Here is a 52,106-nt window from a genome sequence, read left to right as displayed (position 1 = left end):
ATCCGTGGAACGACGTGCGCACCGGCAACGGCCAGGAGAGACTCGATCTCATGCTGGCACCGCTCACCGTGATGCTGGTGGCGTGGATGTGGACGAGCCGGCGGTGGGCGCAGCTCACCGCCTCATTGGCGCTGCTGCTCTGGGCGGGGCTGCAGGTCACCACCTGGTGGTCGCCCTACGTCTGGGGCGCGACGCCGGGCTGGAAGCGGGTCCACGCCCGCTGGTTCGCCGACACCGTGCAGGTGCTCCCGAACGACGGCGTGCACCTGCCGCCGGACGCCAACCACCTGGTGCTGCAGCTCCTCATCGCGCTGGCCCTCACCCTCTCGGCCATGGCCACCTGGGCGGGCTTCAGGCGCCCAGCTCCTTAGAGCGCCGCACCGCCCGCGCCACGGCTTCGCGCAGGAGCGTCGGCAGGCCGTCGGCGCCCAGCAGCACGTTCAGCGCCGCTTCAGTCGTGCCGCCGGGCGACGTCACCTGGCGGCGAAGCTCGGCCGGCTCGGCGCCGCTCTGGGCCATCAGGGCGGCCGCGCCGGCCATGGTCGAGCGCGCCAGCCGGGCGGCTTCCTTGTGCGGGAGGCCGGCAGCCACGCCCGCACCCTCCAGCGCCTCCACGAAGGCGTAGAGGTAGGCCGGACCCGAGCCGGAGACCGCGGTCGCGGCATGCATCTGCGCCTCGTCGGTGAGGTCGACCACCGCCCCCAGGGGCTCGAACAGGGCGTGCGCTCTAGCCAGCGCCGCCGGGTCGTCGGCGTAGAGGCTGGCGGTCCCCTGCCCGATCGCCGCCGCAGTGGTCGGCATCACCCGGGCGACGCACCGGCCGCCGAATTCCTTTGAGATGTCGTCGGCCCTCACCCCCGCCGCCACGGAGACGATTACCGCGTCTGAGGCGAGCCAGGCCGCCGTCTCGGCCGCCACCTCGCGCCAGGCCTGCGGCTTCACGCACAAGAGCACGGTCTTGGCCCGGGCAAGCTCGGCGTCCGGAGGATTTAGAACGGCGCCGTCGGACTCGGCCGCAAGCGCCTGAGGGCCGGGCTGCGGATCGCGGATCATCAGCTCGGCGGCCGGGAAGGCGTCTGCCCGTCCCCACCCCTCCAGCACAGCGCCGCCCATGCGCCCGGCGCCCAGCATCAGGATTGGCGTGATCATCGCCGCAACCTAGACGCCGGCGCGCCCAAGGCAACGGCGCGCTATAGCTTCGTCATGGACCACGTCGAGATCATGACCCTGGGGCCGGGTGACATCGCCCTGATGCGCGGCCTCAACGCCATGTTCGCCGAGGCCTTCGAGGACCCTCAATCCTACGGTGGAGCCCCGCCGGACGACGCCTACCTCGCGGAGCTGTTGGCGCAGCCGCACGTGATCGCGCTGGCCGCCGTCGTCGGTGGACGTGTGGTGGGCGGCATCACCGCCTACGAGCTGCCGAAGCTCGAGCAGGCGCGCAAGGAGGTCTACCTCTACGACCTGGCAGTGGCGGAGGACTACCGGCGCATGCGGGTGGCGACCGCCCTCATCCGCCGCCTGCAGCGGATCGCGGCGGACCGCGGCGCGTGGGTGGTGTTCGTGCAGGCCGACCACGGCGATGACCCGGCGATCGCGCTTTATTCAAAGCTGGGGGTGCGCGAGGAGGTCCTGCACTTCGACCTCCCCGTGCCGGGAGACGGCTAGGCTTCGCCGACCGTCTCGAACATGCAGGCCGCGATGGCGTCCTCGGGGCTCTTCGCGCCCCGGACCAGGAAGTCGAACGCCGGGTAGAAGCGGTCAGCCCCTTCCATGGCCACGTCGATCATGGCGGCGGCCTGGGCCAGACTCGGCTGTTCGCCCGTCATCAGCGCCATGCCGTGACGGAAGATGATCTCGCCGTCTTCCCACAGCTCGAAGTGGCCCAGCCACACCCGGGTGTTGATCTGGGCGATCAGCTCGTGGGCCGCGCCGCGCTGCTCCTTAGGCGCAGAGAGGTCCATGGAGAGGCACAGCTGCAGGCAGTCGCCTTCCGGCCGCCAGGCGAACCACAGCTCATAGTCCTTCCAGTCCCCAGCGAGGCTGAAGGCGAGGTCCCCGTCTTCTGTCCGGTCGAACGGCAGGTTTTCCGCCGCCAGCACGTGCTCCACGACGTCGAGCGGGTCGTTCGTCAGGAGGACGTTTTCGTCAGACTCGGTGGTGTTCATGAGACCCGAGGTCCTTTCGCAAGGGGCGGGGAGCGGCCAGCCGCCCCCGAATCGCCTGCGATATTGAAAGTAATCCGGTTCGCGCCCGGGCCGTCACCCCCGTTCTTGTCGCGGGCGACCGGCGTTCGCGCAAACGGCTGTGGACGGACTGGGCCAGCTTAGGGCACGTCCGGAGCGATGGCGGCGGGGGCCTGCGCGGCCCTGAGCGCCTCGACTTCGGCCCTCAGCGCCTGCACCTCGGCCCGCAACGCGTCGAAGTCGTCCCTGCGGATGAGGTCGAACTCGGCGGCGACACGGTCCGCCTGGGAGCGGAACGCGGCCTTGGCTTCCTCGCTCGCCGCTTGGGCGAGGCCCATTGCGGCGGAGGTCAGCTTGGCCATCTCGTCGAGGAAAGGATTCTGGGTCTGCATCTCGTCTGTCTTAAGCGGACGGCGGGCCGTCCCGTTCCTCTATATGGGCCCCCGGGGGGTGAAAGCGAAGGGTTCGTCGTCTAAACCCTTCCTACCTTGAACGCAGGAGTGGCGATTCCAGTGCAATTCCCGGAATTCGACCCTGTCCTCTTCCAGATCGGCCCCATCGCGATCCGCTGGTACGCGCTGGCCTATGTCGCGGGGATCCTGCTCGGGTGGCGCTACGCCGTGGGCATGCTGAAGAACGTGCGGCTCTGGGCGCACCGGCCGCCGCCGATGACCACCGACCAGATGGACGACCTGATCCTGTGGGTGACGCTGGGCATCATTCTGGGCGGCCGGCTGGGCCACGTCATCTTCTACACACCCTCGCTGATCTGGACCGACCCGGTGGAGATCCTGCGGATTTGGCGCGGCGGCATGAGCTTCCACGGCGGAGCTCTGGGCGTGCTGGTCGCCCTGGCCATTTACGCCTGGCGCAACAAGCTGGACCTGGTGAGGCTGGCCGATCTGGCCGCGGCGGCCGCCCCGATCGGGCTCTTCTTCGGCCGCATCGCCAACTTCATCAACGGCGAGCTCTGGGGCCGGCCGACCAACCTCCCCTGGGGGATCAACTTCTGCAACCGGCACATCATGGAGGTGCACGGCGCCTGCCCGGCCGGAGCCCGGCACCCGAGCCAGCTGTACGAAGCGGCGCTGGAGGGCCTCGCGCTGTTCCTGATCCTGCGCTGGGCGAGCCATGGGGCGAAGCTCACCAACCGCCGCGGTGTGATGTTCGGCATCTTCACCGCCGGCTACGGGATCGTGCGGGTGCTGCTGGAGACCGTCCGCGAGCCGGACGCCGGGCTGGAGAACCTGCCGCTCGGCCTGACCATGGGCATGTACCTTTCCATCCCGATGATCCTGGTCGGGGCCTGGCTGATCTGGCGCGGGATGCGCGAGCCCCTGCCGCCGGAAAGGGCTGATGTCGCTGCGTGAGCGCCTGGCGGCCCAGATCGCCGAGACGGGGCCGCTGACGGTCGCCCAGTTCATGACGGCCGCGCTCCATGACCCTGACTACGGGTATTACGCCACTCGCCCGGCGCTCGGGGAGGACGGCGACTTCGTCACCGCCCCGCTCGTCAGCCAGATGTTCGGCGAGTTGATCGGGGTCTGGGCGTTCGCCGCCTGGACACTGCTGGGCGAGCCGCCGCGCGTGCGCCTCGTCGAGCTGGGTCCCGGCGACGGCACGCTGATGAGCGACATCCTGCGCGCCGCCCGCGCCGCGCCCGCCTTCCTCGATGCGGCCGAGGTCTGGCTCGTGGAGACGTCGGAACCCCTGCGGCGCCAGCAGCAGGAGCGCGTCGGGGACCGGGTCCGCTGGGCCGCCGCCCTCGCCGACGTGCCCCAAGGCGCGCCCCTGTTGGTGGTCGCCAACGAGCTGATGGACTGCCTGCCGGCGCGGCAGTTCGTGCGCACGGCCGTCGGGTGGGCCGAGCAGGTGGTGGGCGTCGACGCGGAGGGCCGCCTCGCCTTCCGTCTCAGCGCCACCCCGGTCGCCACCCTGCTGCCGGACGCGCCGGAGGGCGCCGTTTATGAGCAGTCCGCCGCCCAGGCCGCCCTCGGCGCGGAGCTCGGCGCGCGCGTCCTCCGCGATGGCGGCGCGGCGCTGCTGATCGACTACGGCCGCGCCGAGCCGGGCTTCGGCGACACCCTGCAGGCGCTCCGCCGGCACAAGAAGGTCGACCCGCTTGCCTGTCCCGGCGAGGCGGACCTGACTGTCCACGCCGACTTCCCCGCCGTCCTCGCCGCCGCCGAGGCGCAGGGCGCGGAAACGGCGCTCCTCCACCAGGCCGAGTTCCTGGCCCGGCTCGGCATCGGCGAGCGGGCCGAGGCCCTGGTCCGCAGCCGCCCGGACAAGGCCCCCCTGATCGGCCGCCAGCTCCACCGGCTGGTCGGCGCCGACCAGATGGGCGAACTCTTCAAGGCCGCCTGCATCCATTCGCCGGGCTGGATCCCACCCGCGTTCGAGGAGGCCGAATGAGCGCCCTGCCCGTCCTCACGTCCCCGGTTCTGGACCTGCCCGGCATCCGCCACGCCTTCTTCACCCGCCAGGGCGGCGTCTCCACCGGCCTCTACGAGAGCCTGAACGTCGGTCTGGGCTCGAGCGACGATCCCGAGGCGGTGCGCGAGAACCGCCGCCGCTGCGCCGCCCACTTCGGCCAGACCAGCGTCGTCACCGTCTATCAGGTCCATTCCGCCACCGCCCTGGTGGCGGACGGCGACTGGCCGGCCGGCCCGCCCCAGGCCGATGCCGTGATCAGCGCCACGCGCGGCGTGGTCTGCGGCGCCCTGGCCGCCGACTGCGCGCCCGTGCTGATCGCCGATCCCGAGGCCAAGGTGGTGGCCGCGGTCCACGCCGGCTGGAAGGGCGCGCTCGGCGGCGTCGTCGAGGCGGCAATCAAGCGGATGGAGGGGCTGGGCGCCTCGCGCCGCTGGATGCGCGCGGCCATCGGCCCCTGCATCGGGCCGCAGTCGTACGAGGTGGGTATCGAGTTCGTGAAGGCCTTCCTCGACCAGGACCGCGGCAACGTGAAGTTCTTCGATCCCGGCCGCGAGCACGACAAGCGCATGTTCGACCTGCCGGGTTATGTGCTCTCCCGCCTGAAGGCGGCCGGCCTCGAAAAGGCCGAGTGGGTCGGCCGCGACACCTGCGCGGAGCCCGACCATTTCTTCTCCAACCGCCGCGCGTTCAAGGCCGGCGAGCCCGACTTCGGCCGCCTGCTCTCGGCCATCGTCCTGGTGTGACAGCCCGCGGGCTTGCCTCACCCGAAGCCCCTGCCTACAAGCCGCCGCAAGCTCTTTCACCGGATCAGCGGGGGACCCGATGAAGCTTCTGGCCGGCAACTCCAACCGGACGCTGGCCAAGGCCATCGCCGAGTACCTGGACATGGCGCTGACCAAGGCGCAGGTGCGCCGGTTCGCCGACAACGAGGTCTTCGTCACCATCGACGAGAACGTCCGCGGCGAGGACGTATTCGTCATCCAGTCGACCAGCTTCCCGGCCAACGACAACCTGATGGAGCTGCTGATCGCCATTGACGCCCTGAAGCGGGCGTCGGGACGGCGGATCACGGCCGTGATCCCTTACTTCGGCTACGCCCGTCAGGACCGGAAGACGGGGGGGCGCACGCCGATCTCCGCCAAGCTGGTGGCCAACCTGATTACGCGCGCGGGCGCCGACCGGGTGCTGACGATGGATCTGCACGCCGGGCAGATCCAGGGCTTCTTCGACATCCCGACGGACAACCTGCTGCCGGCCCGGCGCATGGCCGACGACATCCGCGAGCACTTCCGCAAGACCGACGACGTGATGATCATTTCGCCGGACGTGGGCGGCGTGGTCCGCGCCCGCGCCCTGGCCAACCGGCTGGGCGCGGACCTGGCGATCGTCGACAAGCGCCGGTCCGGCCCCGGCCAGAGCGAGGTGATGAACATCATCGGCGATGTCGAGGGCCGCCGCTGCGTCCTCTACGACGACATCGTCGATTCCGCGGGCACGCTTTGCAACGCCGCCAAGGCCCTGAAGGACAAGGGCGCGACGGAGGTCTCGGCCTACGTGACCCACGGCGTGCTCTCCAACGGCGCGGTCCAGCGGGTGGAGGACTCGGTTCTCAAGGAGCTGGTGGTGACCGATTCCATCGAGGCGACCGAAAAGGTCACCGCCTCGAAAAAGGTCCGGATCGTCTCGTGCGCGCCGCTCATCGGCGAGGCCATCCGCCGCATCGCCAACGAAGAGAGCGTCTCGAAGCTCTTCGACTGACGGCCAAGCTTGCTCAGCAAGAGTTTACCGTGCAGCCATAATCTCGCCCGTCGCGGCCGTGTATTCTCCGCGCCACCTGTACCTGGGGGTAGGCTCCGCACCATGTCATCCGCTTTTCCGGTCCGCCGGTCCTTGTCTCTTGCCGCCCTGGCGCTGGCCGGCGTGCTCGCCGCCTGCGCCCAGGCCCCGCCGCCACCCGCCGCACCGGCGGCTCCCCCGCCGCCACCCGCGGTCAGCCTGTCCCCTCGGGTGATCGAGCAGGCCAGCGCCTACCGCGCTTACGTGACCCGCGCCGGCCAGATCTCGCCCAGCTTCCCGGATGGCGCCTCGGTGGCCGAGAGCCTGAAGACCGGCGCCTCCTACGAGCCGCAGCAGCTGATCCGCGGGGCCATCGCCTATGGTGCGGTGGCGGCCCTGCAGGACCCCGCCTTCGTGGCCGGCGCACGCAAGTACGCCGTCGACCCCACCCAGCGCCGCCAGATCGCCTACGAGATCATGAAGGACCCGGCCTACGCGGCCGGCATCTCCGGCGCCTCCAGCGCCGCGGGCCTGGTGGTCGCCGCCCTGGGCGACGACGGCAAGCGGCTCCTCGACCAGGGCAACGCGGTCAAGCAGGCCGCCTACGACGTGCAGCGCGCCTCCTGGTCGAAAGCCGAGGTGGTCCGCCGCGACGCGCGCCTCGCCGAGACCAAGCAGCTTTCGGTCACGCCGGTGCTCGGGGACGTCAACGAGACCGCCCGCCTGCAACTCGCCGCCGTCGGCGGGGCGCCCCTGGGCCTCTCGGCACAGTCCACGGCCAACCCGCCCTACACGCCCGTGGTGATCCGCAGCCTGGCGGTGGCCGCCCTGGCCGCCCTTGGCTACGCCGACGACGCCAGCCTCGAGCAGGTGATGCCGATCCTGGGCGAGCCGATGTCGGCCTCGTGCCTGAACATGTCCAAGCTGAACCTTTACCAGTGCCTGGCCGTGGCCAAGCCGCACTACGAGGACGTCTTCTGCCTGGGCCAGCACGTGCTGATCGACACCGGCTCCTGCCTGCTGAAGAGCGCGGGCATGGCCCCGCCCGTCGACCCCAGGGCCGCCGCCATCGCCGAGGCCGCCGCCGCACGGGCCACGCCCTACTCCGCCCCGAAGCCGGCCTCGAAGCCGACCAAGAGGCGCTGAATCAACCAGGAGCCCCGGCCGGTTGCGCTGGCCGGGGCTTTTGTGTATCTACGCGCACCCAATTTGACCTATTAGGTCGCCGCGCCCGCTACGCGCGGCGGTTTCGTTTTGAGGCAAGGCCATGGCCGACATCGTACTGAACGTTGAAGTCCGCGAGCGCACCGGCACCGGCGGCGCGCGCGACGCCCGCCGCTCGGGCCTGGTCCCGGGCGTCCTATACGGGGGCGACAAGGATCCCGTGGCCATCGCCGTGAAGAAGAACGAGTTCCGCAAGGCGCTCTACACCGGCAAGCTGCTGGGCCACCTCGTGACGCTGAAGTACGGCGCCGAGACCCAGCCGGTCATCGCCAAGGACGTGCAGATGCACCCGGTGACCGACGAGCCCTGGCACTTCGACCTCTACCGGGTCGACGAGCACCAGCAGATCAAGATCGAAGTGCCCGTGCACTTCACCAACCACGACGCGGCCCCCGGCCTGAAGCGCGGCGGCACCCTGAACGTGGTGCTGCACACCCTGACCGTGGCCTGCGCCGCCGACGAGATCCCCGAAGAGATCGTGTTCGACCTCAAGGGCCGTGACATCGGCGACACCATCCGCGTCTCCGACCTGAAGATTCCGGGCAAGGCTGAGGCGGCGCTCGACGCCGACACCGTCGTGGCCACCCTGGCCGGCGCCATGGCCGAAGAGGCCGAGGAAGCTCCCGCCGCGGCCGAAGGCGCCGAGGGCGAAGCTGCCGAAGGCGAAGCGGCGGCCGAGGGCGAAGGCGGCGAGGCCGCTGCGGCCGAGGGCGGCGGCGAGGAGTAGTCCTCGCCTCCCAGGCCCGCTCTGGGGGGACAGATGCTGCTCATCGCGGGCCTGGGCAATCCAGGCCAGGCCTACGCCAAGAACCGGCACAACATCGGCTTCATGGCCGTGGACGAGATCGCGCGCCGCTGGGGCTTCGACGCCCCGCGGGCCCGGTTCCGCAGCCTGGCGTCCGAGGGCCGGATCGACACGCCGGACGGGCCGGTGCGCGCCCTGATCCTGAAGCCGCAGACCTTCTACAACGATAGCGGCTCCGCCATCGCCGAGGCCCTGAAGTTCTTCAAGCTGAAGCCCGCCGACCTGGTGGTCTTCTACGACGAGATCGACCTGGCGCCAGGCCGCTTCCGGATGAAGACCGGCGGCGGGGCGGCCGGCAACAACGGCATCCGCTCCACGGCGGCCCACGTGGGGCCGGACTTCCGCCGAGCGCGGCTCGGCACCGGCCACCCGGGGCACAAGGACGCGGTGCACGGCCACGTGCTCTCCGACTTCCACAAGGCGGAGATGAAGTGGGTCGAGCCCCTGCTGCAGGCCTGCGCCGACGCCGCCCCCCTGCTGGCCGCCGGTGAGGACGAGAAGTACCAGGCCGAAGTCATGCGCCTGGCCCCGGCCGAGAAGGCCGACCCCCGCAAGCTCGCTCGCGGCGAGTGAGCGTGCTAACCCGCCCGCGCTCTAGAGGAACCTGTACCTACCCATGGCCCTGAAAGTCGCCATCGTCGGCCTGCCGAACGTGGGCAAGTCGACGCTGTTCAACGCGCTCACCCAGACCGCCGCCGCCCAGGCTGCGAACTATCCGTTCTGCACCATCGAGCCTAACGTCGGCGACGTGGCCGTCCCCGAGCCGCGCCTCGAGAAGCTGGCGAAGATAATCCCGTCGAAGGAGATCATTCCGGCGAGGATCAACTTCGTGGACGTAGCCGGCCTGGTCCGCGGCGCGTCCAAGGGCGAGGGCCTGGGCAACCAGTTCCTGGCCAACATCCGCGACTGCGACGCCATCGCCTTCGTGGCGCGCTGCTTCGTGGACGATGACATCACCCACGTGGAAGGCCGCGTGGACCCGCTGGCCGACCTCGACACCATCGAGACCGAGCTGATGCTGGCCGACCTCGAAAGCCTCGAGAAGCGGGTGGTGAACCTGGAGAAGCGGGCCAAGACCGGCGACAAGGAAAGCGCCCAGACCCTGCGCCTCGTCCAGGCCGCCCTCACCGAGCTCAATGCGGGCCGTCCCGCCCGCACCGTCAAGGTGTCGAAGGAGGACGAGAAGGCCTGGCGGATGCTGCAGCTGCTGACCACCAAGCCGGCCCTCTATGTCGCCAACGTCGACGAGGCCTCCGCGGCGACGGGCAACGACATGTCCCGCGCGGTGGCGGAGCGCGCCAAGCGCGACGGCGCGGATTCTGTAGTCATCTCCGCTCAGATCGAGAGCGAGATCGCCATGCTGGACGAGGCCGAGCGGGCCGAGTTCCTGGAGACCCTCGGCCTCACCGAGCCGGGTCTGAACAAGCTGATCCGCGAGGCCTACCACCTGCTGGGCCTGCAGACCTACTTCACGGTCGGACCCAAGGAGGCGCGCGCCTGGACGATCCACAAGGGCGACACCGCCCCCCAGGCCGCGGGCGTGATCCACACCGACTTCGAGAAGGGCTTCATCCGGGCGGAGACCATCGCCTACGAGGACTATGTGAAGTTCAACGGCGAGGCGGGCGCGCGCGAGGCCGGGAAATTCCGTCAGGAAGGCAAGGAGTATGTCGTCCAGGACGGCGACGTGATGAACTTCCGCTTCAACGTCTGACGGGAGGCCTGCGGGATGGGCGAGACGATAAAGATCGCGGGGGCCGACGGCTTCGAGTTCTCCGCCTTTCACGAGCCCGCCTTCACGCCCCGCAAGGGTGGCGTGATCGTCATCCAGGAGATCTTCGGCATCGACCGCCACGTTCGCGCCGACGTCCAGGCCTGGGCTAAGGCCGGCTATGAGGCGATCGCGCCCTCGCTCTTCGATCGCCGCGAGTGGGGCTTCACGGCCGAGCACGACCCGCCGGGCCTGCAGGCCGGCGTCGCCCATGCACGCGCCACCCCGCTGGACCAGGCGCTGCACGACCTCGCCGCCTGCCGAGACTTCCTGAAGACCCGTGGCGAGAAGGTGTGCGTGGTGGGCTACTGCTACGGCGGTTCGCTGGCTTGGCTGGCGGCGGGCAAGCTGGACGGCATCGCCGCGGCCTCCAGCTACTACGGCAGCCTCGTGCAGGCGAACGCAGCCCTGAAGCCCCGCGTGCCGACCCTCGTCCACCTGGGCCGCACCGATGCGGGTATCCCGGCGGACGACGTCGAGCGGGCGGTGCACGAGCACAGCCCCGAGGTCCCGGTTTACATCTACGAAGGCGCCGGCCACGGCTTCAACAACCAGAGCCCGGAGCGCTACAACGCCGAGGCGGCGGACCTGGCCCGCCACCGCACCCTCGAGCTGTTCGACAAGGCCTGAGGGATGGGCGAGACCATCACGCTCACCAGCAAGCACGACGGCTTCCAGCTCGCCGCCTACCGCGCCCCGCCCCGGGACGCTCGCCGCGGCGGTCTTGTGCTGATCCAGGAGATCTTCGGCGTCACCGACCACATCCGCGAACTCGCCGAAGGTTTCGCCGAAGATGGCTACGAGGTGATCGCCCCGGCCTTCTACGACCGGATCGAGAAGGGCTTTGCCGCCGACTACAGCCCCGACGCCATCCAGAAGGGCGTCCAGTACTCGCAGGAGACGCCGTGGGAGCAGGTGGCCGGCGACATCCAGGCGGCGGTGGACGCGCTTGCGCCGCCGGTGTTCGTCACCGGCTACTGCTGGGGCGGGGCGGCGTCATGGCTGGGCGCCTGCCGCTGCGACGGCGTCGCCGCCGTCTCCTGCTTCTACGGCCGCCGGATCAGCGAACTGCTGGACCAGACGCCCAAGGCGCCCACGATCCTGCACTTCGGCAAGACCGACGCCTCGATCCCCATGGAGAAGGTGGACGAGATCCGCGAGCGCCACCCCGACCTGCCGATCTACCTGTACGACGCCGGCCACGGCTTCGTCTCGGACCGGCGTGCCGACTACCACGAGGACAGCGCCCGGCTGGCCCGCCTGCGCACGCTTGCGCACTTCTCGAAGCACAGCGGAGTCCGGGGGGAGGTCTAGCCCTCTTCCTCGATCAGCGGCTTCACCTCGGGGTGGTGCTCCAGGACCCGCACCAGGGCGGCCTGGGCCGCGAGGATGCCGATCCCGGCGCCGTACCCGGAGAACACGCCGGCCGGATACCGGCCGCCGGACGCCGCGCCGTTGATCTGCCAGTACATGAGGAGCGCCGCGCCCATCAGCAGGACAACGCCCAGCAGCACCGAGGCCGGCGTCTGGCCGAACCCCTGCTTGAAGCTCATCCAGACGTAGCGGGCGAGCGGCCGCCGGACGGGTCCTACCGCCAGGGGGAGGGAGAGCGACAGCGACAGGAAGATGCCCGGCCAGATCAGGGTCCGCTCGGCGATCAGGCCGTAGCTCCCCGGCAGGTGCTGGAAGGCGTGCACCACGGCGCCCGCGTAGATCAGGCAGGCCACGGCCACGGTCATGTCCTGCATGCGTCGGAAGTTTCGCCAGGCGCGGGTGTGGGCCATCCCGTCAACTTAAGCGGCCCGTGGGGCGGCTGTAAGGCGTCAGTGGCCGTCGAACGCCACCAGCGTCGAGACCGGCACGCCGGCCGCCCGCAGCCGCTCCGCGCCGCCCAGCTCCGGGAGGTCGATGACGAAGGCGGCCGCCACGATCTCAGCGCCCGCCTTGCGCAGCAGGTCGACGGCGGCCAGCGCCGTGCCGCCCGTGGCGATCAGGTCGTCCACCAGCATCACGCGTTCCCCTTGTGCGAGGGCGTCCGCGTGCATCTCGATGGCGTCGGTCCCGTATTCCAGGGCGTATTCCACGCCGATGGTCCTGTGAGGCAGCTTCCCGCGCTTGCGCACCGGGATGAAGCCGGCCGAGAGCTGGTGGGCTGCGGCGCCACCGAGGATGAAGCCGCGCGCCTCGATCCCCGCCACCTTGTCCACCTTCGTGCCGGCGAACGGCTGGACCAGCTCGTCGACTGCGCGACGGAAGGCGCGGGCGTCGCCCAGCAGGGTGGTGATGTCGCGGAACATGATCCCCGGCTTGGGATAGTCCGGGATGGTTCGGATGACGCCCGAGAGGTCCATGGCCGCCGGTTATCGCCGAGCGGGCGAAGCTTGGCTATCCTCCCCCTGCCCGTGAAAGCCCTCGCCATCGCCCTCGCCGCCTCGGCCGCCGCCGCCCCTGCCGCCCGCGCCGGCGAAGCCGCCTGCTGGTACGAGAACGGAGTCATCGTGGTGACCGCGGAGGTGGCCGGCGTGGTCGGCGACTACATCCTCGACACCGCCGAGCCGATGACCCAGTTGGCGATCACCCAGGCCGAGGCAGCCGGCCACACGAGCTCCACCCTGGTGGGCGACGTGCGCCTGGCAGGCGTGACCATCCGCGAGCAGGCCGTCGTCGTCGCCGACCTCGACGTGCGCACCGGCCTCCACCCGACGCCGATCGCAGGCGTCATCGGCGCCGACGTGCTGGCCGGCAAGGTCCTCGACCTCGGCTTCGCCCCGTGCCGAGTCGGGCTCTGGACGCCGCGGCGCGCGCCGGCTTGGCGCGGCGGTCGGACCGTGCCGCTGCAGCCTCTGCGGCGCGGGCTCTACACGGTGACCGCGAGGGTGTCCGACGGCTCCGTCACCCGCCCGGTCCGGCTCGTCCCCGCCACGGGGTCGGACGCGCCGCTGCGCCTGTCCGACGCCATCGCCACCGCGCCTGGCCGGGACCGCCCCGAGGAGCGCTACCCCTACGGCGTCTTCCGGCCGAAGTTGTCCGCCCTCGCCGTCGCCGGGTATCGATGGGAGGACCTCGCCGCGGGCCTGCTCAGGTCGACCGACGCACCCGCGGACGGTTGGCTCGGCGCGCCCGTGCTCGCGCGGTTCAAGGTGCGGTTCGACTTCCCGCGCCGCCGACTCCTGCTGAAGCGGCCATAGAAAAAGGCCCCGGGATCGCCGGGGCCTTTTCCGATCGTTGTGCGCCGGGCCTAGTGGGCCACGTTGCGCCAGATCCGCTTGTAGCTGAACCACAGCAGGACCGTGAACAGCAGCAGGTAGATCATAGCCGCCAGGCCGAAGGCCTTGCGCTCCTCCATCTTAGGCTCCGAGGCCCAGGTCAGGAAGGCGGTGACGTCCTTGGCCTGCTGGGCCACGGTGGACGGCGCGCCGTCGTCGAAGGTCACCTTGCCGGTGCCGAGCGGCGGCGGCATGCCGATGAAGCCGCCCTTGGGCACGCTGTGGTGGTCGCCCTTCCAGTAGGCGGCGAGATCGCCCGGATAGTACGGGTTGTAGAACTGGCCCGGGGCGACGGTCAGGCCGGGCGGCGGGTTCGCGTACCCGGTCAGGACCGAGTAGACGTAGTTCGGGCCGTCGTGGCGGGCCTTGATGATCACCGACAGGTCCGGCGGCATGGCCCCCCCGTTCGAGGCGCGCGCGGCGGCCTCGTTGGGGAACGGCGAGGGGAAGCGGTCGGCCGAGGTGGCCGGACGCTGGATGGTGTCGCCGGTCTCCGAGTCGATGTCGTTGACCTGGATCTCGGCGGCCAGCGCCTTCACGTAGGGGTTGTCGTTCGGGTTCGGGTACTTCTCGTCGAAGAAGGGCCCGCCCTTCTGTCCGAGGTTGCGGAAGTACATCAGGTTCATCGCGTGGCAGCTGGCGCAGACCTCGCGATAGACCTTGTAGCCCCGCTGCAGCTGGGCCTTGTCGAACTTGCCGAACGGACCCTGGAAGCTCCAACCGAGCTGGTGCGGGTGCTCCGGGTGGGTGGCGGCGGCCGCCGGGCCTGCGGTGAGGGCGAGCCCGAGCGCCGCGAGTGCGATGACTTTGCGCAGCATATTCAGGCTCAACCCCTCTTTTCAGGCGAGGCCACGGCGCCCGCGGGCGTGGTGGCCGGATGCGACAGGACCGGCGCGGAGATGGAGTCCGGGACCGGCAGCGGCGTCTCGGTAAGGCCCAGGATGGGCAGGATCAGAACGAAGTAGGCGAAGTAGTAGGCAGCCGCGATCCGGGACAGCCAGACGAAGCTGTTCAGGTCGGCGTCCACGAGCTGGAAGCTCGTCACCCCCGGGATCACCGGATCGTCGGGCAGCTTCGCACCGCAGTAACCCAGCACCAGGCAGGCCAGCACGAAGATCAGGAAGTAGAGCCGGGCGGTCGGTCGGTAGCGCATGGAGCGCACCTTGGACGTGTCCAGCCACGGCAGCACGAACAGCACGCCGATGGCGCCGAACATCAGCAGCACGCCGCCGAGCTTGTCCGGAACCGCCCGCAAGATCGCGTAGAACGGCAGGAAGTACCATTCGGGCACGATGTGCGTCGGCGTCACCAGCGGGTTGGCCGGGACGTAGTTGTCCGGGTGGCCCAGGATGTTCGGGTTGTAGAAGACGAAGCTGGCGAACAGGATGAAGAACAGCGCGATCGCGAAGCCGTCCTTCACCGTGTAGTACGGATGGAAGGGGACGGTGTCCTCCTTCGACTTCACATTGATGCCGAGCGGGTTGTTGTTGCCCGGCACGTGCAGCGCCCAGATGTGCAGGGCCACGACGCCGGCGATCATGAACGGCAGCAGGTAGTGCAGCGAGAAGAAGCGGTTGAGCGTCGGGTTGTCGACCGCGAACCCGCCCCACAGCCAGGTGGTGATGGCCTCGCCGACGATCGGCAGGGCGCCGAACAGGTTGGTGATCACGACGGTGCCGTGGAAGCTCATCTGGCCCCAGGGCAGCACGTAGCCCAGGAAGGCGGTGGCCATCATCAGCAGGTAGATGACGCAGCCCAGGATCCACAGCACCTCGCGCGGGGCTTTGTAGGAGCCGTAGTAGAGGTTGCGGAAGATGTGGATGTAGACCGCGATGAAGAACATCGAGGCCCCGTTGGCGTGCATGTAGCGCACCAGCCAGCCGTAGTTCACGTCACGCATGATCCGCTCGACCGAGGCGAACGCGTAATCGACGTGCGGCACGTAGTGCATGGCCAGCACGATGCCGGTGACGATCTGCACCACCAGCATGACCGCCAGGATGCCGCCGAACGTCCACCAGTAGTTGAGGTTCTTAGGCGTCGGGAAGGTGATCGCCGTGTCGTGCGCCATCCGCAGGATCGGAAGGCGCATGTCCATCCAGCGCTCGAAGCCGGTCTTCGGCTCGTAAGTGGAATGTCCGCTCATCTATGTCAGCCGATCTTGACCTTGGTGTCCGAGACGAAGTCCCAATCGGGCACCTCGAGGTTGCGCGGCGCGGGGCCTTTGCGGATCCGGCCGGAGGTGTCGTAGTGCGACCCGTGGCAGGGGCAGAACCAGCCGCCGTAGTCGCCGCCGCCGAAGGTCGGCACGCAGCCCAGGTGCGTGCAGGTGCCGATCAGCACCAGCCACTCGGGCTTCCCCGGCTTGTGGCGCTCCTCGTCCCGCTGCGGATCGCGCAGGCTGGCGTTGTCGTCCTTGATCGCCTGGGCGATCTCGGCCGGCGTGCGGTTGCGCACGAACAGCGGCTTGCCGCGCCACTTCACCACCACCTGCTGACCGGCGGCGACCTTGGTCAGGTCGAACTCGACGGACGCGAGCGCGAGGGTGTCGCCGGCCGGGTTCATCTGGTCGATGAACGGCCAGGCGAGGCCGACGACCGCGCCGGCCGCAGCGGCCCCCGCGGCGATGTGGATGAAATCGCGACGGTTCGGGTCGTCGCCCGAAGCGTGCGTGTCGGTCACGACGGTGTCGGCCACCTAAAGCTACCCTTCGATTCGAGCGCCCTTGATCGTCAGGAGGGCGCCCAGCCTTATGGGCCCTACCAGCCGGTCTGGTAAGGCCGCCTTGCGGACGGGGCAAAGGGTCGGACCCGTTCGCGGATGCGCTCTTCGAAAAGCGCCTCCGTGATTCGTCTATCTCGGCCCCGTCCAATCCGTGGCGGTTCGCTTAGAATGCGTTTGGCCCTTTTTCAACCGGACATTCCGCAAAACCTCGGCGCCGCCATACGCTTGGGCGCCTGCCTCGGCGTCCCGCTGGACGTGATCGAGCCCTGCGGCTTCCCGCTTTCCGACCGGGCCGTGCGCCGCGCCGCCCTCGATTATGCTTCTGCGGCGCAGGTGGAGCGGCATACAAGCTGGGGAGAATTCCTCAGGAAGAAGCCCGGCCGGCTGCTCCTCTTCACCACCCGCGCCGCGACGCCGTTCCACGAGTTCCGGTACGCGGACAGCGACATTTTGCTCTTCGGCCGCGAGAGCGCCGGCGTCCCGGACGAGGTGCACGAGGCCGCCGACGCCCGGCTGCTCATCCCCCTCCTCCCCGCCGCGCGGTCGCTGAACGTGGTCAACGCCGCCGCCATGGCGCTTGGGGAGGCGCTGCGCCAGACGAACGGCTTCCCAACCGCGGCCGGAAGAGGCTAGCAGTCCGGCCATGTCGAACCTCAGCCCAGAGATCCTCCAACGCCGCGACCAGGCGAAGGCCTGGTTCGAAAGCCTCCAGCAGCGGATCTTCGCCGAGCTGGAGCGACTGGAGGAGGAGGCGCCCGACGACCTGTTCCCGGGCGAGCCGGGGCGCTTCGAGCAGAAGCCCTGGACCCGGGAGACCGGCACCGGCGGCGGCGTCGGCGGCTTCCTGCGCGGCCGGCTCATCGAGAAGGCCGGCATCCACACCTCGGCGGCGACCGCGACATTCTCCCCGGAGATGGCCGCCCAGATGCCGGGCGCCGACAAGGACCCGTCCTATGTCTCGGCGAGCATCAGCCTGATCGTGCATCCGCGCAGCCCGCGCGTGCCGACGGTGCACATGAACACCCGCTTCCTCTCGACCGCCGAGAGCTGGTTCGGCGGCGGCGCCGACCTCACCCCGATGATCGACGAGCAGCGCAGCCAGGACGCCGACGACGCCCGGCTCTTCCATGCCGCCATGCAGTCAGCCTGCGACGGCTTCGATCCGGAGTGGCATCCAAAATACAAGGCCTGGTGCGACGAGTACTTCTACCTGCCGCACCGGAAGGAGACGCGCGGGGTGGGCGGGATCTTCTACGACCGCCACAACACCGGCGACTTCGAGCGCGACTTCGCCTTCACCCGGGCCGTGGGCGAGGCCTTCCTCGACGTCTATCCGAAGATCGTGCGCCACCGCATGGTGGAGCCGTGGACCGAGGCCGACCGCATGGAGCAGATGGTCCGCCGCGGCCGCTACGTGGAGTTCAACCTGCTCTACGACCGCGGGACCATGTTCGGCCTGAAGGCCGGCGGCAACATCGAGACGATCCTGTCGTCCATGCCGCCGATGGTGGCCTGGCCTTAGCCGAGCTGGGTCGCGTGCCAGAGCGACTGCAGGCTGTCGCCCGCCGCAGGCCCGGCCTGCGCGCCCAATCCGACCGCCAGGGCCGCCGCGGCGCTCGCCACGACGATCAGCGCTCGCCACTTGTTCATGTATGCAACTCCCGCCACACGCGACCCCTCGCGTTTGGGGAGGAACCCACAAGCGCCTGACTATGTTGCGATCCTCAGGAAATTTCGTATCCAGCCGCCGACCCTCGCCCGGTCGTCGGGGCGGCCATAGGTATGGATCGCCGCGTCGGCCTGCTCCTGAGTGTAGCGGTCGCCGCGGCGGTGCTCGATGAGCGCGATGGCGTAGGCCGGTTCGAACTCCGGGTGCAGCTGCATCGAGATCGACGGGTGGTCGCTCCAGGCCAGCGCGCCCATCGGCGTGAACTCGCTGGCCGCGACGACCTCCGCGCCGGGGGGCAGTTCCACCACCTGGTCCTGGTGCGACGCGGGCAGGCGGATCGCCGGGGCCTCGTCCATCCATGGCTGGCGGCGCAGCACCTCGTACTCGTGCTCGCCGACGCCCCAGCCCTTCGGCGACTTGATCACCTTGCCCCCGAACGCCTCGGCCATCAGCTGGTGGCCGAAGCAGACGCCGACCAGAGCGGCCTTGCCCCTGGCCTCGCGCAGGAAGTCCTTGGCCGGCTCGATCCACGGCAGGGGGTCGTACACCCCCGCCGACGAGCCGGTGACGATGTAGGCGTCGCAGGACGTCGGGCTCTCCGGCAGCTCGCCCTCGTCGACCTCGAACGTGCGCCACTCATAGGCGTCTTCGCCGAGCAGGCGGCGGAACATGGCGGGATAATCGCCGAACTCTTCTATGGCGGGCCGGGGCGGCCGGCCGGTCTTCAGGATGCCGATCCTCAATAGGCCAGCCCCTGCACCACCGCCTTCAGCTTCTCGATGGCCGAGAGCCTGTCGTCGATGAAGTCGTGGTCGATCCACCAGTCCTCCACCTCGCGAAGCACGCGCCCCACCAGCGGCCCCTTCGGGGCGCCGGCCTTGATCACGTCGTCGCCGGTGAGCGGGAAGGCCGGCGCGGTCCAGCCCTCGCCCAGGGCGATCATCCCGCGCCACTGGGGGGTCGTGGCCGTGGAGGCCGCCCTCGCCCAGGCGAGTTTCGCCCGGTCGCGGAACGCCTGGGGCCCCAGCCGGTAGACGGCGCGGCGGATCTCCCGCGGGCTCATCCAGCTCTTCAGCTCCGGCGTGGGCGACAGCGCCGCCACGATCCGGTCGCGGTCGGCGTTGGAGAGCCGCAGGCGCTCGGCGAGCTTGCCTGCCGCGAGCTGGTCGTCCGGCAACAGGGCGGCGAGGCGCAGCACGGCGTCGTTCTCGAACAACTGCTCACTCTCGATCTCCACCAGCCCTTCGAACCGCGCCAGGTCCTGGGCCTCCGGGGCGATCACCGCCAGCACCCCCGTCTGCGCCATCAGCGCCACCGCGGCGCGGGGATCGTCCGCCGCCAGCAGCTTGAGGATCTCGCTGGAAATCCGTTCGGCGGCGAGCTTCGCCACCTGCTCCTTCAGCCGGGTGATCGCCGCCAGCGCCGTCACGTCGGGCTCGCCGCGGCCGTACCAGGCCAGGAAGCGGAAGAACCGCAGGCTGCGCAGGTGGTCCTCCCGCAGCCGCTGCTCGGCGTCGCCCATGAAGACGATCCGTCCGGCCTTGGCGTCCGCCACCCCGTGGCCCGTGGGATCGAAGATCGAGCCGTCGCGGCGCGCGTAGAGGGAGTTGAGCGTGAAGTCGCGCCGGCAGGCGTCCTCCATCCAGTCCGTCGTGAAGGCCACCACCGCGCGGCGGCCGTCGGTCTCCACGTCGCGCCGCAGGGTGGTGACCTCGAACGGCTTGTGGTTCGACACGGCCGTGACCGTGCCGTGCTCGACCCCCGTCGGGACGGCCTTGATCCTGGCCGCCTCCAGCGCCCTGGTCACCTGGTCCGGCGTCAGGGTGGTGGCGATGTCCACGTCGGCGATCTCACGGCCGAGGACGGCGTTCCTCACGCAGCCGCCGACGAACCGGGCGCAGTCGGGGCCGCCGGCCGCCTCCAGGGCGTCCAGCACCGCCGCCGTTTCCGAAGCGGTCATCCACGGCCGTTGTCCGATGCTTTCCGTCATGGGCCTTTCGCCGGCGGTTCCTCGTAGCGGCCTTGGCTCACCTGGCCGTCCGACGTCACCTGGCCGGGGACGTAGACCTCGCCGCGGTTGTCCCTATGGAACACGGCCGTCGCCATCAAGGAGAGGCCGACCAGCACCGCGCCGGCGGCGAACAGCCAGGCCCAGGGCGTCGCGCCCATGGCGCGGCCCGTGCGCCGGGCCCACCAGACCCACACGAACCAGGCTGCGAACGGCGCCGCCAGCAGCAGCGCCCTGAGGAGCACGATCTCAAGCAACGGCGGCTCCGTAGAGCCGGTCGTAGAGCGCGCGCAGCATGCCCGCCGTGGCGCCCCAGATGTACTGGTCCTCGTGGGTCATGGCGTAGAACCGCCGCTTCTCGCCGGTCGGCAGCTCGCGCTCGTGCTCCTCGTAGTTCCGCGGGTCCATCAGGAAACCGAACGGCGTCTCGAAGATCTCCGCGACCTCCTCGGGATTGGGCGTGAGGGTAAAGCCCTCGCGCACGAACCCAACCACCGGGGTGACTAGGTAGCCGGTGCCGGTGCGGTAGGGCGTCGACAGGCCCACCAGCGACACGAAGCTCGGGTCCAGGCCGATCTCCTCCTGCGCCTCCCTGAGGGCAGTCTGCCAGGCGGTCTCGCCGGGATCGCGGCGGCCGCCGGGGAAGGCCACCTGGCCGGTGTGGCGGCGAAGGGTGTCCGCCCGGCGGGTCAGCAGGACGGAGAGACCCGTCTCCCGCTCCACCAGGCCGACGAGCACCGCCGCCGGGGCCAGGGTCTCGTCCGTCGCGGCCGACCAGCCGCCGGGGTTGAGGTCGTCGTCCGACCGCTGCGCCACGCCGGTGGCCGGCTCGCGCTCCTCCAGGGGGTCGAGGTGTCGGCTGATCCAGGCGCGCAGGTCGTCGAAGGAGCCGGCGTGCTTCACAGCTGGTGCGCCCCGGGCGGACCGACGGGGAACCAGGCGCCGTTCGACTCCACCCCCAGGGTCGGGCCGTCGGCCGTGTCCCGCTCCTGCGCCATCTCCACCAGCTCGTAGAACACCGGCCGGGCGATCAGGGCCTCCAGGCCTCGGCGGACGTGCAGGTAGGGCCGCGGCTCGCCGTCCTCGCCCATCTCCACGCGGATGCCGTTGTCCGGCCCCGCCTCGACCTCGTCGCCGACGTTGGTGAGGAACCGCAGCGCCTCGCCGACCCGGTCCACCCGGGTGGCGATGAAGGGGGCGTCCTCCACCTGGATCTTCATCTTCTCGACGGGGGTCACGAGGTGGAAGCCGTCGGGGTCCTTGCGCAGCACGGTGGAGAACAGCCGCACCAGCGCCTCACGGCCGATCGGGGTGCCCTCGTGGAACCACACGCCGTCCTTGCGGATGCGGATGTCGATCTCGCCGCAATGCTCGGGATGCCACAGGTGGACGGGCGGCAGGCCACGCCCAGGCGCCTGCTTCGCCGCCGCGATCACGCCTTCGAGCCCAGGTTTGTCCGCCATCCGGCGAAGGTAGGCGTCGCCGCAGGCCGGCTCAAGCGCGGGCCGTCACCGGGCCTTCGAGATGGACCGGCTCGTGCGCTAGAGAGCGGGCCATGACCCGGCGCTGGTCCACCGGCCCGGGCATCCGCACCCCGGCGGCCACGGCGGCCGCGAAGCCGAAGCGGTTGAAGTAGGGCGGGTCGCCCACCAGCAGCACCACCCGCTCGCCGGCGGCTTCCGCGGCGTGGCAGGCCCGCGCCACCAGCAGGCCGCCCAGCCCCGCCTTGCGCTTGCGCTGGTCCACGGCCAGGGGGCCCAGGAACACCACAGGCTCGCCGCCGACGGTCACGCGCCACATGCGCACCACGCCCAGCAGCTCGCCCTTCTCCCAGGCGCAGAGCGACATCTCCGGGGCGTACTCGGCGAACTCGCGCACGCGCTCCGACGACTTCACGAACCGGCCGGGCCCGAAGGCGTGGTCCAGCAGGGCCTCGACCTTGCGGCCGTCCTGCGGCTCTTCAGGCTTGATGACGAACGCCGGCGACGGCGTGGACGGTTGCACGGACATGTGAGGCTGAAACTCGCGAAGGCGACGAAGGGACCAAGGCCGGCGGGCGCTTGGGGCGAAGGGGGCGCTCAGGCGCTCCGGGCTCGTCGCTCTCGCATCGTCAGGGCCTTTCCAGCCGCTGGCAGGAAGCGGGCAGATAGGTCCCCTGCCCGCCCACGTCAACGACGGCGTTGCGGCGGCTCCCGACGCAGGGCAGGTTCGCAGCCTTCCATGGCAGCTCCCTCCCCGGACGTCGTCCCCTCCGCCCGCGCCCTCCTGAAGGAGCGCGACTACCTGCTGTTCTGGGCCTCGCGCTGGACCGGCAGCTTCGCCGCCCAGATCCAGAGCGTGGCCATCGGCTGGCACATGTATGTGCTCGCGCGCGAGACCCGCTCTGTCGAGGAGAGCGCCTTCCTGGTCGGCATGATCGGCCTGGCCGCCTTCCTGCCGGTGCTGCTGCTGACGCTCCCCGCCGGCGAGAGCGCCGACCGTCACAACCGCAAGATCGTCCTGCAGCTGTGCTTCATGGGCGAGATCGCCAGCGTGCTGGTCCTCGCCCTGGCCGCCTGGAAGGGCTTCGCCTCCGTGCCGCTGCTGCTGGTGATGGCGGGCGCGTTCGGGGCGGCGCGGGCTTTCTTCGCCCCGGCGAACACGGCGCTGGGGCCGATGCTGGTGCCCAGGATCCTGCTGCCCCGGGCGATCGCCTGGAACTCCCTGGCCTGGCAGACCGCCTCGATCGCAGGGCCGGCGGCCGGAGGCCTGCTGGTCGCCATGTCGCCGACCCATGCCTACGTGGGCGCCTTCGCCCTCTACCTGGTGGCCGCGCTCTGCGTGACCCTGATCCGCCAGAACACCCAGCCCCAGGTGCAGCCGGGCTCGCGCTGGCAGCTGATGAAGGAGGGACTGGCCTACGTCTGGCGCCAGAAGATCGTCTTCGGGGCCATCTCGCTGGACCTCTTCGCCGTGCTGCTGGGCGGCGCCACCGCCCTGCTGCCGGTGTTCGCCCGCGATATCCTGAAGGTGGGCCCCGAGGGCTTCGGCATCCTGCGCGCGGGGCCCGCCATCGGCGCGACGCTGGTGGCGCTGTGGCTGGCGGCGAACCCGATCCGGGCCAGGGCCGGCGCCTTCATGTTCGCCGGCGTCGCCTTCTTCGGCCTGGCCACCATCGTTTTCGGCCTGTCGAAGTCGCTGTGGCTGTCGGTGGCGGCGCTCGCGGTGCTGGGCGGCGCCGACATGCTCAGCGTCTACGTCCGCCAGACGCTCGTGCAGCTCGTCACCCCCGACCCGATGCGCGGCCGCGTGGCCGCCGTCTCCTCCGTCTTCATCGGCGCCTCCAACGAGCTGGGCGAGTTCGAGAGCGGGGTGGTGGCCCGCTTCCTCGGCCCCGTCGGCGCGGCGGTGTTCGGGGGCGTCGGCGCCCTGGTGGTCACCGGCATCTGGGCGAAGCTGTTTCCCGCCTTGCGGAAGGCCGACCGGCTTGAATAGGGTCGCTCCCATAAAATTTGGGAGATTTCAGCCATGGGTGTTCTCGAGGGAAAGGTCGTTCTGGTCACGGGCGGCGGCAACGGCATCGGGCGCGACTGCGCGCTGATCGCGGCCCAGGAAGGCGCCAAGGTCGTGGTCAACGACCTCGGCGGTGGGCTGAAGGGCGAGGACGAGGGCTCCGCAGGTCCGGCCGAGCAGGTCGCCGCCGAGATCCGCGCCGGCGGCGGCCACGCCGTCTCCAACTCCGAGAGCGTCACCAGCTACAAGGCCGTCCAGGGCATGGTCGAGCAGGCCATGGACGAGTTCGGCGGCCTGCACGCGGTGATCAACCCGGCGGGCATCCTGCGCGACGTGATGTTCCACAAGATGAGCGAGGACGACTGGGACCGCGTCATCGACGTCCACATGCGCGGGTCATTCAACGTGGCCCGGGCCACCATCGAGCACTTCCGGAACCAGAACGACGGCTCCTACATGTTCTACACCTCGACCTCGGGGCTGTTCGGCAACATCGGCCAGGCCAACTACGGCGCGGCCAAGATGGGCATCGCGGGCCTGAGCCGGATCATCGCCATGGAGGGCGCCCGCAACAACGTCCGCTCCAACTGCATCGCCCCGGTGGCCTGGACCCGCATGACCCAGTCGGTGCCGATCAAGGACGAGGCCGCCGCCGCGCGCCGCCAGGTGATGGCCGAGAAGATCCGCCCCGACCAGCCGGCGCGGTTCTCCGTGGCGCTCGTGTCCGACGCCGCCAAGCACGTTTCGGGGCAGATCTTCGGCGTCTCCGGCGAGAAGATCATCCTCTACTCCCAGCCCCGCCCGATCGAGACCTGCGAGAAGCCGGAGGGCGAGGCCTGGGACGTGCAAGGCATCCTCAACGAATGCCTGCCGAAGTTCGCGCCCAAGTTCTACGACCTGAACCGCGCGCCCATGGCCGGCAGCCAGAACAACCAGCAGCCGCAGGGGCAGAAGCAGCCGGCGTAGGCCGCACCGGTCCGTCCACAATCAGTGTCGGATCCCTGCGGAGGCGTCAGCCCGGATATCGGTCGAAGGCGGGCAGGTCGTGGGCCGTGGCCATCCAGCCGATGCGCTCGGCGACCTGGATCTGCGCGGTCGGCTGGAGCGCGCCGGGGTCGTCGAGCGTCGCCGACTGAACGTCGATCAGGCCGGGGAAGACCGCCTCGTTGGTGTAGAACAGGCCTGTGCCGCAGGCCCCACAGAAGTGGCGCCGGCCGTGCTCGGACGAGGCGTAGATCCGTGTCGCGCCGTCGATCTTCATCTGGTCCGCGGGGACCATGGCCCAGGCGACCATGGGCGCCCCGGCGGAGCGCCGGCAGTCGGTGCAGTGGCACAGCGCGTGATGGATCGTCTGCTCGGGCATCTCGTAGGTGACCGCCCCGCAGTGGCAACGTCCGGTGAGCATCGGCTGACCCTTGTTCCGCGTCTTCCTGGAGTGAGACTAGCACCCGCCTGCTGCCAGCGGTGTGGCGGCAGGGGCAAACCGGCCTCCGCTCGCCACCGGACGTTCGTCGAATCCAGCGGGACGGCCACGGGCGGGGTGGCGGACCTGGCGGCCCACCCTGCTTATACGGGGGCTTTGCAGAGGGGCCAGAGAGGCGGATCAGCCGTCGCGATGTCTTGCAGGCTGCGGCTGCGATGGGCGCCTCCCTGGCGTGGAACGTCGTCGGATCGCGGCCCCTCATTCGACAATGTCCGCTCCCCTCTTCGTCTTTCCGGCGTTGCGCCTGGAGGGAGACGATCGATGCCGAAGGGTCTGGAACGAAGCAAGCTTGCCGGCCTGATCCTCGAGCACGCTCGGGAGTACGCCGTCCTGACCTTCGAGGCCGACGGGCGCGTCACCTCGTGGAGTCCAGGCGCCGAGCGGGTGTTCGGACGTCGTGAAGAGGAGATGATCGGCGCGCCGATCGACATCACGTTCACAGCGACGGACCAGGCCGCCGGGGCTCCCCAGCGCGAACGCGAGACCGCGCGGCGCGAGGGTCGCGCCGAGAACAGCCGCTGGCACTGCCGCAAGACTGGCGAGCGGTTCTGGGGGAACGGCGTCACCCTGCACATCGAGGAGCCCGAGGCCGGCGAGTTCCTGAAGATCCTGCGTGACGAGACCCGCATCAAGCTGGCCGACGAACAGCGCATCCTGCTGCTGAACGAACTGAACCACCGGGTGAAGAACACCCTGGCGACGGTGCAATCGATCGCCGAACAGACGCTGAGGGCGGGGAAGGTCGACATCGCGGTGCGCGAGAACCTCACCGAGCGTCTGCAAGCCCTTTCACATGCCCACGATCTGCTGGTCACCGAAAGCTGGGCCGGCGCGGACCTCGAAGCCGTCGTGGAGAAGGCGCTGGCCCCGCATCGGCACGACCAGCTGAAGGTGTTTTCCATCGACGGGCCGCCCGTCCGCCTCAGCCCGCCCCAGGCGGTGGCGATTTCGCTCGTCCTGCATGAGCTCGCCACCAACGCGCTGAAGCACGGCGCCTTGTCCGCCCCTGGCGGCGAGGTGTCGATCACCTGGAACCTGGCGGTCGATGGCGACGGGCGCCGCCACATGAGCCTGCTGTGGGCGGAAAGCGGCGGACCGCCCGTCGTCACGCCGGCGTCCAGGGGCTTCGGCACGCGGATGATCGCGCGGACGTTCAGCGCGCAAAGCGGCGGCCGCGCCCAGCTCGACTACGCTCCGGGCGGGCTGCGCTGCAGCCTGGATCTGCTCCTGTCGCAACCCGGAGAGATTCCCATGCTCGACGTCAGCAAGGGCTGACCGCCACGAAGGGATCGCCACGCCGAAGCGGCGGTTTTGGAGCAGTCGGCGGCGCGGGGCGCGGGAAGCCTAGGCCGGTCTCGATGAGGCGACAGGCGCTGCCGTCGTCCGCGCGGCGGGCTAGACGCGCTCGTCGGATCCCTCGGCGAGCCTCTTCAGCGCCTCCCCATCGAGGCGCCGCACCGTCCAATCGTCCATCCGCGCGGCGCCCAGGCTGTCGTAGAAGGCGATGGAGGGCGCGTTCCAGTCGAGCACCGCCCACTCCAGCCTCCCCAAGTCGAACTCGATGCAGCGTTCGGCCAGCCGCTTCAGCAGCGCCTTGCCGGCGCCCAGGCCGCGGGCCTCCGGCTTCACGAACAGGTCTTCGAGGTAGATCCCCGCGCGACCGCGGAAGGTGGAGTAGTTGTAGAACCAGAGCGCGAAGCCCACCGGCCGGCCCTGGTGCTCCGCGATGTCGCAGTAGCAGCGGGGGTTCTCGCCAAAGACGTCGCGGCGGATGTCCTCCTCCGTCGCCTCCACCTGGTCGAGCAGCTTCTCGTACTCCGCCAGGTCGCGGATGAACTGCAGGATCAGGCCGACGTCGCGCGGATCGGCCCTGCGAACGACAACGCTCATGCGGGGGTGAGCGCGTCCAGCTTCACGCCCGGCGGCGGCGGCTGGTCGGCGGGGACGAAGAAGTCCGGCATCAGGGGCTGGGTGGGATCGACGCGGTACCTGTCGAAGTCCCTCTCACCTTCGGCATAGAGGAAGCTGTCGTCGATCAGGAAGTTGCCGGTGAACTCGCGGGCCGGCTTGTTGAAGATGGCGTAGGCGGCGTCCGCCATGATCTCGACGCTGCGGCAGCGGCGCATGCCCTCGTCGCCGGCCAAAGCGTTGCGGATCGCCGCCGTGGCGATGCCGGTGCGCGGCCACAGCGCGTTGAAGGCGATGCCGTCGGCCTTGAACTCCTCGGCCATGCCGAGCACGCACAGGCTCATGCCGTACTTGGCCATGGTGTAGGCCACGTGGGGGCCGAACCACTTGGGGTTCATGTCCAGCGGCGGCGACAGGTTCAGCACGTGCGGGTTCGCCGCCCGCTTCAGGTGCGGGATGCAGAGCTTGGACGTGAGGTAGGTCCCTCGCGTGTTGATGCTGTGCATCAGGTCGTAGCGCTTCATGTCGGTCTGCAGCGTGCCGGTGAGCTGGATCGCCGAGGCGTTGTTCACGCAGATGTCGATGCCGCCGAAGCGCTCGACGGTGGCGTCCACCGCGGCCTGTACGGAAGCCTCGTCGCGCACGTCGACGATCAGCGGGAGGGCCTGGCCGCCGGCGGCCTCGATCTCCTGGGCGGCCGTGTAGATGGTGCCCTCGAGCTTCGGGTGCGGCTCGGCGGTCTTGGCCGCGATCGCGACGTTGGCGCCGTCGTGCGCGGCCCGCAGAGCAATGGCCAGGCCAATGCCGCGGCTGGCGCCGGTGACGAACAGGGTCTTGCCTTGCAGGGACATCAGGCGGGCTCCTTCCGGGCGGCGTTCGAGAAGTCGGGCTGGCGCTTCTCGGCGAAGGCGGCGAAGGCCTCGCGAGCCTCGGGGGACTTCAGCTGGGCGGTGAAGTGGGCGCCCTCCTCCTGGATGCGGGCCAGGTAGCGCTCGCTCTCGCGCATCAGCTGCTTGGTGATGGCCACGGCGGCCGGGGGCTTCGAGGCGACCGCTTCGGCGGCGGCGCGGGCGCGGATCTGCACCTCGCCGGCCGGGAGGGCGAGGTTGGCGATGCCCCACTCCGCCGCCTGCTTCCCCGTCACGGCCTCCCCCAGCACGAACATGGCGAAGGCCCGGGCGTGGCCGATCCGGGCCGGCAGGGTGATCGAGGAGGCGGCTTCCGGCACCAGGGCCAGGTTCACGAACGGGGTGGTCAGGAGCGCGTCCTCGGCGATGAACACCAGGTCGCAGTGCAGCAGCATGGTGACGCCGACGCCCACCGCCCGGCCCTGAACCGCGGCCACCACCGGCGTCTTCGCCCGCGCCAGCGCCGTGATCAGCGCCGAGCCGCCGCGCGGCCGGTCGCCCTCGCCCGAGGGACCCTCGCCGCGGTTGGCGGCGGCGAAGTCGGAGAGGTCGTTGCCGGCGGTGAACATGTCGCCGTTGGCCTGGATCAGGATGCAGCGGACGTCCGGGTCGTCGGGCGCGTTGTCGATGGCGGAGCCCACGGTCTCGTACATCGCCCGGGTGAGCGCGTTCTTCTTCTCCGGGCGGTTCAGGGTCAGCGTCAGGACGCCGCCGGATTTCTCGACGAGCACGTGTTCGGTCATGGGGAGCTCCTTACGCCGTAAGGTCTAGGCCGTGGCGCGGTACCAGTCGACGCCGTTCTCGTCGCGCTCGCGGACGGCTTGGCCGCGGGCGATGAGGCAGTTCAGGTGCGCGAGGCTCTCGCCGGTGGCGAGGCCTAAGAGCCCGCTGTCGATCCTGCGGCGGAAGAGGACGTGGAAGACGTCGACCACCCGCTTGGGCTCCTCCGCGAGCAGCGCCCGCAGCCGCCCCAGCCCGCGCTCGTGGCCGCCGATCAGGTGGTCGATGCGGGCGTGCAGGCCGTGGAAGGGATCGTTGTGCGCCGGCAGCACCAGGACGTCGTCCGGCACGCGGGCCTTGATCGCCGCCAGCGAGGTCAGCCAGTCGGTGAGCGGGTCGGCGTCGGGCTCGGTGGGGAAGACCGAGACGTTGGAGGAGATCTTCGGCAGCACCTGGTCGCCGCTGATCAGCAGCTTGAGGTCCGGGCAGTGCAGGCTGGCGTGCTCCGGCGAGTGGCCGCAGCCCACCACCACCCGCCACAGGTGGTCGCCGATGCGCACCTGGTCGCCGTCGTTCAGCCGCTGGAAGCTGTCGGGCAGGGCGTAGAGCCCGCGTCCGAAGCCGCCGAACTTCGCCCGATAGGTCTCCAGCGCGTCCTCGTCCCAGCCGGCGGCGCGGTAGAACTCCAGCGCGTCCTGCGGCGCCTCGCGCCCGGTGTCGGCGGCCAGCGAGCGGCAGGTGACGAACTCCAGCCGGGTGATCCACAGCCGCGCGGCGAACTTCCGCGTCAGGTAGCCGGCCATGCCGATGTGGTCGGGGTGCATGTGGGTGACGAACACCCGCGTGACGGGCCGGCCCTCCAGCGGGCCGTTGAACGCCGCGCGCCAGGCGTTGCGGGTCTCCGCGCCGCTGATGCCGGTGTCGACGATGGCCCAGCCGTCGCTTTCGCGGATCGCCCAGACGTTGATCGCCGCCAGCGCGCCGCCCAGCGGCATGCGCAGCCACTTCACGCCCGGCGCCACGTCCACCGCCTCGCCGAACTCCGGCCGCCGCTCGAACGGATAGACGAGCTTCGCCCGCTCCTTCTCGCGAACCTGCTCTTCGATCCCGTCGCGCAATGACGCCTCCCGCTGAAGCGCCATTCTCGACCGCCGAGGCGATGGGCGCAAACCCGAACCGCGCCTTGCCCTGCGCGGTCGCCGCGGGCATCGTCGGCGCAACTTATCGGGGGTTACCTATGCTCAAGACGGCCGCTTTCGCCGCCCTGCTGCTCGCCACGCCGGCCGCGGCGCAGCAGCCGGGCCTCGTCGAGTTCCGCAGCCTCTACAAGGAGCTGGTGGAGACCAACACCGCCCCTTCCGCCGGCAGCTGCACCGTGGCGGCCCAGCGCATGGCGGCCAGGCTGAAGGCGGCGGGCTTCCCGGACAGCGACGTGAAGGTGCTGGTCCCCACCGAACGGGACGGGCGCGACGGCAACCTGGTGGCCGTCTATCCCGGCCGCGACGCCAAGGCGCCGGCCATCCTGCTGCTCGCCCACATCGACGTGGTGGAGGCCAAGCGCGAGGACTGGACCCGCGATCCCTTCACCCTGATGGAGGAGGACGGCCGGTTCTACGCCCGCGGCGCGTCGGACGACAAAGCCCAGGCGGCGATCTTCACCGACCTGTTCATCCGGCTGCGCAAGGAGGGCTACAAGCCCCGCCGCACCCTGAAGCTGGCGCTCACCTGCGGCGAGGAGGGCGGCTCCACCAACGGCGTCCGCTGGCTGCTCGCCAACCACAAGGGCCTGCTCGACGCCGGGATGGCGCTGAACGAGGGCGCCGGCGGCCGGCTGGGTCCGAACGGCAAGCCGGTGGTCCACACCATCCTGGCGGCCGAGAAGACGTCGATGGGCTTCACGCTGGAGGCCACCAACCCGGGCGGCCACTCCTCGCGGCCCTCGCCGGACAACGCGATCTACCACATCGCGCGGGCCATCGACGCGATCAGCCGCCACAGCTTCCCGATCCAGCTCAACGACGCCAACCGCGGCTACCTGCAGCGCATGGCGCCTGTGGAGGGCGGCGAGCGCGGCGCGGCCATGAAGACGCTGGCCGCCAACCCGCAGGACCCGGCCGCCGCAGGCCTGCTCTCCGGCGACATCGAGATGAACGCGACGCTCCGGACCACCTGCGTCGCCACCATGATGGAGGCCGGCCACGCCCCCAACGCCCTGCCGCAGCGGGCGCGGGCGACCATCAACTGCCGGGTCATGCCCGGCGTGCCGGCGGCGGAAATCCGCGACACCCTGATCCGGGTCATCGACAACCCGAAGGTCACCGTCTCCGAGCCGCCCGCCCGCGACGGCCGCTCGGCCGGCCCGCCGCCGCTGTCGAAGGAGGTGCTGGGCCCGATCGAGAAGATCTCCCAGACCATGTGGCCCGGCGTGCCGATCGTGCCGATCCTGCAGCCCGCCGCGACCGACGCCAAGCCGATGAACGACGCCGGCATCCCGACCTACGGTGTGAGCGGCATCTTCTACGAGCCTGACCTCGGCCGCATCCACGGCCTCAACGAGAGCATCCTCGTGAAGTCGCTCTACGAGGGCCGCGAGTTCACCTACCGCCTGGTGAAGGCCTACGCCGACCAGCGCTAGGCGGCGAAGCCGCGAGGGTTCGAGCCACGGAAAACACGGACAGGCACGGAAAGCGCTTCCGTGTTTTCCGTGTCTTCCGTGGTCGAGAAACAGCGCCTACGGCGCGTCAGGCGAGCGCGCTGACGTGCTCGTTCAGGAGGGCCAGCATGCGGTCGGCCATGAAGATGGCGCTGTGGCCCGCCTCGGGGAGCGGGATGTAGCGGACCAGGGGCGCGTGCAGCTTGGCGGCGTAGGCCTCGACCTCCTCGGCCGGGGTGTGGTGGTCCTGCTGGCCCTGGAAGAACAGCATCGGGACGTCGAACGTGAGCCCGAGCGACTCCGCGTCGAAGGCCGCGAGCTCGGGCTTCAGGCGCCCGAACGCCTCCAGGCTGGTGGCGTAGGGATCGACCGGAGCGAGGTCGCGCGGCCGCCAGGCGGCGTCCCGCGGCGGCGAACGCACCGTCGCCCACAGCTCGGCCGGCGCGGCGGCGGCCTCGGCGGGCGTGAAGGCGTTGGCGTAGGTGCCGTGCACGGCGTCCGCCGTGACGTCGGACCACGGCGGCGGACCGATGCCCTCCAGGTCGGCCACCGCCGCGGCGTCGCCACGTCCGCGCGCCTGGCCCAGCAGCATGCGGTACGAAAGCGCCTCCATGCGGCTCCAGCTGGTGACCTGGCCCTGGGCGACGTAGGCGGCGAAGAGGTCCGGCCGCGCCTTGATCATCTTCAGGCCCGGGATCGAGCCGCCGGACAGGCAGAACAGCACGAGCTTCTCCGCGCCCAGGCGCTGCAGCACGTGCTCCACCGCCGCCAGCCCGTCCGCCGCGATCCGGTCGAAGCTCAGCTCCGCCGGCGGGCCGTTCTTCGCTACGGTCCAGCCGGCGCCCGGCTGGTCCCACTGCGCCACGGTCCATTCGGCCTCCCAAGGCGCGAACAGCGGCGCAAGCGCGCTCAGGCCCGCGCCGGCGCCGCCCAGGATCATCACCACCGGATTGCCGCGGTCGCGGCCGCGGATCGTCACCCACTGCTCTTCGCCGCGGATGGGCGCGAACAGGCCTTCGTCGATTGCGCTCATGTCCATTCTCCGCCGGCCCAAGCGGCCGGATGAGAAAACCCCGCCCGCGCGGCGGCGCAGGCGGGGCTTGAATGTGGTCCCATGAGGCGCGGCCAGGCGTCCGCTGTCAAGCTTATGGCCCGCCGCCGCTCCAGGCCGACAGGTTCATGAACTCGCGGCGGTTCTTCGGGCCATAGGTGGCGAAGTGCGGGTTCGGCCGCTCGGCGTACTCGGCCTTCTCCCGCGCCATGGCGTCGGTCTCGGTGTACTGGCGGATCGCGCCGAGGTTCAGGTTGTAGGGCTTGGCCGCATTCAGCCCGAACACCTTGCGACGCAGGTCCGCGGTCATCTTCGGATAGCCGTGCCTGGCCTGCAGCTCGTCGGAAATCTGGAAGGTGCGGAAGGCCTGGATCTGGTCCTGGGGCGAGCCGTACCAGATCGAGTCCGTGCCCCAGAGCACGTTGTCTTGGCCCACGTACTTGAAGAGCTTGCCCATCATGTGCGCCGCGCTGGTCGGGTCGCGCATGGACACGAACCGCCAGGTGGAGCCCAGCTCCGCATAGACGTTGCTGTTGGGCCGGACGCCCGCTTCCAGCAGCGAGGTCACCAGGGCGTCGACGCCGTCGGTGCGCTTGGGGTCGTACGGCCCCTCGGCTTTCCCGGCGACGTAGCCCGAGTGGTAGATCAGGAAGTTCATGTCGGGGAACCGCTTGGCGATCGGCCCGATGTCCTTGCAGGTGGAGTGCTCGTAGCTCCTGGGCCCGAACGGCAGGCCCTTGTGGATGGCGATGTTCCTCACGCCCAGTTTGCGGGCCTTCTCGACGAAAGCGACGCCCACGTCGTCGGTCATCCAGAAGCCGGCGCCGGACGGCCCCCACTGGGTGTAGGTCTTGAAGGCGGTGATGCCGAAGCCCTTCAGCCGCTCCATGTCCTCCACGTCGCCCGGCTGGTTGGGATTCACCCGGCCGTGCAGCATGAGCCGCTTGGAGCCCTCCATCCGCTCGACGATGCCGCGGGTGGCTACCGCCTCCTCGATGGTCAGCGGCTCGCCCTCACGCGTGGAGGGCACGAAGCTCAGCACCATGATGTCGGTGTCGGAATCCAGGAAGACGTCCTTGATGAACTCGCCGCCCGAGAGGCAATTCAGATAGGCGCGGTCGCCCGGACCCTTGGCCAGCTCGCACTGCGCCTTCTCGAAGTTGGAGAGCGGCTTCTGGCCGGCCGGCACGGTCTTCAGCCAGGCGCCCGTCGGGTTCACGAAGTGGCCCTGGACGTCGAAGATGAACTCCTTCTTGCCGAGCTCCGCCTGGGCGAGCTCGAACTCGGTGGCCGCGTCCTTCGAGACCTCGAAGTAGCCCCCCGGCCGCTGGCCCTCCGCATGGCAGGCGTTGAAGGCGAGCAGGGTCGAGGCGGCGCCCGCCGAGGTGACCAGGAACTCACGGCGCTTCAGCCCCAGCTTCTTCGCCAGCCGGTCGGCCTGCTCGCGGGCCACGTGGTTCGCCTTCTTCAGCCGCTCGCTCAGCGGGATCGGGACGAACTCGCCGTTCGACGTCGCGTCCAGCTTGATCGGCAGCCGCAGGCCGTGGGGATCGAGATCGTCTTCCACGAGAAGCCCTCCCTTGCTTGGAAGGCAGCCTGTCACGAGGCCCGGGGGCTTGGAAGGCTTAGTCCTTCTCGGACAGCCAGGTCCTCAGCGCGCGCAGGAACGGCAGGGCGTCCTGGAACTCGCGGGCGGTGAAGCCGTCACGGAGCTTCTCGATCTGCGGGCGGATGTTGGACATGGCCTGCAGGTAGGCCTGCCGGCCGGCGGGCGTCAGCCACACCCGCTTCTTGCGCCGGTCGGCGGCGCAGTCCTCCAGCTCCACGAGCTTGCGCGCGCAAAGCCGCTGCAGGGTGTTGGTCAGCCCGCTCTTGGTCATCTGCAGGGCGTGGGCGATCTCCACCGGGGTGGAGCCGTCGCCGCGCCGCGACAGCAGGTTCAGCACCTCGAACTGCGGATAGTTGAGCCCCACCGGCAGCTTGCGGGTGATCGCCGTGCGCACCAGATGCTCGATGTAGCGGATCTCGTCGAACACCTGGACGTCGGGAAGGTCTTCGGCCTCGGGCATCCTGCTCATTCCTTGTGAACAGGCTTGACTATAAGGTTCGACCTCGAACGGTCAAGGTTCGATGTCGAACGATTAGCGCCAAGGGGCCATCAATCCCGGCCTAGCGCCGGCGATGCGTTCTCAGAGACGAGGTTACGGACCTAGCCCTTCGCCGCCGCCTGAACCTCCTGGCAGCCCTTCCGGGCCAGGGCGTCGGCGTGCTCGTTGAGCTCGTCGCCGGCGTGGCCCTTGACCCAGAGCCACTTCACCTTGTGGCGCAGGCGGGCCTCGTCGAGGCGCTTCCAGAGGTCCTCGTTCTTCACCGGCTTCTTGTCGGCGGTCTTCCAGCCGCGGGCCTTCCAGCCGTGGATCCAGGAGCTGATGCCGTCCTGCACGTACTTCGAGTCCGTGTGCAGCTCGACTTCGCAGGACTTCTTCAGCGCCTCCAGCGCCTGGATGGCCGCCATCAGCTCCATCCGGTTGTTGGTGGTGGCCGGCTCGCCGCCCCACAGGTCCTTGCGATGGCCGCCGGAGATCAGCACCGCGCCCCAGCCGCCCGGCCCGGGATTCCCGGAGCAGGCGCCGTCGGTATAGATCACCACCTTCGGCGTCACGCGGCTCGCCCGAACAGCACCAGGTCGGGCGAGGAGCGGTGCACCGCCAGCTTGCGCTCGTACTCCAGCGGGTCCTTCGGCTTCACCAGCGCGCCCTCCGGCGTCGCGCCCCAGTCGTGCAGGCGGGTGAGGAAGAAGCGCATCGCCGCCCCATGGGCGAGGATCGGCAGGGCCTGGCGCTCGGCGTCCGACAGCGGCCGGCGGGTCTCGTAGCCGGCCACCAGCTGGCGCGCGGCCGTGACGTTGAAGCTGCCGTCCGGCTCGAAGCACCAGGCGTTGAGCGCCACGGCGATGTCGTAGGCCAGCGCATCGGTGCAGGCGAAATAGAAGTCGAAGGCGGCGGCGAACCGGCCGGCCTGGAAGAACACGTTGTCGGGGAAGTAGTCCGCGTGGATCACGCCTTCCGGCAGCCCCTTCGGCCATTGGGCGGCGAGAAGGTCGAGGTCCGCCTGGATGACGGCCGCGAGGCCTGGCTTCAGCCCCTCGGCCGCCTCGTGCAGCGGCGCGAACATCGGCGCCCAGGCGGCCTGGCCGAGATCGTTCTCGCGCCGCATGGGGAAGCCCTGCTGAGCCTCGTGCAGCAGGGCCAGGCTCTCGCCGGCCGCCCGGCAGTGGGCGACGCTGGGCCGGCGCACCGACAGGCCGGAGAGGTAGCTCACCAGGGCGCACGGCTTGCCGCGCACCTCCTTCAGCAGCCGGCCCTCCCGGTCCGCGATCGGCGTCGCGCACGGGAATCCGTGCTCGGCCAGCCACCGCATCAGCTCCAGGAAGAACGGCAGGTCCTCCCGCCGGACGCGCTTCTCGTAGACGGTGAGGAAGTAGCGGCCCCGCTCGGTCTCAAGCAGGAAGTTGGAGTTCTCGATCCCCTCGGCCACGCCCTTGAAGGAGATGGCGCCGCCCAGGTCGAAGTCGGCCAGAAGCTGGGCCAGCTCTTCGTCCGTTATGTCCGTGTAGACCGCCATCGCCAGCCCTCGTGGGGGAGCCGCGGGAGTCGGTCAAGGCCGCTCGCCTGTGGTAGGATGGCGCTCTCCTTTTGCGGAGGACCCCGATGATCGCACTGAAGGTCGAAAAGATCGGCGACCAGGTCGCCGTGATCCTCACCGAAGAAGCCCTGCAGCTGCTCAACGCCGAGGTCGGCGGCACCCTGCACCTGGAGCCCACGCGCGACGGGGTGATCGCGGCGGTAACCCAGGAAGTCTGGGTCGAGGACCCCCACGCCCGCGGCCGCGCTTTTCTGAAGCGCTACAACCGGGCCTTCGAGCGGCTGGAAGCCCCTTCCCTCCCTTAATGGGGAGGGACAGCTCGCCGGAGGCGAGCAGGGTGGGGAAGTGCGGGGCAGGATCTGAGAGTCAGGGCGTGAACGCGACCTCCCCACCCTGACCGCTTCGCAGTCTTTCCCTCCCCATCAAGGGAGGTAAATCATTACGCCAGCACCCGGGGCAGCTTGAAGCTCACGGTCTCTCTCGCGGTGTCGACCTCGTCCAAGGTGACGTCGAAGGACTCGCGGATGCGGTCGATGACGCCTTCCACCAGCACCTCCGGGGCAGACGCGCCCGCGGTGACGCCCACGGTGCGCACGCCGTCCAGCCAGGCGAGGTCCAGGCCGTCGGCGTCGTCGATCAGGTAGGCCCGCGCGCCGGACCGGCGGCCGACCTCCGCCAGGCGCACCGAGTTCGACGAGTTGGCCGAGCCCAGCACCAGCAGCACCTCGCTCCGCGCCGCCACCGCCTTCACCGCCTCCTGGCGGTTCGTGGTTGCGTAGCAGATGTCCTCCTTGTGCGGGGCGGCGATCTGCGGGAAGCGGGCGCGCAGCGCGTCCACGATCTCGGCGGTGTCGTCCACCGACAGGGTGGTCTGGGTCACGAAGGCCACGTTGGAGGGGTCGCGCGGCGTGAACGTCCGGGCGTCCTCCACGGTCTCGATGAGCTGCACGGCGCCCTCAGGAAGCTGGCCCATGGTGCCCACCACCTCCGGATGGCCGGCGTGGCCGATCAGCACGATCTCACGGCCGGCGTCATAGTGCCGCTGGGCCTCCACGTGGACCTTGGAGACCAGGGGGCAGGTGGCGTCCAGGTAGAGCATCCTGCGCGAGCGGGCCTCGGCCGGCGCCGACTTCGGCACGCCATGGGCGGAGAAGATGATCGGGCGGTCAGCCGGAGCCTCGCCGACCTCCTCCACGAAGACCGCGCCCATCGCCTTCAGCCGCTCGACGACGTGGCGGTTGTGCACGATCTCGTGGCGCACGTAGACGGGCGCGCCGTACTTCTCGATCGCCCGCTCCACGATCTGGATCGCGCGGTCGACGCCCGCGCAGAAGCCGCGCGGCGTGGCGAGCAGGACGGTGAGCGCCGGTTTCATCGCCGCGGAACCTAAGGGCTCGGGGGCCTCGCCGCCAGCCGCGTTGCAGCCGCATTCCGCAGGCTGTACTAGGACTTCGACTTCCGGAGCCTTCCTTTCCCCATGCGCCGCACCGCCTTCCTCGCCGCCGCCATCGCCGCGGCCGTCACCGTCGTCCCTTCGATCACGGACGCGCAGCAAGGGCGCGGCCAGCGGCCGAACCCGGAGGACCAGCAGCGGGAGAAGGCGGAGAAGCGGCGCAAGAGCGACCAGGAGTGGGGCAACAACCAGGCGCCCCTGCCGGCCCTGCGCAACGCCGGCCCCTGCCCATACGTGAAGACCCTGTACGACGCCGCCCGCTACGTGGAATTCAAGGACGACCGCGAGGCCTCGGCCAACGTCGCCTACACCGGGGAGATCCAGGGCATCTCCGCCGGCTGCCAGTACAAGGATGAGCAGCCGATCCAGGTGGCCATGGACGTGCTTTTCGAGCTCGGCCGCGGCCCGCAGGCCAGCGGCTCGACCAAGACCTTCCGCTACTGGGTGGCCGTGACCGACCGCAACCGCGCCGTGCTGGCCAAGGAGACCTTCACCCTGCCGGTCACCTTCCCGGCCGGGAAAGACCGCGTCTACATCACCGAGACGATCAACCAGCTGACGATCCCGCGGGCCAAGATGGAGACCTCGGGGGCCAACTTCGAGATCCTGGTGGGCTTTGAGGTGACGCCGCAGATGGCCGAGTTCAACCGCCTGGGCAAACGCTTCCGCGTCAACGCGGGCAGCGCCACGGCCCAGGCCGGGACCGACGCCGCCCGTCAATGACCGATCTCAGACGGGCGCTCGGCGAGGCCGTCGCGGACGCCTTCGCAAAGCTCGAGCTGCCGCCGGAGCTTGGACGGGTCACGTCCTCCGACCGGCCGGACCTCGCCGACTTCCAGTCCAACGGCGCCCTTCCGGCCGCCAAGCGCGTGGGCAAGAACCCGCGAGAGCTGGCCGCCGCGGTCGCCGAGGCGCTGAAGGCCGACCCGCGCCTGGCCTCGGTGGAGGTCGCAGGACCCGGGTTCATCAACCTGAAGGTCTCCGACGACGCCCTGTCCAAGCAGGCCAATGCAATCGCGCGAGAGGCGCGCGCCGGCGCGACCGTTGTCGATCAGGTCCGCCGCGTGATCGTCGACTACGGCGGCCCCAACGTCGCCAAGGAGATGCACGTCGGCCACCTGCGCGCCTCGATCATCGGGGAGTCGGTGAAGCGCCTCTACCGCTTCCGCGGCGACGAGGTGAAAGGCGACGCCCACTTCGGCGACTGGGGCTTCCAGATGGGCCTGCTGATCGCCGCGGTCAGCGACGAGCACCCGGCCATCGGCGCGCTGGTGGAGGACCTCAACGCCAAAGGCCAGGTCACCGAGGCCGACCGCGACCGGCTGGCGGTGCTGGCTACCCTCAGCCTGGACGACCTGGGCGATCTCTATCCGTCGGCGGCCGCCAAGGCGAAGGCCGACCCCGAGTTCCGCAACCGCGCGCGCCGCCTCACGGCCGAGTTGCAGGCCAAGCGGCCGGGCTACTACGCGCTCTGGGAGCGGTTCCGGGACGTGACCCGCGAGGCACTGATCCGCGACTTCCACGCGCTCGGCGTCGACTTCGACTGGTGGAAGGGCGAGAGCGACGTCGACGACCTGATCGGGCCCATGGTGGCCGAGCTGGACGAGAAGGGCCTGCTGGTCGACGACCAGGGCGCCCGCATCATCCGCGTCGAGCGCGACGACGACCGCCGCAAGGTGCCGCCGCTGCTGGTGGTCTCCTCGGAAGGCTCGGCGATGTACGGCACCACCGACCTCGCCACCATCCTCGACCGCAAGCGCGGCTTCGACCCGGACCTGGTCATCTACTGCGTCGACCAGCGCCAGGCCGACCACTTCGAGACCGTCTTCCGCGCCGCCTACCGCGCCGGGTACGCCAAGGAAGGCAGCCTGCTCCACATCGGCTTCGGCACCATGAACGGCCCGGACGGCAAGCCCTTCAAGACCCGTGAGGGCGGCGTCCTGAAGCTCGCCGACCTGATCGCCATGACCCGCCAGAAGGCCCGCGAGCGGCTGCACGAGGCGGGCCTGGGCGAGGCCCTGCCTCAGGAGGAGTTCGAGGACATCGCCGGCAAGGTGGCCGTCGCGGCCCTGAAGTTCGGCGACCTGCAGAACTTCCGCGGCACCTCCTACGTCTTCGACCTGGACCGCTTCACCAGCTTCGAGGGCAAGACCGGCCCCTACCTCCTCTACCAGGCGGTGCGGGTGAAGAGCCTATTGCGTAAGGCGGCCGACGAGGGCGCGCAGCCGGGCCTGGTCACCGTGACCGAGCAGGCGGAGCGGGACCTGGTGCTGACCCTCGACGCCTTCGACGCCGCGCTCACCGAGGCCTACGACCGGCAGGCGCCGAACGCCGTGGCCGAGCACGCCTACCGCCTCAGCCAGGCCTTCTCCAGGTTCTACGCCGCCTGCCCGATCCTGCAGTCGTCCGACCCGGTGCGCGGCTCCCGCCTGACCCTGGCCAGCGCCACGCTGAAGCAGCTCGAGCTCGCCCTCGACGTCCTCGGAATCGCCGTGCCGGAGCGGATGTGACCGCATAGTGACCCGTCCCCGCGAAGGCGGGGATCCCTGCCGCCTACTCCGCCTCGCCCGGCCCGAGGACCTTGAAGCCTTTGGCCTCCAGTTCCTGGATCACGCCCTCTTGCGCGAGCAGCGCGCGCAGCCCGATCAGCGCCACCGAGTGGCCGGGGGCCTTCATGGCCTCGACGATCGCGGCCATCCGGTCGTCGCGGGCCCGGCGCCACAGCTCGGCCCCGCCACCCAGCAGCAGCACGCAGCTGTCGTAGTTCCGCGGCTCGCCCAGGGCCGCGGCCACGTCGCCCCGCGCCCAGCCCTGGGCCGCCGCGCGGCGCCGCGCCGCCGGCGCCTCGGCGTCGCGGATGGCGCTGTCCAGGCATCGGTGCTGCAGGTCCGGCGTCAGCGAGCCCAGCGCCTTGCGCATGAACGGGATGGCGTCGTAGCGCGCCGGGTCCACCACCTTCACCTTCCGGCGCTTGGCCTGCGCCAGGATCGCCTTGGTGACCGACGCCGTGGATTCCGTGCGTTGGCTGTCGGAGATCAATTGCCCGCCCGCCAGGATCGGCTGCCAGCCCGCGTACTTCCTGGCCGGCTGTCCGATGCGCTCGCGGGCCGCCACGAACCGGGCCCGCAAGGCCGGCGGCAGGGTCTCCTCCATGGGCGCCTTGGACTTCAGCTGGGAGCGCGCCCGCAGCAGCGCCGGGATGTCCCGCAGACCTCCGGTGAGCCCGATCCGCGTGCCCACGATCACGCTGTTGGCGCCGGTCAACCGCCGCTCCAGGGCGCGGCGATCCCAAGCGATATCGGCGGGGATGGAGTCCTCGCCCACCGCGAGAATCCAGACCGTGGTGTCTGCGTCCACCACCCGCCACCACGCCGGCCCCGGCTCGCGCGCCTGCACCACCAGCTCCTCGACGATCGCCGCCTCAGGGTCGGGCAACGGCTGCTGGGCCTGCGCCCCGGAGGCGGTGAACACGGCGATGATCAGGGCGAGGAACGGACGCGTCATGGCCCTTGGGTGGCGCCCGGATGCGGCAAAAGCTTGGCCATGTCCGCTTGCCCGTGCGTCAACCCGGATCGGTGCTAAGCTCCCTGGGAACGGTCCGACAGAGACCACTCATCTAGGGAGCACTGCCGTCATGCGCCGCGTCCTCGTCCTCGCGCTCGGAGCCGCCCTGGCCGTCACCGGCTATGCCGCGGCCGAGGCCCAGACCGCCCAAGGTCAGGCTGGCAAAAAGCCGGCCGCCTCCGCCTGGAAGGCGCCGCGCAACGCCATGGGCCAGCCGGACCTCTCCGGCTACTGGTCCAATGCCACGCTCACCCCGCTCACCCGCAACCCGAAGATCAGCAACAAGGCCGTGCTGTCGCCCGCCGAGGCCAAGCAGTTCGAGCAGATCTGGGCCAAGGCGCTGGCCGACTCCGACGCCCCGACCACCGGCGAGAAGACCGCCGAGGACATCCAGAAGGAGCTGAAGGAATCCAAGCTGGTGGAGATCCGGCCGGACTTCCTGGCGGCCGGCGGCGACGTGGGCGGCTACAACACCTTCTGGATCGATCCGGGCATCAACCTGGTGCAGATCAACGGCGAGTACCGCTCGTCCATCCTGACCACGCCCAACGGCATGCCGCCGGCCCGCAAGCCGCAGCCGGCCGGGGCGCCGCGCGGGCCCGGCTTCCGCGACGTCTACGACAGCTACGAGTACCGCAGCCAGGGCGAGCGCTGCATCAACGGCTTCGGCCGCAACGCCCCGCCGCCGATGCTGCCCAACGGCTATTACAACAACAACTACCAGTTCCTGCAGACGCCGGACTCGGTCGTGATCCACGTGGAGATGATCCACGAGGCGCGCGTGGTGCGGCTCAACGCCAAGCACCGCACCGACGGCCTGCGGCCCTACATGGGCGATAGCATCGGCTGGTACGACGGCGACACCCTGGTGGTCGAGACCACCAACCTGCCCGCCGAGCAGCAGTTCATGGGCGCCTGGAAGAACCTGAAGGTCACCGAGCGCTTCACGCGCGTTTCGCCGGACAAGATCCTCTACCAGTTCCAGGTCGAGGACCCGGACACCTGGGACAAGCCCTGGGGCGGCGAGTACACCTTCAACACCCTGAAGGGCATCGTCTACGAGTACGCCTGCCACGAGGGCAACTACGCGCTCCCGGGCATCCTCGCCGGCGCCCGCCTGCAGGAGAAGGAAGCCGCGGCCTCCAAGACCTCGGCGCCTGCGCCTGCCGCCGCCCCGTCCGGCGGCCGCCGCCCCGGCGCCGACTGAGGCCCACGCCCAGACCCGCGCGGCGATTGCTGTGGCCGCGCGGTCCTGACTCTTGCTAGGCGTGGCTGCCATGCCGCGCATCCTCTACGTGCTCTTCACCGGCGGCCGCATCCGCGGCGGGCACAAGATGATCGTGCGCCACGTGCAGGCGCTGCGCGGCCTCGGCTTCAACGCCGGGCTCTACACCGACAGGCCCGAGGTCCTGCCGGACTGGCTCGGCGCCGCGGGCCTGGTGACCGCCGACCCGTCGGTCAGGCCGGGAGACGTCCTGGTGGTCCCCGACGACGCGTACGGCATGTTCCGCCACCTGGCGGGCCAGCCGCCCGGCCGCACCATCGTCTTCAACCAGGCCTACACCGTGGGGCTCAGCCTCGAGCTGATCGACGCCCTGCCGATCGAAGGGCCGCTCACCTTCATCAGCGTCGGGCCGCGGCTGGCGGAGACCGTCCGCCGCGCCTTCCCGCAGGCCCGCGTCGAGCTCGTCCCCTGCTTCGCCGACGAGCGCCTGTTCACGCCGCGCGCCGAGCCGCCGGACTGGGCCGTGGCCTACACACCCATGAAGCGCGCCGCCGAGGCGCCGGTGATCCGCGGCTTCTTCGGCCGCTTCCACCCGCGGCATGCGGACCTGCACTGGCGCGAGCTCACCGACCGCCCCGAGGCCGAGGTCGCCGCCACCTTCGCCGCCTCGCGCCTGTTCCTCAGCCTGCCGCGCGCCGAGTCGGTCGGCATCACAGCCCTTGAAGCCATGGCCTGCGGCGCGCTCTGCGCCGGCTATACCGGCGTCGGCGGGCTGCAGTACGCCACGCCCGAGAACGGCTTCTGGGCCCCCGACGACGACTTCACCGCCGCCGCCGACGCGCTCGCCGAAGCCGCCGACCTCGCGCGCGCGGGCGGCCGCCGCCTTGCGGCCATGCTCGACGCCGGCCGCGAGACCGCCGCCCAGTGGTCCTACGCCCGCTTCCTCGCGGCTCTGGAAGAAACCTGGATGCGCCTGGCGCCCCAGGCGCGGGTGAAGGCCGGGCCAGTGGCGTGAGCCCTAGCGCAGCTGGCTGTCCTTGCTGCCGCGGCGGTTGATGGCGCTGTGCACCACGCGGGCGTCACGGCCCGACTGGCAGCCGACGCAGGTGGTCGCCCCCGGCAGGGCCAGCCGGCGCTTCTCCGGGATCTCCTCGCCGCACTCGACGCAGTGAGTGGTGCCCTCGCCGGAGGGCAAGCGTGCGCGCGCGTTCGACACTGCGTCCGAGACGGTGTCCTCGATCTGGTCCAGCACCGCGCCCTCGTGGGCCCAACCGGTCGCCATGTCCGCTCCGAATGCCTCGCGTTGTCAGCAACTTATATGGGAACGCGCTGGCCCCCTCGCGAGGTCCCCATAAGCCCCCTCTCCCGCGAGCGGCAGCGAGCGGGAGAGGGCCGGGGTGAGGGCCGGCTGGGCTGACTCCGGATGCCGGACCCGATCGCGCAGATGCCGCCACGGCCGCGGGCCCTCGCTCCGGCCTCCGGCGCGGCCGCCCAGCACGAGCCGGCCCTCACCCCAGCCCTCTCCCAAGGCTCCGCCTCGGGAGAGGGTGTGAACACACCCACCCGGGCATTGATCTCACGGCAGCCAGTCTGCCTGCCGGTCTCAGCAACTCAAGGATCGCGCGCCAGCGCGACCGCTCTGCGGCGGCCCTGCGGGCCGTCCTTGACTTGCCGAGACCGGCAGGCTCGCATCCACCACGAGATCAATGGCCAGGAAGCATCTGACGATGCTGCGGCCTACGACGCGGGTGCCATGGCGGACGAGGGAAAGAACGCCTCGACCTCCTGATGCGGCAAAACCAGCGGCGGCGGCTGATCCCTGAGACGATCGAGCAATGGCAAAGTCGCGGCATCCCGGCATCTGCGGTTTCGGATGACCAGCAGGAAGAGTTGCTCGAACGGATCGTCGGCTGGTCCTGGTCTCAGATGGAACAGGTTGGCGACCTCTCCCTGACGCTGCACGACTTCACGACGGCCAGCTCGATGGTGACGGTGGTCGCGTGGCAGGCCCGCGAAAGACCCGCGGTGCTAGTGCCGGCCTACGCCCTGGTTCGCACCGAAGAGGACCTGCGCCGGATCTATCCAGACGGCTTCATGACCTTCACGGAAGCGGCCACGCTGATCATCGACTTTGATGAGGCCCCAGGCGATGTGCGCGCCCTCCGCCTTCCGGCGGCATGAACGGCTCCGCCCCACCTGCCGCATTGACTCTCCCCCGCCCCTCGCCCACGTTCCGCCCACTCTCGCGGGAGAGGCCGGATTCTCGTCCGGCGCCGAAGGCGCAACCGCCCCGGAAACGCTCAGGCAAAAGGACCGCGACGAGCTGATGCACGCTGGAAAGCAGTCGCGCGAAAGCGGGGCTCGCCGAAGGAGCAAGGGTCCGCCGCGGCGGGCCTGAAATCTCTCAGGCGCAAGGGACAGCGGGGGCGCGAACGACCAACGCGATGGCGTTCGCCCAGTCGTCAGCCGGAGTCCCTCCCCGTGGCCGAAGAGCTACCCGCCGACCAGGTCCTGAAGACCACCCCGCTGACCGAGGCGCACGGCGCCCTGGGCGCGAAGATGGTCCCCTTCGCCGGCTACTCCATGCCGGTGCAGTACACGGAAGGCGTGCTGAAGGAGCACCTGTGGTGCCGCGAGAGCGCGGGCCTCTTTGACGTCTCCCACATGGGCCAGGCGAAGCTGCGCGGCGTGGCCCCGCTGCACGCCTTCGAGGAGCTGGTCCCCGGCGACTTCATCAACCTGAAGCCGGGCCGCCAGAAGTACTCCGTCCTGCTCAACCAGCAGGGCGGCATCATCGACGACCTGATGGCCGCGCGGCCGGATGACGACGGCCTGTTCGTCATCGTCAACGGCGCCTGCAAGGAGAACGACTTCAAGGTGATCGCCGACGAGCTGGCCGGCCAGGTGGACATCGAGCGCTTCGAGGACCGCGCGCTCATCGCCCTGCAGGGCCCGAAGGCCTTCGACGTCCTGAAGCAGCACGTGCCCGAGGCCGTGACCATGGTGTTCATGGACGCGCGGCGCCTCGCCGGCTTCGACGGCCTCGACCTCTACGTCTCGCGCTCCGGCTACACCGGCGAGGACGGCTACGAGATCTCCGTCCCCGGCCACGCCGCGATCAGCGTCTGGAACACCCTCCTGGCGGACGAGCGGGTGAAGCCCATCGGCCTGGGCGCCCGCGACAGCCTGCGCCTGGAAGCCGGCCTGCCGCTCTACGGCCACGACCTCGACGAGACCGTCTCGCCGGTGGAGGCGGGGCTGACCTTCGCCATCAACAAGAACCGCCGCGAGCAGCGCGACTTCCCCGGCGCCGCCCGCATCGCCAAGGAGCTGGCCGAGGGCCCCGCGCGCACCAAGGTCTGCCTGAAGGTGCTGGAAGGCGCGCCGGCCCGCGAAGGCGCCGAGATCGCCGACGAGGCCGGAAACGTGATCGGCGTCGTCACCTCGGGCGGCTTCTCGCCCGTGCTCCGCCAAGGCATCGCGCTGGGTTTCGTGCCCCCGCTGCATTCCGAGGTCGGGACGAAGCTGAAGGTCATCGTCCGCGGCAAGAGTCAGGCGGCCGAGGTCACGGCCTCGCCCTTCGTCCCCCACCGCTACGTGAGGAAGCTGTGAGCCGCCTCACCGCGCGCAGCGCGAACAAGTTCAAACACGAAGACCACGAAGGTCACGAAGAGCACCGAGGCCTTCGAGTCCTTCGTGCTCTTCGTGGTCTTCGTGTCGAATCCATCTGAGGAGACATTCCATGCGCTTCACCCGCGACCACGAATGGGTCGAGATCGATGGCGACGTCGCCACCGTCGGGATCACCGCCTACGCCGCCGAGCAGCTGGGCGACGTGGTGTTCGTTGAGACGCCGGACGTCGGCCGCACCGTGAAGCAGGGCGACGGCTTCGCCGTGGTCGAGAGCGTGAAGGCGGCGTCGGACGTCTACGCTCCGGTGTCCGGCGAGGTGGTGGAAGCCAACCCCGACATCTCCGGCGCGCCCGAAACCGTCAACGCCGACCCGCAGGGCGGCGGCTGGTTCGCCCGCATCCGCCTCGCCAACCCCGCCGAGGTCGACGCCCTCATGGACCAGGCCGCCTACGACGCCTACCTCGCCACCCTTTGAAAGCGCGCAGCGCGATCATTTCCAACCACGGAAGACACGGAAAGCACTGAAGTCATGACCGGCTCGGCCCCTTCCGTGTCCTCCGTGTTTTCCGTGGTTCAATTCCTCTAGGGCCCAGATGCGCTATCTCCCGCTTACCCCGTCCGACCGCGCCGAGATGCTCGGCGTCATCGGCGCCCCCTCCATCGACGAGCTGTTCCGCGACGTGCCTGAGGCCGCGCGCAACAAGCCGCTGTTCGACCTGCCGCTGCACGCCGGCGAGCTGGAGGTGGAGCGGGAGCTGATGGCGCTCTCGGCCATGAACCGGCCCGCCGGAGCGGGGCCGTTCTTCTGCGGCGCGGGCGCCTACAAGCACCACGTGCCCGCGACGGTGGACCACGTCATCCAGCGCTCGGAATTCCTGACCAGCTACACGCCCTATCAGCCGGAGATCGCCCAGGGCACGCTGCAGGTGCTGTTCGAGTTCCAGACCCAGGTGGCCGCGCTCACCGGCCTCGATGTGGCCAACGCCTCGATGTACGACGGCTCCACCGCCTGCGCCGAGGCCGTGATGATGGCCCAGCGGGTGAACCGCCGCGAGAAGGCCATCCTCTCCGGCGGCCTGCACCCGCACTACGCGGCCACCACCCAGACCATCGCCCACGCCGAGGGCATGGAGATCGTCCGCCTGCCAGCCGCCGTGGACGCCGAGGCTGCGGTGATCGAGGCCATCGACGCGGAGACCGCCTGCGTCGTCGTGCAGACCCCCAACGTCTTCGGCGTCGTCACCGACGTTACCAAGATCGCGGAGGCGGCGCATGCGGCCGGCGCCCTGCTGATCGCGGTCACGACCGAGGCCGTCGCCTACGGCCTGCTGAAGTCGCCCGGCGAGATGGGCGCCGACATCGCCGTCGCCGAGGGTCAGTCGATCGGCAACGCCCTGAACTACGGCGGCCCCTACGTGGGCCTCTTCGCCTGCCGCGAGAAGCTGGTGCGCCAGATGCCCGGCCGGCTGTGCGGCGAGACCGTCGATGCGGAGGGCCGCCGCGGCTACGTGCTGACGCTGTCCACCCGCGAGCAGCACATCCGCCGCGAGAAGGCGACGTCCAACATCTGCACCAACTCCGGCCTCTGCGCGCTCGCCTTCACCATCCACCTGTCGCTGCTCGGCGAGGTGGGCCTGCGCCAGCTCGCGGCGCTCAACCACAGCCGCGCCCGCGAACTGAAGGACGCCGTGGCCGCCACCGGCCTCCAGGTGCTGACTCAGCGCTTCTTCAACGAGATCGCCGTCCGCGTGCCGGGCTCGGCCGCCAAGCTGGTCGAGGACCTGCTGGCCGAGGGCGTCGTCGCCGGCGTCCCCTACTCCCGCCTCGATCCGCATGCCGGCCTGGACGACGTCCTGCTGCTCTGCGCCACCGAGACCACCACAACCGAAGACATCGCCGCGCTGAAGTCCGCGCTGACGAAGAGGGCCGCGTAATGACCATGGCCAATGTGGGTCGCCCGACCCGTCCCGAAGCCGCCGCCAACCCGGACGACCACCGCTCGCTCACCGGCGGCCGCGGCCTGCTGCAGGACGAGCCGCTGCTGTTCGAGCTGGGCGGCTGGGACAAGACCGGCGTCGACCTGCCGGAGCCGGAGCATGACGCCTCCGACCTTGGCGACCTCGTGCGCTCACGGAAGATCGGCCTGGCCGGCCTCTCCGAGCCCGAGGCCATGCGCCACTACGTGCGGCTGTCCCAGAAGAACCACGCCATCGACCTGGCGCTCTATCCGCTGGGCTCGTGCACCATGAAGCACAACCCGCGCCTCAACGAGAAGGCCGCGCGCCTGCCAGGCTTCGCCGACCTGCACCCGCTGCAGCCGCAGTCGACCACCCAGGGCGCGCTGGAGCTGATGGACCGCCTAGCCCACTGGCTGAAGACGCTCACCGGCATGCCCGCCGTGGCGCTCTCGCCCAAGGCCGGCGCGCATGGCGAGCTCTGCGGCCTGCTCTGCATCAAGGCCGCCCACGAGGCCGCCGGCCAGGGCCACCGCCGCACCGTCCTGGTGCCGACCTCCGCCCACGGCACGAACCCGGCCACCGCGGCCTTCGTCGGCTACTCGGTCACCGAGATCGCCCAGACTGCCGACGGCCGCGTCGATCTCGCGGACCTCGAATCCAAGCTCTCCGACCAGATCGCCGCGATCATGGTCACCAACCCCAACACCTGCGGCCTGTTCGAGCGCGACATCATCGAGATCAGCCGGCTGACCCACGCGGCGGGCGCGTACTTCTACTGCGACGGCGCCAACTTCAACGCCATCGTCGGGCGGGTGAAGCCGGGCGACCTCGGCGTCGACGCCATGCACATCAACCTGCACAAGACCTTCTCCACGCCCCACGGCGGCGGCGGTCCCGGCGCAGGGCCGGTGGTGCTGAGCGAGGCGCTCGCAGCCTTCGTCCCCGCCCCGTGGGTGGTGCATGGCAAGGACGGCCTTCACCTCGTCGAGGAAGCCATCGAGGAGGCCTCTGCGGCGTTCGGCCGCATGTGCGCCTTCCACGGCCAGATGGGGATGTTCGTCCGCGCCTACGCCTACATGCGCAGCCACGGCTCCGACGGCCTGCGCCAGGTGGCCGAGGACGCGGTCCTCAACGCCAACTACATCAAGGCCCGGTTGTCCGAGCTGATGAGCCCTGCCTTCCCCGAAGGCCCCTGCATGCACGAGGCGCTGTTCGACGACGCCTGGCTGGACGGCACGGGCGTGACCACGCTGGATTTCGCCAAGGCCATGATCGATGAGGGTTTTCACCCCATGACCATGTACTTCCCGCTGGTCGTCCACGGCGCGATGCTGATCGAGCCGACCGAGACCGAGAGCAAGGCCGAGCTCGACCGGTTCTGCGACGCCCTGCTGGCGCTGGCTCGCGCGGCGAAGGGGAACGACGCGGAGCGCTTCAAGGGCGCGCCCTACCTGGCCCCCATGCGGCGGCTGGACGAGACCCTCGCGGCCCGCAAGCCGAAGCTCACGTGGCGGCCGGAACACGGCACTGTGGCGCCGGCGCCATTAGCTGCGGAATAGCTGGACGTTAGTAAAATTTAACGCCCCTCGGCCTTTACGATTCAGCGGGGCGTTCGCATATCGAGACTGCGCAGTGGGAACCCTCCCCTCCCGTCTGCGCTCTCAGGTACCAACATGTCACTGGCCATGCCCTCGCCGCGCGTCGGGCGCGCAACGGACGGACTCGCTCCAGAGTTCGTGGGCCGGCTCATGCGCTCGGGCCTGGTGGCGCTTGGCGGGCTGATCGTCCTGCTGGGCGTCCTGCTCGCCCCGATTCCCGGCCCCGGCGGCATCCCCGTGATCGCCCTGGGTCTCGTGGTGATCCTGCGGAATTCCTACAAGGCCAAGCGGGTGTTCGTCCGCGCCCAGCACCGCTGGCCGCGCTGGATCACGCCGATCCGCCGCCTGATGCGCAAGGAGCCCGAGATCGCCTCGGTGTTCTGGCAGCAGTACCTGCGCATCGAACGCTTCACGGTCCCGAAGAGGTACCGCTTCGCGGTCCGCAGCCGCCACATCCTCAAGCGCCAGTTCAGCGGCGAGGCCTAGCCGGGATCATCCCGGGCGGCCTGGCGGTTAGTCTCCAAGGCATGGCCACGGAGATCCCGATCACGTGCATCGCAGGGCCGTCATCCTGACCGGAGCCGCCGCGCTCGCCGCCTGCGCCGCGCCGGCGCCTGAGCCACCCGCCGTACCGGCGACGCCGCCGTCCACCCCGCCTCCGCCCCCACCTCCCCCGCCGCCGCACAACCCGGCCTTCCTGCGGATGCCCGAGCCGGTGCTCGGCTCCAGCGGCGATGCGCGCTTCGACGCCTGGCGCGAGCGGGTGATGCAGACCTGGGGCGAGGGCTGGCGGCCCTACCTCGTGCGCCTGTTCGCCGACCTGCGCCCGATCCGGGTGGAGCCGGAGCCCGCCCCGGCCAACCCGCTGGCGGACTGGCCCCTCCAGGTGGTCACGCCCGAGCGGGTCGCGGAGGGCCGCCGCGTCGCCCGCGAGCCCTGGCTGCAGGCGATCGCCGTGAGCCACAAGGTCCCGGCCGCCGTGCTCGCCGCCGTCTGGGGCGCCGAGACGGACTTCGGCCGCCGACGCGGCGAGTACGACCTCCTCGCGTTCTGGGCCACCCGCGCCGCGGTCGGCGACTATTTCCGCGACGACCAGTTCGGCGACGCCGCCAAGCTGGTGGTGGCGGGCCAGGTCCCCCGCGCGGCCCTGCGCGCCTTCGCCGACGGCAGCACCGGCCAGGTCCGCTGGTTCCCCCGCCAGCACGCCGAGATGGCCAAGGACGGGGACGGCGACGGACTCGCCGACATCTGGCGCTCGCCACGCGACGCGCTGACCTCGGTGGCCGGGCGGCTCGCCGGCGGCTGGGAGCCCGCAAGCTGGGTAGTCCAGGTGCGGATGCCCACCGGCGACGACCCCCGCACCCTGCGCTTCCTCGAGGCCGTCCGCCGCGAGGCCCAGCTCAGCCCCGACTATTTCCAGCGCGCCGACGGCCGGCCGTGGGACCTCGAGGACCGCCGCGGCTCGGGCCGGCTCGTGCGCCCGCTCGGCGACGCCGGTCCCGCCTTCCTGCTGCTCAGGAACTTCGCGCCGCTGCAGTACCTGGCCGGCGACTACCGTGGCCGCTTCCCAGGCGAGGACCGCTCCCTGCCCTGGGGCTTCGCCGTCGGCCTGCTCGCCAACGCCATCGCCGGCGAGTTCGACGCCCCGCCATTCTAGCCCCCAAAAGCAAAAGCCCCGGCGGTGACGCCGGGGCTTCGCAGTGTTCGATCCGGACCGGCGGCTACTGAAGCTTGGTCCCGAGCTGGCCGAGGGCCGCGTCGACCAGCGGATCCGACTTGGTCCCGGCCACGCGGGCGGTCAGCACGCGTTCGGCCATCTGGGCGGCGAGCTCGGCGGCGGCGGCCTTCACCTCGGCCGCCGCCTGGGCCTCCGCCGTGGCGATGCGGCGCTCGGCCAGCTGGCCGCGGCGCTCGATCTGTTCGGCGAGCTTGGCCTGCGCGTCCACCTGCAGCCGCTTGGCCTCTTCCTGGGCATTGGCCATCAGCTCGGCGGCGTGCGCCTCGGCGGCCTCCTTCTGGCGGCGGATGTCGGCCAGCAGGGCTTCCGATTCCCGGCGCAGGGATTCGGCTTCCTCGAGCTGCGCGCGGACCTTTTCGCCGGCTTCGCCGAGCTTGGTCCAGGCCAGCTTGTGGATCCCTGCCCAGACCAGGATCCCGATGAAGACCACGAAGGCGACGCCCACCCAGAAGTGGGCGTCCAGCAGGAGCTCGGTCATTATCCCCTCGCGTCCGCCAGCTCGGCGGCCGAAGCCGGCCGGCCGGTTAGCTTGGCGACGATCGCCTCGGCGGTGTCCGCGGCGATGGTGTGCACATTGGCCATGGCGGCCTCACGGGCCGTGGCGATGCGGGCCTCGGCCTCCGCGCCGGCGGCGGCGAGTTTGGTCTCTTCCTCCGCCAGGCGCGCGGCGATCTCGGCCTGGGCCTTGGCGCGGGCTTCGGCGGCCACCTTCTGCGCCTGGGCGCGGGCCTGGGCGGCCTCGACGGACGCGGCCTGGGCCTGGGCGTCGGCCTCCTCCTTCATGCGCCGGGCTTCGGCGATGTCGGAGGCGATCTTCTGCTCACGCTGCTCGATCGTCCCGCCCACCTTCGGCGCGGCGAAGAAGCGGATGAACAGCATCAGGCCGAAGAAGATGATCAGGAACCAGGCGATCTGGCCCGGCCACTCCGCGAAGTTGAACTGCGGCAGGCCGCCGGCGGACTCGTGACCGCCCGCCGCCGCCGCGCCGTGTGCGCCTGCAGCGCCGGGCTCATGTCCCGGCTCGGCCGGCGCGTGCCCGGCGGCTGCGGTGTCGTGGGTCTGCATCGCCATGGGGCGTTCGGTCTTAGCTCGCGAACAGGATGATCAGCGACACGACGAAGGCGAACAGGCCCATCGTCTCGGTCAGCGCCATGCCCAGGAACAGCATGGTCTGCTGGCTGGCGGCGGCCGACGGGTTGCGGATCGCGGCTT

62 protein-coding genes, 1 pseudogene and 1 riboswitch (2 of these 64 running past the window's edge) are annotated in these 52,106 nt (G+C 70.3%); of the genes and pseudogenes, 32 read left to right on the top strand and 31 right to left on the bottom strand.

The window, feature by feature from the left end; translation table 11 throughout:
• Positions 1–371: the 3' portion of a hypothetical protein gene (locus VIL76_RS17595; protein ID WP_332046342.1), read on the top strand. The gene continues 79 nt to the left of window position 1, outside the view; 371 of the gene's 450 nt are visible here — the last part of the coding sequence; its start codon lies off the left edge, out of view; its stop codon occupies positions 369–371.
• Here the strand turns inward: VIL76_RS17595 and proC are convergent.
• Positions 352–1,146 (bottom strand): pyrroline-5-carboxylate reductase, encoded by a 795-nt coding sequence (gene proC / locus VIL76_RS17590; RefSeq protein ID WP_332046518.1) that lies wholly within the window; start codon positions 1,144–1,146, stop codon positions 352–354. The two genes, VIL76_RS17595 and proC, sit on opposite strands and share 20 nt — an antisense overlap.
• Positions 1,147–1,203: 57 nt before the next feature.
• On the opposite strand from proC, the gene VIL76_RS17585 reads away from it, so the two are divergent.
• Positions 1,204–1,668, top strand: coding sequence for an AAC(3)-I family aminoglycoside N-acetyltransferase (locus VIL76_RS17585; RefSeq protein WP_332046341.1), 465 nt, complete (start codon positions 1,204–1,206; stop codon positions 1,666–1,668).
• Here the strand turns inward: VIL76_RS17585 and VIL76_RS17580 are convergent.
• Both VIL76_RS17580 and VIL76_RS17575 read right to left on the bottom strand, forming a co-directional pair.
• Positions 1,665–2,168: a YbjN domain-containing protein gene (locus tag VIL76_RS17580; protein ID WP_332046340.1), complete on the bottom strand. Its 504-nt coding sequence runs from the start codon at positions 2,166–2,168 to the stop codon at positions 1,665–1,667. The genes VIL76_RS17585 and VIL76_RS17580 overlap by 4 nt on opposite strands.
• 158 nt (positions 2,169–2,326) lie before the next feature.
• Positions 2,327–2,578, bottom strand: coding sequence for an accessory factor UbiK family protein (locus VIL76_RS17575; protein WP_332046339.1), 252 nt, complete (start codon positions 2,576–2,578; stop codon positions 2,327–2,329).
• A 120-nt stretch (positions 2,579–2,698) separates the two neighbouring features.
• On the opposite strand from VIL76_RS17575, the gene lgt reads away from it, so the two are divergent.
• The 10 genes from lgt (at position 2,699) to VIL76_RS17525 (ending at position 11,512) form a co-directional block, all read left to right on the top strand.
• Complete coding sequence (gene lgt, locus VIL76_RS17570) at positions 2,699–3,556, top strand: prolipoprotein diacylglyceryl transferase (RefSeq protein WP_332046338.1); 858 nt, start codon at positions 2,699–2,701, stop codon at positions 3,554–3,556.
• Positions 3,543–4,601, top strand: a complete 1,059-nt coding sequence (locus VIL76_RS17565) for a class I SAM-dependent methyltransferase (RefSeq protein WP_332046337.1) — start codon at positions 3,543–3,545, stop codon at positions 4,599–4,601. Before lgt ends, VIL76_RS17565 begins: the two co-directional genes overlap by 14 nt.
• Positions 4,598–5,365, top strand: coding sequence for a peptidoglycan editing factor PgeF (gene pgeF, locus VIL76_RS17560; protein WP_332046336.1), 768 nt, complete (start codon positions 4,598–4,600; stop codon positions 5,363–5,365). The genes VIL76_RS17565 and pgeF overlap by 4 nt, the downstream gene beginning before the upstream one ends.
• A 79-nt stretch (positions 5,366–5,444) precedes the next feature.
• Positions 5,445–6,380: a ribose-phosphate pyrophosphokinase gene (locus VIL76_RS17555; protein ID WP_332046335.1), complete on the top strand. Its 936-nt coding sequence runs from the start codon at positions 5,445–5,447 to the stop codon at positions 6,378–6,380.
• Between the two features lie 132 nt (positions 6,381–6,512).
• Positions 6,513–7,544 carry a hypothetical protein gene (locus tag VIL76_RS17550; protein ID WP_332046334.1) on the top strand — a complete coding sequence of 344 codons (1,032 nt, stop codon included), beginning with the start codon at positions 6,513–6,515 and terminating at the stop codon, positions 7,542–7,544.
• A gap of 121 nt (positions 7,545–7,665) precedes the next feature.
• Positions 7,666–8,349, top strand: coding sequence for a 50S ribosomal protein L25/general stress protein Ctc (locus tag VIL76_RS17545; protein ID WP_332046333.1), 684 nt, complete (start codon positions 7,666–7,668; stop codon positions 8,347–8,349).
• A 33-nt stretch (positions 8,350–8,382) separates the two neighbouring features.
• Complete coding sequence (gene pth, locus VIL76_RS17540; protein ID WP_332046332.1) at positions 8,383–9,000, top strand: aminoacyl-tRNA hydrolase; 618 nt, start codon at positions 8,383–8,385, stop codon at positions 8,998–9,000.
• Between the two features lie 43 nt (positions 9,001–9,043).
• Positions 9,044–10,141 (top strand): redox-regulated ATPase YchF, encoded by a 1,098-nt coding sequence (gene ychF / locus VIL76_RS17535; protein ID WP_332046331.1) that lies wholly within the window; start codon positions 9,044–9,046, stop codon positions 10,139–10,141.
• Positions 10,142–10,156: 15 nt separating this feature from the next.
• Positions 10,157–10,828, top strand: coding sequence for a dienelactone hydrolase family protein (locus tag VIL76_RS17530; protein WP_332046330.1), 672 nt, complete (start codon positions 10,157–10,159; stop codon positions 10,826–10,828).
• A gap of 3 nt (positions 10,829–10,831) precedes the next feature.
• Complete coding sequence (locus tag VIL76_RS17525) at positions 10,832–11,512, top strand: dienelactone hydrolase family protein (RefSeq protein ID WP_332046329.1); 681 nt, start codon at positions 10,832–10,834, stop codon at positions 11,510–11,512.
• On the opposite strand, the gene VIL76_RS17520 is transcribed toward VIL76_RS17525, so the two are convergent.
• Positions 11,509–11,982, bottom strand: a complete 474-nt coding sequence (locus VIL76_RS17520; protein WP_332046328.1) for a hypothetical protein — start codon at positions 11,980–11,982, stop codon at positions 11,509–11,511. The genes VIL76_RS17525 and VIL76_RS17520 overlap by 4 nt on opposite strands.
• A gap of 39 nt (positions 11,983–12,021) precedes the next feature.
• Positions 12,022–12,549, bottom strand: coding sequence for an adenine phosphoribosyltransferase (locus tag VIL76_RS17515; RefSeq protein WP_332046327.1), 528 nt, complete (start codon positions 12,547–12,549; stop codon positions 12,022–12,024).
• Between the two features lie 30 nt (positions 12,550–12,579).
• Between VIL76_RS17515 and VIL76_RS17510 the strand changes: the two genes are divergently transcribed.
• Positions 12,580–13,386, top strand: a complete 807-nt coding sequence (locus VIL76_RS17510) for a hypothetical protein (RefSeq protein ID WP_332046326.1) — start codon at positions 12,580–12,582, stop codon at positions 13,384–13,386.
• 50 nt (positions 13,387–13,436) lie between these two features.
• On the opposite strand, the gene VIL76_RS17505 is transcribed toward VIL76_RS17510, so the two are convergent.
• The 3 genes from VIL76_RS17505 to petA are packed head-to-tail and all read right to left on the bottom strand — an operon-like array spanning position 13,437 to position 16,161.
• Positions 13,437–14,282 carry a cytochrome c1 gene (locus tag VIL76_RS17505; RefSeq protein ID WP_332046325.1) on the bottom strand — a complete coding sequence of 282 codons (846 nt, stop codon included), beginning with the start codon at positions 14,280–14,282 and terminating at the stop codon, positions 13,437–13,439.
• An 8-nt stretch (positions 14,283–14,290) separates the two neighbouring features.
• Entirely contained in the window at positions 14,291–15,610 is a 1,320-nt protein-coding gene (locus VIL76_RS17500; RefSeq protein ID WP_332046324.1) for a cytochrome b, read from the bottom strand.
• A 5-nt stretch (positions 15,611–15,615) separates the two neighbouring features.
• A complete protein-coding gene (gene petA / locus VIL76_RS17495; RefSeq protein WP_332046323.1) occupies positions 15,616–16,161 on the bottom strand; it encodes a ubiquinol-cytochrome c reductase iron-sulfur subunit in 546 nt (181 codons plus the stop codon).
• A 195-nt stretch (positions 16,162–16,356) separates the two neighbouring features.
• Here petA and VIL76_RS17490 point away from each other — a divergent pair, with 195 nt between their 5' ends.
• Complete coding sequence (locus VIL76_RS17490; RefSeq protein WP_332046322.1) at positions 16,357–16,821, top strand: tRNA (cytidine(34)-2'-O)-methyltransferase; 465 nt, start codon at positions 16,357–16,359, stop codon at positions 16,819–16,821.
• Positions 16,822–16,831: 10 nt separating this feature from the next.
• Positions 16,832–17,710 carry an oxygen-dependent coproporphyrinogen oxidase gene (gene hemF, locus VIL76_RS17485; RefSeq protein WP_332046321.1) on the top strand — a complete coding sequence of 293 codons (879 nt, stop codon included), beginning with the start codon at positions 16,832–16,834 and terminating at the stop codon, positions 17,708–17,710.
• On the opposite strand, the gene VIL76_RS17480 is transcribed toward hemF, so the two are convergent.
• Genes VIL76_RS17480 through VIL76_RS17450 form a run of 7 tightly spaced genes read right to left on the bottom strand, consistent with a single transcriptional unit; the run spans position 17,707 to position 21,875 of the window.
• Positions 17,707–17,838: a hypothetical protein gene (locus tag VIL76_RS17480; protein ID WP_332046320.1), complete on the bottom strand. Its 132-nt coding sequence runs from the start codon at positions 17,836–17,838 to the stop codon at positions 17,707–17,709. The genes hemF and VIL76_RS17480 overlap by 4 nt on opposite strands.
• Before the next feature lie 60 nt (positions 17,839–17,898).
• Complete coding sequence (locus tag VIL76_RS17475; protein WP_332046319.1) at positions 17,899–18,600, bottom strand: type 1 glutamine amidotransferase; 702 nt, start codon at positions 18,598–18,600, stop codon at positions 17,899–17,901.
• On the bottom strand, positions 18,597–19,817 hold the full coding sequence (locus tag VIL76_RS17470; protein WP_332046318.1) for a CCA tRNA nucleotidyltransferase: 1,221 nt from the start codon (positions 19,815–19,817) through the stop codon (positions 18,597–18,599). The genes VIL76_RS17475 and VIL76_RS17470 overlap by 4 nt, the downstream gene beginning before the upstream one ends.
• Before the next feature lie 26 nt (positions 19,818–19,843).
• Complete coding sequence (locus VIL76_RS17465) at positions 19,844–20,122, bottom strand: hypothetical protein (RefSeq protein ID WP_332046317.1); 279 nt, start codon at positions 20,120–20,122, stop codon at positions 19,844–19,846.
• Positions 20,115–20,768: a CoA pyrophosphatase gene (locus tag VIL76_RS17460; protein WP_332046316.1), complete on the bottom strand. Its 654-nt coding sequence runs from the start codon at positions 20,766–20,768 to the stop codon at positions 20,115–20,117. Before VIL76_RS17460 ends, VIL76_RS17465 begins: the two co-directional genes overlap by 8 nt.
• Positions 20,765–21,328: a DUF1285 domain-containing protein gene (locus VIL76_RS17455; RefSeq protein ID WP_332046315.1), complete on the bottom strand. Its 564-nt coding sequence runs from the start codon at positions 21,326–21,328 to the stop codon at positions 20,765–20,767. The genes VIL76_RS17460 and VIL76_RS17455 overlap by 4 nt, the downstream gene beginning before the upstream one ends.
• A 31-nt stretch (positions 21,329–21,359) precedes the next feature.
• Positions 21,360–21,875 (bottom strand): N-acetyltransferase, encoded by a 516-nt coding sequence (locus VIL76_RS17450; protein ID WP_332046314.1) that lies wholly within the window; start codon positions 21,873–21,875, stop codon positions 21,360–21,362.
• A gap of 210 nt (positions 21,876–22,085) precedes the next feature.
• Here VIL76_RS17450 and VIL76_RS17445 point away from each other — a divergent pair, with 210 nt between their 5' ends.
• Positions 22,086–23,339 carry an MFS transporter gene (locus VIL76_RS17445; RefSeq protein ID WP_332046313.1) on the top strand — a complete coding sequence of 418 codons (1,254 nt, stop codon included), beginning with the start codon at positions 22,086–22,088 and terminating at the stop codon, positions 23,337–23,339.
• Positions 23,340–23,372: 33 nt separating this feature from the next.
• Complete coding sequence (locus VIL76_RS17440) at positions 23,373–24,323, top strand: SDR family NAD(P)-dependent oxidoreductase (protein ID WP_332046312.1); 951 nt, start codon at positions 23,373–23,375, stop codon at positions 24,321–24,323.
• A gap of 46 nt (positions 24,324–24,369) precedes the next feature.
• On the opposite strand, the gene VIL76_RS17435 is transcribed toward VIL76_RS17440, so the two are convergent.
• Positions 24,370–24,762 carry a GFA family protein gene (locus VIL76_RS17435; protein ID WP_332046311.1) on the bottom strand — a complete coding sequence of 131 codons (393 nt, stop codon included), beginning with the start codon at positions 24,760–24,762 and terminating at the stop codon, positions 24,370–24,372.
• A 59-nt stretch (positions 24,763–24,821) separates the two neighbouring features.
• Here VIL76_RS17435 and VIL76_RS19785 point away from each other — a divergent pair.
• Both VIL76_RS19785 and VIL76_RS17430 read left to right on the top strand, forming a co-directional pair.
• Positions 24,822–25,013, top strand: a pseudogene (locus tag VIL76_RS19785) (twin-arginine translocation signal domain-containing protein); the annotation flags it as partial.
• A gap of 88 nt (positions 25,014–25,101) precedes the next feature.
• Positions 25,102–26,115, top strand: a complete 1,014-nt coding sequence (locus VIL76_RS17430; RefSeq protein WP_332046310.1) for a sensor histidine kinase — start codon at positions 25,102–25,104, stop codon at positions 26,113–26,115.
• Positions 26,116–26,235: 120 nt separating this feature from the next.
• Here the strand turns inward: VIL76_RS17430 and VIL76_RS17425 are convergent, their stop codons facing one another.
• Genes VIL76_RS17425 through VIL76_RS17410 form a run of 4 tightly spaced genes read right to left on the bottom strand, consistent with a single transcriptional unit; the run spans position 26,236 to position 29,494 of the window.
• Positions 26,236–26,730 (bottom strand): GNAT family N-acetyltransferase, encoded by a 495-nt coding sequence (locus tag VIL76_RS17425; RefSeq protein ID WP_332046309.1) that lies wholly within the window; start codon positions 26,728–26,730, stop codon positions 26,236–26,238.
• A complete protein-coding gene (locus VIL76_RS17420) occupies positions 26,727–27,599 on the bottom strand; it encodes an NAD(P)-dependent oxidoreductase (protein ID WP_332046308.1) in 873 nt (290 codons plus the stop codon). Before VIL76_RS17420 ends, VIL76_RS17425 begins: the two co-directional genes overlap by 4 nt.
• Positions 27,599–28,399, bottom strand: a complete 801-nt coding sequence (locus tag VIL76_RS17415) for an enoyl-CoA hydratase-related protein (RefSeq protein WP_332046307.1) — start codon at positions 28,397–28,399, stop codon at positions 27,599–27,601. Before VIL76_RS17415 ends, VIL76_RS17420 begins: the two co-directional genes overlap by 1 nt.
• Positions 28,400–28,423: 24 nt before the next feature.
• Complete coding sequence (locus tag VIL76_RS17410; RefSeq protein ID WP_332046306.1) at positions 28,424–29,494, bottom strand: MBL fold metallo-hydrolase; 1,071 nt, start codon at positions 29,492–29,494, stop codon at positions 28,424–28,426.
• Between the two features lie 119 nt (positions 29,495–29,613).
• Between VIL76_RS17410 and VIL76_RS17405 the strand changes: the two genes are divergently transcribed.
• On the top strand, positions 29,614–31,011 hold the full coding sequence (locus VIL76_RS17405) for a M20/M25/M40 family metallo-hydrolase (protein WP_332046305.1): 1,398 nt from the start codon (positions 29,614–29,616) through the stop codon (positions 31,009–31,011).
• Positions 31,012–31,117: 106 nt separating this feature from the next.
• Here VIL76_RS17405 and VIL76_RS17400 read toward each other — a convergent pair whose 3' ends face one another.
• From VIL76_RS17400 to thrB, 5 genes are all read right to left on the bottom strand, one after another.
• Complete coding sequence (locus VIL76_RS17400; protein WP_332046304.1) at positions 31,118–32,062, bottom strand: alpha/beta hydrolase; 945 nt, start codon at positions 32,060–32,062, stop codon at positions 31,118–31,120.
• Between the two features lie 112 nt (positions 32,063–32,174).
• Positions 32,175–33,647: an amidohydrolase family protein gene (locus tag VIL76_RS17395; RefSeq protein ID WP_332046303.1), complete on the bottom strand. Its 1,473-nt coding sequence runs from the start codon at positions 33,645–33,647 to the stop codon at positions 32,175–32,177.
• A gap of 58 nt (positions 33,648–33,705) precedes the next feature.
• Entirely contained in the window at positions 33,706–34,149 is a 444-nt protein-coding gene (locus VIL76_RS17390; protein WP_332046302.1) for a MarR family winged helix-turn-helix transcriptional regulator, read from the bottom strand.
• A gap of 140 nt (positions 34,150–34,289) precedes the next feature.
• Positions 34,290–34,742 (bottom strand): ribonuclease HI, encoded by a 453-nt coding sequence (gene rnhA, locus VIL76_RS17385; RefSeq protein WP_332046301.1) that lies wholly within the window; start codon positions 34,740–34,742, stop codon positions 34,290–34,292.
• The gene (gene thrB, locus VIL76_RS17380) at positions 34,739–35,704 is read right to left on the bottom strand and encodes a homoserine kinase (RefSeq protein WP_332046300.1); all 966 of its coding nucleotides are present in this window, start codon (positions 35,702–35,704) and stop codon (positions 34,739–34,741) included. The genes rnhA and thrB overlap by 4 nt, the downstream gene beginning before the upstream one ends.
• 86 nt (positions 35,705–35,790) lie before the next feature.
• Here thrB and VIL76_RS17375 point away from each other — a divergent pair, with 86 nt between their 5' ends.
• Positions 35,791–36,030, top strand: a complete 240-nt coding sequence (locus VIL76_RS17375) for a hypothetical protein (protein WP_332046299.1) — start codon at positions 35,791–35,793, stop codon at positions 36,028–36,030.
• 134 nt (positions 36,031–36,164) lie between these two features.
• Here the strand turns inward: VIL76_RS17375 and ispH are convergent, their stop codons facing one another.
• The gene (ispH, locus tag VIL76_RS17370; protein WP_332046298.1) at positions 36,165–37,100 is read right to left on the bottom strand and encodes a 4-hydroxy-3-methylbut-2-enyl diphosphate reductase; all 936 of its coding nucleotides are present in this window, start codon (positions 37,098–37,100) and stop codon (positions 36,165–36,167) included.
• 102 nt (positions 37,101–37,202) lie between these two features.
• Between ispH and VIL76_RS17365 the strand changes: the two genes are divergently transcribed.
• A complete protein-coding gene (locus VIL76_RS17365) occupies positions 37,203–37,901 on the top strand; it encodes a Tat pathway signal sequence domain protein (RefSeq protein ID WP_332046297.1) in 699 nt (232 codons plus the stop codon).
• Complete coding sequence (gene argS, locus VIL76_RS17360) at positions 37,898–39,688, top strand: arginine--tRNA ligase (protein ID WP_332046296.1); 1,791 nt, start codon at positions 37,898–37,900, stop codon at positions 39,686–39,688. The genes VIL76_RS17365 and argS overlap by 4 nt, the downstream gene beginning before the upstream one ends.
• Before the next feature lie 43 nt (positions 39,689–39,731).
• Here the strand turns inward: argS and VIL76_RS17355 are convergent, their stop codons facing one another.
• Positions 39,732–40,682 carry a TraB/GumN family protein gene (locus VIL76_RS17355; RefSeq protein ID WP_332046295.1) on the bottom strand — a complete coding sequence of 317 codons (951 nt, stop codon included), beginning with the start codon at positions 40,680–40,682 and terminating at the stop codon, positions 39,732–39,734.
• Between the two features lie 130 nt (positions 40,683–40,812).
• Between VIL76_RS17355 and VIL76_RS17350 the strand changes: the two genes are divergently transcribed.
• Complete coding sequence (locus VIL76_RS17350; protein ID WP_332046294.1) at positions 40,813–41,949, top strand: hypothetical protein; 1,137 nt, start codon at positions 40,813–40,815, stop codon at positions 41,947–41,949.
• Positions 41,950–42,019: 70 nt separating this feature from the next.
• On the top strand, positions 42,020–42,982 hold the full coding sequence (locus VIL76_RS17345; protein ID WP_332046293.1) for a glycosyltransferase: 963 nt from the start codon (positions 42,020–42,022) through the stop codon (positions 42,980–42,982).
• A gap of 3 nt (positions 42,983–42,985) precedes the next feature.
• Here VIL76_RS17345 and VIL76_RS17340 read toward each other — a convergent pair whose 3' ends face one another.
• Positions 42,986–43,249, bottom strand: coding sequence for a DksA/TraR family C4-type zinc finger protein (locus VIL76_RS17340; RefSeq protein ID WP_332046292.1), 264 nt, complete (start codon positions 43,247–43,249; stop codon positions 42,986–42,988).
• Positions 43,250–43,755: 506 nt separating this feature from the next.
• Between VIL76_RS17340 and VIL76_RS17335 the strand changes: the two genes are divergently transcribed.
• The 7 genes from VIL76_RS17335 (at position 43,756) to VIL76_RS17305 (ending at position 50,813) form a co-directional block, all read left to right on the top strand.
• Positions 43,756–44,148: a hypothetical protein gene (locus tag VIL76_RS17335; RefSeq protein WP_332046291.1), complete on the top strand. Its 393-nt coding sequence runs from the start codon at positions 43,756–43,758 to the stop codon at positions 44,146–44,148.
• 55 nt (positions 44,149–44,203) lie between these two features.
• A riboswitch (glycine riboswitch) is annotated at positions 44,204–44,293 on the top strand.
• A gap of 155 nt (positions 44,294–44,448) precedes the next feature.
• Positions 44,449–45,579: a glycine cleavage system aminomethyltransferase GcvT gene (gene gcvT, locus VIL76_RS17330; RefSeq protein ID WP_332046290.1), complete on the top strand. Its 1,131-nt coding sequence runs from the start codon at positions 44,449–44,451 to the stop codon at positions 45,577–45,579.
• A 130-nt stretch (positions 45,580–45,709) separates the two neighbouring features.
• The gene (gene gcvH / locus VIL76_RS17325) at positions 45,710–46,075 is read left to right on the top strand and encodes a glycine cleavage system protein GcvH (protein WP_332046289.1); all 366 of its coding nucleotides are present in this window, start codon (positions 45,710–45,712) and stop codon (positions 46,073–46,075) included.
• Positions 46,076–46,193: 118 nt separating this feature from the next.
• Positions 46,194–47,534, top strand: coding sequence for an aminomethyl-transferring glycine dehydrogenase subunit GcvPA (gene gcvPA, locus VIL76_RS17320; protein WP_332046288.1), 1,341 nt, complete (start codon positions 46,194–46,196; stop codon positions 47,532–47,534).
• Positions 47,534–49,117 (top strand): aminomethyl-transferring glycine dehydrogenase subunit GcvPB, encoded by a 1,584-nt coding sequence (gene gcvPB, locus VIL76_RS17315; protein ID WP_332046287.1) that lies wholly within the window; start codon positions 47,534–47,536, stop codon positions 49,115–49,117. The genes gcvPA and gcvPB overlap by 1 nt, the downstream gene beginning before the upstream one ends.
• Positions 49,118–49,306: 189 nt before the next feature.
• Positions 49,307–49,642 carry a hypothetical protein gene (locus VIL76_RS17310; RefSeq protein ID WP_332046286.1) on the top strand — a complete coding sequence of 112 codons (336 nt, stop codon included), beginning with the start codon at positions 49,307–49,309 and terminating at the stop codon, positions 49,640–49,642.
• Between the two features lie 64 nt (positions 49,643–49,706).
• A complete protein-coding gene (locus VIL76_RS17305; protein ID WP_332046285.1) occupies positions 49,707–50,813 on the top strand; it encodes a lytic murein transglycosylase in 1,107 nt (368 codons plus the stop codon).
• A 64-nt stretch (positions 50,814–50,877) separates the two neighbouring features.
• Here VIL76_RS17305 and VIL76_RS17300 read toward each other — a convergent pair whose 3' ends face one another.
• The 3 genes in view from VIL76_RS17300 to VIL76_RS17290 are tightly spaced (at most 13 nt apart) and all read right to left on the bottom strand, a layout consistent with a single transcriptional unit that may run on beyond the window.
• On the bottom strand, positions 50,878–51,372 hold the full coding sequence (locus VIL76_RS17300; protein ID WP_332046284.1) for an ATP F0F1 synthase subunit B: 495 nt from the start codon (positions 51,370–51,372) through the stop codon (positions 50,878–50,880).
• The gene (locus VIL76_RS17295; protein WP_332046283.1) at positions 51,372–51,965 is read right to left on the bottom strand and encodes a hypothetical protein; all 594 of its coding nucleotides are present in this window, start codon (positions 51,963–51,965) and stop codon (positions 51,372–51,374) included. Before VIL76_RS17295 ends, VIL76_RS17300 begins: the two co-directional genes overlap by 1 nt.
• Before the next feature lie 13 nt (positions 51,966–51,978).
• Positions 51,979–52,106, bottom strand: partial view of a F0F1 ATP synthase subunit C gene (locus tag VIL76_RS17290; RefSeq protein ID WP_332046282.1) — the 3' portion only. 100 nt of this gene lie beyond the right edge of the window; 128 of the gene's 228 nt are visible here — the last part of the coding sequence; its start codon lies beyond the right edge, outside the window; the stop codon is at positions 51,979–51,981.

Origin of the sequence: Phenylobacterium sp. (assembly GCF_036563285.1) — a bacterium.
Taxonomy (GTDB): Bacteria; Pseudomonadota; Alphaproteobacteria; order Caulobacterales; family Caulobacteraceae; genus Phenylobacterium.
Note: the sequence above shows the minus strand (reverse complement) of the source record. Positions and strands in the feature narration are given on the sequence as shown.

Excerpts from the sequence above, each read along its gene's own strand:
- VIL76_RS17545 (WP_332046333.1), top strand. The coding sequence starts at position 7,666 with ATGGCCGACATCGTACTGAACGTTGAAGTCCGCGAGCGCACCGGCACC.
- pth (WP_332046332.1), top strand. The coding sequence starts at position 8,383 with ATGCTGCTCATCGCGGGCCTGGGCAATCCAGGCCAGGCCTACGCCAAG.
- VIL76_RS17365 (WP_332046297.1), top strand. The coding sequence starts at position 37,203 with ATGCGCCGCACCGCCTTCCTCGCCGCCGCCATCGCCGCGGCCGTCACC.
- VIL76_RS17345 (WP_332046293.1), top strand. The coding sequence starts at position 42,020 with ATGCCGCGCATCCTCTACGTGCTCTTCACCGGCGGCCGCATCCGCGGC.
- VIL76_RS17300 (WP_332046284.1), bottom strand. The coding sequence starts at position 51,372 with ATGACCGAGCTCCTGCTGGACGCCCACTTCTGGGTGGGCGTCGCCTTC.
- VIL76_RS17420 (WP_332046308.1), bottom strand. The coding sequence starts at position 27,599 with ATGTCCCTGCAAGGCAAGACCCTGTTCGTCACCGGCGCCAGCCGCGGC.
- VIL76_RS17455 (WP_332046315.1), bottom strand. The coding sequence starts at position 21,328 with ATGGCGGACAAACCTGGGCTCGAAGGCGTGATCGCGGCGGCGAAGCAG.
- argS (WP_332046296.1), top strand. The coding sequence starts at position 37,898 with ATGACCGATCTCAGACGGGCGCTCGGCGAGGCCGTCGCGGACGCCTTC.
- VIL76_RS17435 (WP_332046311.1), bottom strand. The coding sequence starts at position 24,762 with ATGCTCACCGGACGTTGCCACTGCGGGGCGGTCACCTACGAGATGCCC.
- VIL76_RS17295 (WP_332046283.1), bottom strand. The coding sequence starts at position 51,965 with ATGGCGATGCAGACCCACGACACCGCAGCCGCCGGGCACGCGCCGGCC.
- VIL76_RS17470 (WP_332046318.1), bottom strand. The coding sequence starts at position 19,817 with ATGACCGCTTCGGAAACGGCGGCGGTGCTGGACGCCCTGGAGGCGGCC.
- ychF (WP_332046331.1), top strand. The coding sequence starts at position 9,044 with ATGGCCCTGAAAGTCGCCATCGTCGGCCTGCCGAACGTGGGCAAGTCG.
- gcvPA (WP_332046288.1), top strand. The coding sequence starts at position 46,194 with ATGCGCTATCTCCCGCTTACCCCGTCCGACCGCGCCGAGATGCTCGGC.
- VIL76_RS17415 (WP_332046307.1), bottom strand. The coding sequence starts at position 28,399 with ATGACCGAACACGTGCTCGTCGAGAAATCCGGCGGCGTCCTGACGCTG.
- VIL76_RS17490 (WP_332046322.1), top strand. The coding sequence starts at position 16,357 with ATGCGTTTGGCCCTTTTTCAACCGGACATTCCGCAAAACCTCGGCGCC.
- VIL76_RS17400 (WP_332046304.1), bottom strand. The coding sequence starts at position 32,062 with ATGAGCGCAATCGACGAAGGCCTGTTCGCGCCCATCCGCGGCGAAGAG.
- VIL76_RS17355 (WP_332046295.1), bottom strand. The coding sequence starts at position 40,682 with ATGACGCGTCCGTTCCTCGCCCTGATCATCGCCGTGTTCACCGCCTCC.
- VIL76_RS17515 (WP_332046327.1), bottom strand. The coding sequence starts at position 12,549 with ATGGACCTCTCGGGCGTCATCCGAACCATCCCGGACTATCCCAAGCCG.
- thrB (WP_332046300.1), bottom strand. The coding sequence starts at position 35,704 with ATGGCGGTCTACACGGACATAACGGACGAAGAGCTGGCCCAGCTTCTG.
- VIL76_RS17500 (WP_332046324.1), bottom strand. The coding sequence starts at position 15,610 with ATGAGCGGACATTCCACTTACGAGCCGAAGACCGGCTTCGAGCGCTGG.
- VIL76_RS17520 (WP_332046328.1), bottom strand. The coding sequence starts at position 11,982 with ATGGCCCACACCCGCGCCTGGCGAAACTTCCGACGCATGCAGGACATG.
- VIL76_RS17340 (WP_332046292.1), bottom strand. The coding sequence starts at position 43,249 with ATGGCGACCGGTTGGGCCCACGAGGGCGCGGTGCTGGACCAGATCGAG.
- gcvH (WP_332046289.1), top strand. The coding sequence starts at position 45,710 with ATGCGCTTCACCCGCGACCACGAATGGGTCGAGATCGATGGCGACGTC.
- VIL76_RS17445 (WP_332046313.1), top strand. The coding sequence starts at position 22,086 with ATGGCAGCTCCCTCCCCGGACGTCGTCCCCTCCGCCCGCGCCCTCCTG.
- VIL76_RS17525 (WP_332046329.1), top strand. The coding sequence starts at position 10,832 with ATGGGCGAGACCATCACGCTCACCAGCAAGCACGACGGCTTCCAGCTC.
- VIL76_RS17310 (WP_332046286.1), top strand. The coding sequence starts at position 49,307 with ATGCGCTCGGGCCTGGTGGCGCTTGGCGGGCTGATCGTCCTGCTGGGC.
- hemF (WP_332046321.1), top strand. The coding sequence starts at position 16,832 with ATGTCGAACCTCAGCCCAGAGATCCTCCAACGCCGCGACCAGGCGAAG.
- VIL76_RS17375 (WP_332046299.1), top strand. The coding sequence starts at position 35,791 with ATGATCGCACTGAAGGTCGAAAAGATCGGCGACCAGGTCGCCGTGATC.
- VIL76_RS17565 (WP_332046337.1), top strand. The coding sequence starts at position 3,543 with ATGTCGCTGCGTGAGCGCCTGGCGGCCCAGATCGCCGAGACGGGGCCG.
- VIL76_RS17430 (WP_332046310.1), top strand. The coding sequence starts at position 25,102 with ATGCCGAAGGGTCTGGAACGAAGCAAGCTTGCCGGCCTGATCCTCGAG.
- VIL76_RS17580 (WP_332046340.1), bottom strand. The coding sequence starts at position 2,168 with ATGAACACCACCGAGTCTGACGAAAACGTCCTCCTGACGAACGACCCG.
- ispH (WP_332046298.1), bottom strand. The coding sequence starts at position 37,100 with ATGAAACCGGCGCTCACCGTCCTGCTCGCCACGCCGCGCGGCTTCTGC.
- VIL76_RS17505 (WP_332046325.1), bottom strand. The coding sequence starts at position 14,282 with ATGCTGCGCAAAGTCATCGCACTCGCGGCGCTCGGGCTCGCCCTCACC.
- VIL76_RS17530 (WP_332046330.1), top strand. The coding sequence starts at position 10,157 with ATGGGCGAGACGATAAAGATCGCGGGGGCCGACGGCTTCGAGTTCTCC.
- VIL76_RS17585 (WP_332046341.1), top strand. The coding sequence starts at position 1,204 with ATGGACCACGTCGAGATCATGACCCTGGGGCCGGGTGACATCGCCCTG.
- VIL76_RS17425 (WP_332046309.1), bottom strand. The coding sequence starts at position 26,730 with ATGAGCGTTGTCGTTCGCAGGGCCGATCCGCGCGACGTCGGCCTGATC.
- VIL76_RS17480 (WP_332046320.1), bottom strand. The coding sequence starts at position 17,838 with ATGAACAAGTGGCGAGCGCTGATCGTCGTGGCGAGCGCCGCGGCGGCC.
- VIL76_RS17350 (WP_332046294.1), top strand. The coding sequence starts at position 40,813 with ATGCGCCGCGTCCTCGTCCTCGCGCTCGGAGCCGCCCTGGCCGTCACC.
- VIL76_RS17335 (WP_332046291.1), top strand. The coding sequence starts at position 43,756 with ATGCGGCAAAACCAGCGGCGGCGGCTGATCCCTGAGACGATCGAGCAA.
- gcvPB (WP_332046287.1), top strand. The coding sequence starts at position 47,534 with ATGACCATGGCCAATGTGGGTCGCCCGACCCGTCCCGAAGCCGCCGCC.
- VIL76_RS17390 (WP_332046302.1), bottom strand. The coding sequence starts at position 34,149 with ATGCCCGAGGCCGAAGACCTTCCCGACGTCCAGGTGTTCGACGAGATC.
- pgeF (WP_332046336.1), top strand. The coding sequence starts at position 4,598 with ATGAGCGCCCTGCCCGTCCTCACGTCCCCGGTTCTGGACCTGCCCGGC.
- VIL76_RS17575 (WP_332046339.1), bottom strand. The coding sequence starts at position 2,578 with ATGCAGACCCAGAATCCTTTCCTCGACGAGATGGCCAAGCTGACCTCC.
- VIL76_RS17405 (WP_332046305.1), top strand. The coding sequence starts at position 29,614 with ATGCTCAAGACGGCCGCTTTCGCCGCCCTGCTGCTCGCCACGCCGGCC.
- VIL76_RS17450 (WP_332046314.1), bottom strand. The coding sequence starts at position 21,875 with ATGTCCGTGCAACCGTCCACGCCGTCGCCGGCGTTCGTCATCAAGCCT.
- VIL76_RS17440 (WP_332046312.1), top strand. The coding sequence starts at position 23,373 with ATGGGTGTTCTCGAGGGAAAGGTCGTTCTGGTCACGGGCGGCGGCAAC.
- VIL76_RS17555 (WP_332046335.1), top strand. The coding sequence starts at position 5,445 with ATGAAGCTTCTGGCCGGCAACTCCAACCGGACGCTGGCCAAGGCCATC.